At 66.4% G+C, this 57,671-nt stretch carries 44 protein-coding genes and 2 pseudogenes (2 of these 46 running past the window's edge); 17 read left to right on the top strand and 29 right to left on the bottom strand.

Features of this window, described 5'->3' with window-relative positions; genetic code table 11:
• Window positions 1–462, top strand: the 3' end of a protein-coding gene (locus tag ACFPN5_RS24805; RefSeq protein ID WP_379786522.1) for a sugar ABC transporter permease. Its footprint begins 741 nt before the window's first position; only the last 462 of its 1,203 coding nucleotides appear in the window; the start codon falls outside the window, past its left edge; its stop codon occupies window positions 460–462.
• A gap of 167 nt (window positions 463–629) precedes the next feature.
• Here ACFPN5_RS24805 and ACFPN5_RS24800 read toward each other — a convergent pair whose 3' ends face one another.
• Complete coding sequence (locus ACFPN5_RS24800; protein WP_379786521.1) at window positions 630–1,025, bottom strand: VOC family protein; 396 nt, start codon at window positions 1,023–1,025, stop codon at window positions 630–632.
• A gap of 152 nt (window positions 1,026–1,177) precedes the next feature.
• Window positions 1,178–1,612, bottom strand: coding sequence for a hypothetical protein (locus tag ACFPN5_RS24795; RefSeq protein WP_379786520.1), 435 nt, complete (start codon window positions 1,610–1,612; stop codon window positions 1,178–1,180).
• 259 nt (window positions 1,613–1,871) lie between these two features.
• Here ACFPN5_RS24795 and ACFPN5_RS24790 point away from each other — a divergent pair.
• Window positions 1,872–2,008 (top strand): annotated as a pseudogene (locus ACFPN5_RS24790) (sugar ABC transporter permease); the annotation flags it as partial.
• Between the two features lie 88 nt (window positions 2,009–2,096).
• On the opposite strand, the gene ACFPN5_RS24785 reads toward ACFPN5_RS24790, so the two are convergent.
• From ACFPN5_RS24785 to ACFPN5_RS24770, 4 genes are all read right to left on the bottom strand, one after another.
• A complete protein-coding gene (locus ACFPN5_RS24785) occupies window positions 2,097–3,644 on the bottom strand; it encodes a pectate lyase family protein (protein ID WP_379786519.1) in 1,548 nt (515 codons plus the stop codon).
• Between the two features lie 201 nt (window positions 3,645–3,845).
• The gene (locus tag ACFPN5_RS24780) at window positions 3,846–6,518 is read right to left on the bottom strand and encodes a glycoside hydrolase family 3 C-terminal domain-containing protein (RefSeq protein ID WP_379786518.1); all 2,673 of its coding nucleotides are present in this window, start codon (window positions 6,516–6,518) and stop codon (window positions 3,846–3,848) included.
• 73 nt (window positions 6,519–6,591) lie between these two features.
• A complete protein-coding gene (locus tag ACFPN5_RS24775; protein WP_379786517.1) occupies window positions 6,592–9,078 on the bottom strand; it encodes a glycosyl hydrolase family 95 catalytic domain-containing protein in 2,487 nt (828 codons plus the stop codon).
• A gap of 53 nt (window positions 9,079–9,131) precedes the next feature.
• Complete coding sequence (locus tag ACFPN5_RS24770) at window positions 9,132–10,130, bottom strand: pectinesterase family protein (RefSeq protein WP_379786516.1); 999 nt, start codon at window positions 10,128–10,130, stop codon at window positions 9,132–9,134.
• A gap of 317 nt (window positions 10,131–10,447) precedes the next feature.
• On the opposite strand from ACFPN5_RS24770, the gene ACFPN5_RS24765 reads away from it, so the two are divergent.
• Window positions 10,448–14,146 (top strand): TonB-dependent receptor, encoded by a 3,699-nt coding sequence (locus ACFPN5_RS24765; RefSeq protein WP_379786515.1) that lies wholly within the window; start codon window positions 10,448–10,450, stop codon window positions 14,144–14,146.
• A 147-nt stretch (window positions 14,147–14,293) separates the two neighbouring features.
• On the opposite strand, the gene ACFPN5_RS24760 is transcribed toward ACFPN5_RS24765, so the two are convergent.
• Together ACFPN5_RS24760 and ACFPN5_RS24755 are read right to left on the bottom strand one after the other, a co-directional pair.
• Window positions 14,294–16,159: a glycoside hydrolase family 28 protein gene (locus ACFPN5_RS24760; RefSeq protein WP_379786514.1), complete on the bottom strand. Its 1,866-nt coding sequence runs from the start codon at window positions 16,157–16,159 to the stop codon at window positions 14,294–14,296.
• A 45-nt stretch (window positions 16,160–16,204) separates the two neighbouring features.
• Complete coding sequence (locus ACFPN5_RS24755) at window positions 16,205–18,016, bottom strand: glycoside hydrolase family 28 protein (protein ID WP_379786513.1); 1,812 nt, start codon at window positions 18,014–18,016, stop codon at window positions 16,205–16,207.
• Window positions 18,017–18,283: 267 nt separating this feature from the next.
• Between ACFPN5_RS24755 and pelA the strand changes: the two genes are divergently transcribed.
• A complete protein-coding gene (gene pelA / locus ACFPN5_RS24750) occupies window positions 18,284–19,477 on the top strand; it encodes a pectate lyase (protein WP_379786512.1) in 1,194 nt (397 codons plus the stop codon).
• Here the strand turns inward: pelA and ACFPN5_RS24745 are convergent.
• On the bottom strand, window positions 19,474–24,024 hold the full coding sequence (locus tag ACFPN5_RS24745; RefSeq protein ID WP_379786511.1) for an AAA domain-containing protein: 4,551 nt from the start codon (window positions 24,022–24,024) through the stop codon (window positions 19,474–19,476). The genes pelA and ACFPN5_RS24745 overlap by 4 nt on opposite strands.
• A gap of 212 nt (window positions 24,025–24,236) precedes the next feature.
• A complete protein-coding gene (locus ACFPN5_RS24740) occupies window positions 24,237–24,611 on the bottom strand; it encodes an Arm DNA-binding domain-containing protein (protein ID WP_379786510.1) in 375 nt (124 codons plus the stop codon).
• 424 nt (window positions 24,612–25,035) lie between these two features.
• Here ACFPN5_RS24740 and ACFPN5_RS24735 point away from each other — a divergent pair, with 424 nt between their 5' ends.
• The 4 genes and pseudogenes from ACFPN5_RS24735 to ACFPN5_RS24720 all read left to right on the top strand — a co-directional run bounded on the left by ACFPN5_RS24735 (window position 25,036) and on the right by ACFPN5_RS24720 (window position 28,099).
• Window positions 25,036–25,548 (top strand): hypothetical protein, encoded by a 513-nt coding sequence (locus tag ACFPN5_RS24735; protein WP_379786509.1) that lies wholly within the window; start codon window positions 25,036–25,038, stop codon window positions 25,546–25,548.
• Window positions 25,549–25,661: 113 nt separating this feature from the next.
• Window positions 25,662–26,686: pseudogene (locus ACFPN5_RS24730) on the top strand (IS110 family RNA-guided transposase).
• 364 nt (window positions 26,687–27,050) lie between these two features.
• Window positions 27,051–27,446, top strand: a complete 396-nt coding sequence (locus tag ACFPN5_RS24725) for a hypothetical protein (protein WP_379786508.1) — start codon at window positions 27,051–27,053, stop codon at window positions 27,444–27,446.
• 146 nt (window positions 27,447–27,592) lie between these two features.
• Window positions 27,593–28,099 carry a polysaccharide deacetylase family protein gene (locus tag ACFPN5_RS24720; protein ID WP_379786507.1) on the top strand — a complete coding sequence of 169 codons (507 nt, stop codon included), beginning with the start codon at window positions 27,593–27,595 and terminating at the stop codon, window positions 28,097–28,099.
• A 25-nt stretch (window positions 28,100–28,124) separates the two neighbouring features.
• On the opposite strand, the gene ACFPN5_RS24715 is transcribed toward ACFPN5_RS24720, so the two are convergent.
• The 5 genes from ACFPN5_RS24715 to kefF form a co-directional block, all read right to left on the bottom strand.
• Window positions 28,125–29,252 carry a metallophosphoesterase gene (locus ACFPN5_RS24715; RefSeq protein WP_379786506.1) on the bottom strand — a complete coding sequence of 376 codons (1,128 nt, stop codon included), beginning with the start codon at window positions 29,250–29,252 and terminating at the stop codon, window positions 28,125–28,127.
• A gap of 7 nt (window positions 29,253–29,259) precedes the next feature.
• Window positions 29,260–30,231, bottom strand: coding sequence for an MYG1 family protein (locus ACFPN5_RS24710; RefSeq protein ID WP_379786505.1), 972 nt, complete (start codon window positions 30,229–30,231; stop codon window positions 29,260–29,262).
• Between the two features lie 107 nt (window positions 30,232–30,338).
• Window positions 30,339–33,158 carry a hybrid sensor histidine kinase/response regulator gene (locus tag ACFPN5_RS24705; protein WP_379786504.1) on the bottom strand — a complete coding sequence of 940 codons (2,820 nt, stop codon included), beginning with the start codon at window positions 33,156–33,158 and terminating at the stop codon, window positions 30,339–30,341.
• Window positions 33,159–33,237: 79 nt separating this feature from the next.
• Window positions 33,238–35,043 (bottom strand): glutathione-regulated potassium-efflux system protein KefC, encoded by a 1,806-nt coding sequence (kefC, locus tag ACFPN5_RS24700; protein ID WP_379786503.1) that lies wholly within the window; start codon window positions 35,041–35,043, stop codon window positions 33,238–33,240.
• Window positions 35,033–35,596 carry a glutathione-regulated potassium-efflux system oxidoreductase KefF gene (gene kefF / locus ACFPN5_RS24695; protein ID WP_379786502.1) on the bottom strand — a complete coding sequence of 188 codons (564 nt, stop codon included), beginning with the start codon at window positions 35,594–35,596 and terminating at the stop codon, window positions 35,033–35,035. Before kefF ends, kefC begins: the two co-directional genes overlap by 11 nt.
• Before the next feature lie 202 nt (window positions 35,597–35,798).
• On the opposite strand from kefF, the gene ACFPN5_RS24690 reads away from it, so the two are divergent.
• Genes ACFPN5_RS24690 through ACFPN5_RS24680 form a run of 3 tightly spaced genes read left to right on the top strand, consistent with a single transcriptional unit; the run spans window position 35,799 to window position 36,767 of the window.
• The gene (locus ACFPN5_RS24690; RefSeq protein ID WP_379786501.1) at window positions 35,799–36,134 is read left to right on the top strand and encodes a PAAR domain-containing protein; all 336 of its coding nucleotides are present in this window, start codon (window positions 35,799–35,801) and stop codon (window positions 36,132–36,134) included.
• A gap of 34 nt (window positions 36,135–36,168) precedes the next feature.
• On the top strand, window positions 36,169–36,357 hold the full coding sequence (locus tag ACFPN5_RS24685; RefSeq protein WP_379786500.1) for a hypothetical protein: 189 nt from the start codon (window positions 36,169–36,171) through the stop codon (window positions 36,355–36,357).
• A 32-nt stretch (window positions 36,358–36,389) separates the two neighbouring features.
• Entirely contained in the window at window positions 36,390–36,767 is a 378-nt protein-coding gene (locus tag ACFPN5_RS24680) for a hypothetical protein (protein ID WP_379786499.1), read from the top strand.
• A 68-nt stretch (window positions 36,768–36,835) separates the two neighbouring features.
• Here the strand turns inward: ACFPN5_RS24680 and ACFPN5_RS24675 are convergent, their stop codons facing one another.
• From ACFPN5_RS24675 to ACFPN5_RS24620, 12 genes are all read right to left on the bottom strand, one after another.
• A complete protein-coding gene (locus tag ACFPN5_RS24675; RefSeq protein WP_379786498.1) occupies window positions 36,836–38,809 on the bottom strand; it encodes a TonB-dependent receptor in 1,974 nt (657 codons plus the stop codon).
• A 75-nt stretch (window positions 38,810–38,884) separates the two neighbouring features.
• The gene (locus ACFPN5_RS24670) at window positions 38,885–39,241 is read right to left on the bottom strand and encodes a hypothetical protein (protein ID WP_379786497.1); all 357 of its coding nucleotides are present in this window, start codon (window positions 39,239–39,241) and stop codon (window positions 38,885–38,887) included.
• A gap of 185 nt (window positions 39,242–39,426) precedes the next feature.
• The gene (locus ACFPN5_RS24665; RefSeq protein WP_379786496.1) at window positions 39,427–39,945 is read right to left on the bottom strand and encodes a porin family protein; all 519 of its coding nucleotides are present in this window, start codon (window positions 39,943–39,945) and stop codon (window positions 39,427–39,429) included.
• 302 nt (window positions 39,946–40,247) lie between these two features.
• A complete protein-coding gene (gene lpdA, locus ACFPN5_RS24660; protein ID WP_379786495.1) occupies window positions 40,248–41,642 on the bottom strand; it encodes a dihydrolipoyl dehydrogenase in 1,395 nt (464 codons plus the stop codon).
• A 4-nt stretch (window positions 41,643–41,646) separates the two neighbouring features.
• On the bottom strand, window positions 41,647–43,044 hold the full coding sequence (locus ACFPN5_RS24655; RefSeq protein ID WP_379786494.1) for a dihydrolipoamide acetyltransferase family protein: 1,398 nt from the start codon (window positions 43,042–43,044) through the stop codon (window positions 41,647–41,649).
• A gap of 2 nt (window positions 43,045–43,046) precedes the next feature.
• Window positions 43,047–44,054 (bottom strand): alpha-ketoacid dehydrogenase subunit beta, encoded by a 1,008-nt coding sequence (locus ACFPN5_RS24650; protein WP_465263186.1) that lies wholly within the window; start codon window positions 44,052–44,054, stop codon window positions 43,047–43,049.
• A 68-nt stretch (window positions 44,055–44,122) separates the two neighbouring features.
• The gene (locus ACFPN5_RS24645; RefSeq protein WP_379786492.1) at window positions 44,123–45,355 is read right to left on the bottom strand and encodes a 3-methyl-2-oxobutanoate dehydrogenase (2-methylpropanoyl-transferring) subunit alpha; all 1,233 of its coding nucleotides are present in this window, start codon (window positions 45,353–45,355) and stop codon (window positions 44,123–44,125) included.
• 372 nt (window positions 45,356–45,727) lie between these two features.
• Window positions 45,728–47,137: an amino acid permease gene (locus ACFPN5_RS24640; RefSeq protein WP_379786491.1), complete on the bottom strand. Its 1,410-nt coding sequence runs from the start codon at window positions 47,135–47,137 to the stop codon at window positions 45,728–45,730.
• Window positions 47,138–47,240: 103 nt separating this feature from the next.
• Complete coding sequence (locus ACFPN5_RS24635) at window positions 47,241–48,047, bottom strand: prolipoprotein diacylglyceryl transferase family protein (RefSeq protein WP_379786490.1); 807 nt, start codon at window positions 48,045–48,047, stop codon at window positions 47,241–47,243.
• Window positions 48,048–48,120: 73 nt separating this feature from the next.
• The gene (locus ACFPN5_RS24630; protein WP_379786489.1) at window positions 48,121–48,576 is read right to left on the bottom strand and encodes a DUF6691 family protein; all 456 of its coding nucleotides are present in this window, start codon (window positions 48,574–48,576) and stop codon (window positions 48,121–48,123) included.
• Window positions 48,577–48,585: 9 nt separating this feature from the next.
• Window positions 48,586–49,017, bottom strand: coding sequence for a YeeE/YedE family protein (locus tag ACFPN5_RS24625; protein WP_465263185.1), 432 nt, complete (start codon window positions 49,015–49,017; stop codon window positions 48,586–48,588).
• Between the two features lie 73 nt (window positions 49,018–49,090).
• Window positions 49,091–50,443, bottom strand: a complete 1,353-nt coding sequence (locus ACFPN5_RS24620; RefSeq protein ID WP_379786487.1) for a hemolysin family protein — start codon at window positions 50,441–50,443, stop codon at window positions 49,091–49,093.
• Window positions 50,444–50,624: 181 nt separating this feature from the next.
• Between ACFPN5_RS24620 and ACFPN5_RS24615 the strand changes: the two genes are divergently transcribed.
• Complete coding sequence (locus tag ACFPN5_RS24615; RefSeq protein ID WP_379786486.1) at window positions 50,625–51,527, top strand: bile acid:sodium symporter family protein; 903 nt, start codon at window positions 50,625–50,627, stop codon at window positions 51,525–51,527.
• Between the two features lie 157 nt (window positions 51,528–51,684).
• Entirely contained in the window at window positions 51,685–52,662 is a 978-nt protein-coding gene (locus ACFPN5_RS24610) for an amidohydrolase family protein (protein ID WP_379786485.1), read from the top strand.
• A 21-nt stretch (window positions 52,663–52,683) separates the two neighbouring features.
• Here ACFPN5_RS24610 and ACFPN5_RS24605 read toward each other — a convergent pair whose 3' ends face one another.
• Complete coding sequence (locus tag ACFPN5_RS24605) at window positions 52,684–53,097, bottom strand: secondary thiamine-phosphate synthase enzyme YjbQ (RefSeq protein ID WP_379786484.1); 414 nt, start codon at window positions 53,095–53,097, stop codon at window positions 52,684–52,686.
• Between the two features lie 14 nt (window positions 53,098–53,111).
• Window positions 53,112–54,422, bottom strand: coding sequence for a homogentisate 1,2-dioxygenase (gene hmgA / locus ACFPN5_RS24600; protein WP_379786483.1), 1,311 nt, complete (start codon window positions 54,420–54,422; stop codon window positions 53,112–53,114).
• 122 nt (window positions 54,423–54,544) lie between these two features.
• Here hmgA and ACFPN5_RS24595 point away from each other — a divergent pair, with 122 nt between their 5' ends.
• From ACFPN5_RS24595 to ACFPN5_RS24580, 4 genes are all read left to right on the top strand, one after another.
• The gene (locus tag ACFPN5_RS24595) at window positions 54,545–55,450 is read left to right on the top strand and encodes a LysR family transcriptional regulator (RefSeq protein WP_379786482.1); all 906 of its coding nucleotides are present in this window, start codon (window positions 54,545–54,547) and stop codon (window positions 55,448–55,450) included.
• 230 nt (window positions 55,451–55,680) lie between these two features.
• Entirely contained in the window at window positions 55,681–56,769 is a 1,089-nt protein-coding gene (gene hppD, locus ACFPN5_RS24590; protein ID WP_379786481.1) for a 4-hydroxyphenylpyruvate dioxygenase, read from the top strand.
• Between the two features lie 27 nt (window positions 56,770–56,796).
• Window positions 56,797–57,162 carry a CidA/LrgA family protein gene (locus tag ACFPN5_RS24585; protein WP_379786480.1) on the top strand — a complete coding sequence of 122 codons (366 nt, stop codon included), beginning with the start codon at window positions 56,797–56,799 and terminating at the stop codon, window positions 57,160–57,162.
• Window positions 57,146–57,671, top strand: partial view of an LrgB family protein gene (locus tag ACFPN5_RS24580; RefSeq protein ID WP_379786479.1) — the 5' portion only. 224 nt of this gene lie beyond the right edge of the window; 526 of the gene's 750 nt are visible here — the first part of the coding sequence; its start codon is at window positions 57,146–57,148; the stop codon falls past the right edge of the window. Before ACFPN5_RS24585 ends, ACFPN5_RS24580 begins: the two co-directional genes overlap by 17 nt.

Raw genomic sequence — 57,671 nt, 5'->3', positions numbered from 1 at the left:
CCCCTGCCGGTCCTGCTGCTCTTGCTGCTTCTGGGCGTGTTCAGCTATGTCGCCACCCAGACCGTGTTCGGGCGGCGCATCTACGCCGTGGGCAGCAATGCCGAAGCCACCCGGCTGTCGGGCGTCAACGTGAAAGCGGTCAAGCTGTGGATCTTCGGGATCATGGGCACCATGTGCGCCCTGGCAGGCCTGATCAACACTGCGCGCCTGGCGGCCGGCTCGCCGTCGGCCGGCACCTCGGTCGAGCTGGACGTGATCGCCGCCTGCTTCATCGGCGGCACCTCCATGCGCGGCGGCTCGGGCACGGTCTACGGCGCCCTGATCGGGGCGCTGGTAATGGCCAGCCTGGATAACGGGATGTCGATGCTGGACGTGGACAGCTACTGGCAGATGATCGTCAAGGGGGCGATCCTGACGCTGGCGGTGTGGGGAGATGTGGCGACGAGGGCGGGAAGGCGGTGAGGGCGAAGGCCCGTTGATTCATTTCGGGGCTTCAAGGCCGGACGGCAATCAGGGCGGTCCGCGCCGCCCAAAAAGCTTGCGTTCGCGGTTCGGGGGCGGCGGCAGATTGCAGTACGTGAGCCAGGGTGGGCGGACGCAAGGCAAGGAGGAGTCCATATACGGATGTTCTAGGGTTCCGGATTGTGGCAGACGATGCAAAGCTTGTTGCCTTCAGGGTCGTTGAAGTAGCACGCGTAGTAGTGCTCGTGGTATTCCAGCCGCAAACCCGGGGCCCCTTCCGATGTTCCGCCGCTCTCGAGAGCCAGCCGATATGCGCTATCGACGGCTGCGCGGTGTTCTACCGCGAAAGCCACCATCTGCCCGTTACCGGCGTCATGCCCATTTCCATCATACGGCGCACCGATGAGAAACAGCGGGCGGGGTGCGGGATGCGATTGCCAGCCTGCCCATGGTCGTTGCCGGTCACAGAAACGAAGGGTGTTACCAAGGATCTCCATTAACTTCGCGTAAAAGTCAAACGCTCGCTCGAAGTCTTTGACACCTATGAAAATATGCGAAAACAAGACACGTCTCCTGTATTGATGATTCTGCGTCCTCGACAAAGTATTTTTAACGGACGTAAGCATATGATGGATAAGGGTCAAGAACTGGGGTCAGGTCCGATGTTCGGACACAGCCTCTACCTTAGTGGCCTGACTTCGTAGCCATCCATTGGTCAGGCCCGGATAATTGGTTGAGGTCGTGTCTGAATGTCAGACCTGACCCCATTCCTTTGACCCCATTCCTTGTTCATAGTGTAGTGCGGACGGCGCGCATTATCCGAGTACACCAGGTAGCCGTCCCGAAAACTGGTGACGTAGCCGCGCACGGCCGCCATCATCGAGTCGTAGTCCGTTACGCGGGCGACATCGCGCCGGGCCTCCTCGTAGGCGGCGGCCATCAGGCGGACGAAATCCGGGTTCTGTTTGTCGAGCGCGCCCGGATGGGCCGTACGAATCAGTTCATGTACCCCGTCCAGGTCGGCCTGGGCGAGGTCCTGCCATTCCTTCACGGTTTTCTGCGTGGCTTCCTGGGCCCCTGTGGCTCCTGTCGCGAGCAGCGCGCAGGCCGCCGCTACAAGCGTCATTGCCCACTTGTCTCGCTGTCCCATGACGTCTCCATAATATTGTGATTTTGAACAATATCACCATGCCGGAAGCCTTGACAATCGGCCATGCAAGATTGCTCACGCCGCTGCTTGTCCAGCCTTCGATAGTCAAATTTTTCAGGCCCAGTCCGTGCATGAGTAGCGGCATTCAACCTGAAGCGGAAATACGAGCGCCTGAGATTACACTGCTGAGATGCCCGTAAATCACGCATCACCTTCAGTGGTGTAGACGGTCACGCGGTAAGGCGGCCCGGCCCCGGGCGGCGAACTCGTCATGGCCAGCCTGGACAACGGCATGTCGATGCTGGACGTCGACAGCTACTGGCAGATGATCGTCAAGGGGGCGATCCTGACGCTGGCGGTGTGGGGGATGTAGCGACGCGGTCGGGGCGTTGCTGAGACGAACGGGTCTTCAGGATGAAGAGAAAAAGAAGTCCCATGTCTTGCGGCACGGGACTTCTTTTCACATGTCTTCCTGGATAAATACTTAACGGGAACGGTGCCCGGCGTCGATCGCAGGCGGGGCGATCGACACCTTGCCGGCTCCTGCGTGCGCCAGGTTATGCGCCTTCACCTGCTCGAACGAGTGTCCTGGCGTATAGCGATAGGTCGGGGCCCAGCCCAGCTCGTTGGTGTAGGGACCGATCGCAAAACCGCTCGCGGCGGCAGCGGCACTGGCGCTGGCCCAGTTCTTTTCCAGCGCGGCCCTGGCGGCGGCCTCGATGTCGGCTGACGCCGGCACGCCATTGATCCACGAACCGACATCCTTGAACTGGTAACCGTTCAGGTTCGACACCACTTTCGATGCATACGCGCCTGGTCCGGTGATCTCGAACGCGTTGGACTCGGACAGGATTTTCGATTCCGCGCCCATGCCGATCCAGTAGCTGAGCTTGTACTCCTGGGCAGCCGTATCGCCCTTGTAGTAATTGTTGTAGAGGTGGATGCGGCCGAAGCGGGCGCGGGGGGCTCGCTGCGTCGTGTTTTCCCAGATGTTGTTGCTGAACGTGAGGCGGTTGAAGGCACGCTCCTTGTGGCCGTTCTGGTCGCCCGAACCGCCAACCATGTTGGTCTTGTCGTGGTTCTTGAAGATGTTGTACGAGATCGTCACGTAATCCGTACTGTCTTCCATGTCGATCAGGCCGTCGTGGCGCTGGACCCGGCTGGTAACGCCGTTGATGGTTACGACTTCGGCCGAATCGGGATAGCTGCCGTCGCTCAGCGTGAGGTGGTCGAACCACAGCTGCTTGCCGGTGACGACCGAAATGGCCTTGTACCTTGCGTTCCACTCTTTCCCGTTCCAGTCGGCGGTCAGGTCGCGCGGCGCCTCCAGCTCGAGGTTGCGGATGATGATGTTCTTGCTGGCGTTGATCGAGAAGTAGCCGTCGATCAGTTTGGCATCGCGTCCCACGCCGACGATTGTCGTGTTGGACGGAACGATGGCCTGGATCTGCTCCTTCTGGATGTTACGCAGCGTGCTCTTCGCGGAGCTCAGGGCGGAGATCCTGGCCCTGGTGACGATGGCCGCCGCGTCGCCCGCGGCGACCCTGGCGTTCAGGTCGGCCATGAAGTCCCTGTCCAGGCTTTGCAGGTACAGGTACCAGTCCCATTTGGCTGCGGTGGCGTTGCGCGACTTGTAGTATGCCTCGTCGGCCAGGATGCCATTACCGATGTCCGTGCCGTAGATCGTGCCGCTCATCTGGATGATCTTCGGCTCCAGCTTGGCCGCGGCGGGACTAGTCGCGTAGGTCGGGCTGTTCACGTTCTTCAGGGCGTCCTTCAGCTCGGCCCAGTTGCGCACGACGTAGGTGTTGCTGGCCGGGGCGCCCGCGCCGCCGGTGGTGCCTTCGCCTTGCGATGCCCAGCCGCTGACCAGGTTTGCCTGCGCGGTAGGTGCAGCCGCAGGGGAAACCGATACCGCTACCGGCTGGGCGACGACCGTACTGGCCGTCGCGATTGCCGGACTGGCGCTTGGGGTGCCCGCATCGCCCCCTCCGCAGCCTTGCAAGAATACCGCCGCGGCCAGCATTCCCATGCTAGCCCTGCGCGGCCCAAGTGTTATGTTGAACCGGTGTGCCTGTGTCTCCATTTTCCGCCTCGTAAAGGTCATTTTGGTCGGGCCAGTGTAGATGTGGCTCGACCAAAAATGACGGGCGTGGCAAAAATTATAACGGCAGCTGGTGAATTTCACTATGTTGACACACAGGTTCTGATGCCTCGGCGCAACTAACTGTCTTTATTTAGGCAGCACGGCCTGGCCGGCCACGTGCAGCGTCGCCGCTGCCGATTTCACGAACGCCGGCTGGCCGCCGCCCAGGTAGAGCTTGTAGGCGCCGGGCCGCACCTTGCGCACGCCCTGGGGGTCGACCTGCGACTGCGCCCGGGCGTCGAGGCCGATCGTCACCGCCTGGCTGGCGCCTGCCTTCAGGTGGATGCGGCGGAAGCCCGCCAGCACCGGATTGGCCGTGTCCCCGGGCTTGCTCAGGTACAGCTGCACCACTTCGTCGCCATCGCGCGCGCCCGTATTGTGCACCGTGACCTTCGCCGTCAACGCTTGCCCGGCCTTGATGCGGCTGGCCGACAATGTTGGCTTGCCGTAGGCGAAGCTCGTGTAGCTCAGGCCGTGCCCGAACGGATGCAGCACCGGTCCCTTGAAGTAACGGTAGGTGCGGTTTGTCATCGCGTAGTCGGCGAAGGGCGGCAGGTCGGCTTCCGAGCGATAGACGGTATAAGGCAGGCGCCCGCCGGGGCTGACCTTGCCGGTCAACACGCGCGCCAGCGCGGTACCCGCGGCCTCGCCCGGATACCAGGCCTGGAGCAGGGCGTCGGCGTTGGCCTCGACCCAGGGATCGGAGATCGCGCCGCCGGTCAGGTAGACCACCACCAGCGGCTTGCCGGTGGCCTTCACCGCCTCGAGCATGCGGCGCTGGGCTTCCGGCAGGGCCAGGGTGATGCGGTCGCCTCCGCGGAAGCCCGGATAGTCGACCTTCATCGATTCGCCCTCGAGGTCGGGCGACAGGCCCACAAAAGCGACCACCACGTCGCTGCCCGTGGCGGCCGCCACGGCAGGCGCGACCAGCGCATCGGTCGGCGTCACCCATTCCAGCGCACTGGCGCGGTCGTCCATCGAGCGCACGTATTCGATGCGCACGCGGCGCGGCGTCGTATCGGCGAAGTTGAAGGTGATCTTGTTGCTCTTCTGCTCGCAGTTGCCGGCGGAGCAGACCGCCGTATTGGCGGCGTTGATGCCGGCCAGTTCCGGCGTCACCACCAGTTCGTCGTCGATCCAGACCTTGATGTTCGGGATGGGGCGGTCCTTGCGCGCGGTCATGCGAAAGCCAATCTCGTAGGTGCCGGGCGTGGGCGGCGTGATCAGGCCGCTCCAGCGCACCGAGAATTTCCCGGGCGTGAAACCGGGCGGGGCGCTGTGCTGGAAGTTGAAATTGATGACCGGATCGGTACGGGTCAGGCGCGGCGTGCCGGAAAAGGTGAGGTTGTCGAAGTATTCGCCGCGCAGGCCGCGTTCCTCGCTGCCGGGGGCCACCCGCAGGTAGGTTTCCGGAATCGGCATGCGCATGCCATCGGCCAGCGGCGCACCGGCCGCGTAGCTCACCTGCTGCGCGCCGAAGGCCGCGCGCAGGCCGTCGACCGGCAGCGAGGGGCTGACCATGGTGCCGTTGTAGTTGCCTTCCAGGCTCTGCAGCAGGGCCGCGTTCGGGCCGATGACGGCAATGCGCGCGCTGCCCGACAGGGGCAGCACGCCGCCTTTGTTCTTCAGCAGGACCATGGCTTTTTCCGCGGCGCTCAGGGCCAGCGCGCGGTGGGCGCTGGAGTTGATCGCATCCTGCGGCACGGCGTCGAGGGGGCTGCCGTCGATCAGGCCCATGCGGATGCGCGCGACCATCAGGCGCGTGAGCGCCGTGTCGATCTCGCTCTCCTTGATCAGGCCACGTTCGACCGCCGGCGGCAGCCCGAGATAGGTCCTGCCGCAATCGAGGTCGGTTCCGGCGCGCACGGCGGTGGCGGAGGCGTGGGCGATATCGGGCGAGGTCTTGTGGCCGGTGACCAGGTCGCCGACTGAATCGCAGTCCGACACGACGAAACCCTTGAAGCCCCAGTCGCCGCGCAGGCGGTCCCGCATCAGGGGGCTGGCGCACATCGGGATGCCGTCGACCGCGTTGTAGGCGCACATGAGCGAATGCGCCCTGGCGTCGACGATGGCGTTGCGGAAGGCCGGCAGGTAGGTGTCCTCGAGGTCGAAGGGCGAGACGTTCACGTTGAAGCTGTGGCGCTGCGGCTCGGGGCCGGAGTGGACCACGAAGTGCTTGGGCGTGGCAATGCCCTTGAACAGGCGCGGGTCGTCGCCCTGGATGCCGCGGATGAAGGCCACGCCCAACTGGCCGGCCAGCAGCGGGTCTTCGCCATAGGTTTCCTGGCCACGGCCCCAGCGGGGGTCGCGGAAGATGTTGATGTTCGGCGTCCAGTAGTTGACGCCGAAATAGCGGCTTGTGCCTTTCGAGTCGCGCTTCAATGCAGCATTGTAGTTGGCCCGGCCTTCGATGGCGATGGCGTCGGCAATTTGCTGCATCAGCACCGTGTCCCAGGTCGCCGCCAGTCCGATCGCCTGCGGGAACACGGTCGCGTTACCGGCGCGCGCCACGCCATGCAGGACTTCGTTCCACCAGCCGTAGCGTTTCAACCCGATCCGTTCGATGGCCGGCGCATTGTCCTGCATCTGCTCGGCTTTTTCCTGCAGCGTCATGCGCGATACGAGGTCGCGGGCGCGCTCTTCAGGTGCGAGCGCGGTATTGCGGAAGGCCGGCGGGGCGTCGGCGCGGCTGCCGGCCGACGCACACAGAAGGACGCAGGCCAGCGGGATGGTCAGTGAGGTGGAAGCGAAAAATGACATAGGGGTCCTGTAGGTCTCGAATGTTGGTCTTGTGTGGTGCCTGCGCCGCCGGTCGCAGGCCAGTCCTGGCAAATCAGGCGGTGGAATCCGGGAAGGGGCTGTTTCCGGCGAAGGCGCCCTTGCGATCGAGCGCCACGACAAACAGCTTGCCCTGGTAGCGAAGACGGACACGGGTCCAGGGCTGGCCCTGGATGCGCACTGAAGCGAGCCGGCCGGCACGCCAGTGCAGGTCGAGGGCCAGGCCGCCGCGCGCGCGGATACCGCGCACGCTCCCCGTGGGCCAGGCGGACGGCAGCGCCGGCAACAGCAGCACCTCGCCGCCCCAGGACTGCAGCAGCATCTCCATGATGCCGGCCGCGCCGCCGAAGTTGCCGTCGATCTGGAAGGGCGGGTGCGCGTCGAACATGTTGGGATAGGTGCGCATGGGTCCGGTCAATCCTTTCAGCACCGAGTACGCATGCTCGCCGTCGCCCATGCGCGCCCACAGGCACAGACGCCAGGCGGTACCCCAGCCGGTGGCAAAGTCGCCGCGCCGGGTGAGCGAGGCGCGTGCCGCCCGCACCAGGTCCGGCGTGTCGCGCACATTGACCTGGCTGCTCGGATAGACCGCGTACAGGTGCGACACGTGGCGGTGGTGCGGGTCGGGCGCACTCCCATCCCAGTCCTCCAGCCATTCCTGTAACTGGCCTTGGGCGCCGATGCGGTCCGGCGCCAGCCGCGCCCGGGCAGCGGCGACCTGTTCGAGCAGCGCGGTGTCCTGCCGCAGCAAGCGGCCCGCCGCCAGCGTATGGGCGAACAGGTCGCGCACGATCTGGCGGTCCATGGCCGGCCCGGCGGCGAGTGATGAGCCGAACCCATGGCTGTTTTCCGGCGACAGCGATGGCGATGTGACCAGGCCGCGTCCCTGCGGGTCCTCGACCAGGGTGTCGAGAAAGAACTGGGCGGCGCCGCGCATGAGCGGATACAGGCGGCGCAGGGTCGCCTCGTCGCGGCTGTAGTCGTAATGGTCCCACAGCGTGTTGCACAGCCAGGCCCCGCCGCAGGGCCAGAGGCCGAACTTGGCGCCGTCGATGGGCGCGGCGGCACGCCACAGGTCGGTGTTGTAGTGCGCTACCCAGCCGCGCGCGCCGTACATCGTGCGCGCGGTGCGCGCGCCGGTCTGCGCCAGGTCCTCGACCATGCGCAGCAGCGGCTCGACGCACTCGCCCAGGCCGGCCGCGTCGGCGGGCCAGTAGTTCATCTGGGTGTTGATATTGATTGTGTACTTGCCGCCCCAGGGCGGATTGGTGCTCTCGTTCCAGATGCCCTGCAGGTTGGCCGGCTGGGTGCCGCGCCGCGAGCAGGCGATCAGCAGGTAGCGTGCGTACTGCAGGTAGAGCGCGTCGAGTGCTGGATCGGCCTGCTTGCCGACAGCGGCGATGCGCTCGTCGGTCGGCAGCGCGGCGCCTGGGCTGCTGCCCAGGTCGATCGACATGCGTGAAAACAGGCGCGCGTGCTCGCGCACATGATCGCGCTTGAGCGCCGCATACGGTTTCGCGGCCGCGCGCGCCATCTGGCCCCGGACGATCGCCACCGGATCGGCGCTGACGTCGCGGTAACTGACATAGCTCGTCGCCGCGCCGATCAGCAGCCTGGCTTCGCTCGCTCCCAGCAGGCTGAGGCGGCCATCGGCGTACGCGAGGCGTCCGTCGCCGATCACCTGGACGCGCAGTGCAAAGCGCAGGCCCGCCGCGACGCCGTGCATGGCTTCGTTTTGGCCGGTGATCAGGATCGCGCCGGCGCCGTCGGGCTCAATGCTCGCCCCGGCGGGGAGCGCATTGACAGGCCGGACAGCGGCTTCCTCGCGCTGCAGCCAGTCGGCCGGCGCGGCCGCGGCCAGGTCGGTGGCAAGGCCCGGGTCGTTCGATGCCGCGTATTTCACTTGGCGCGGCGCGCGCCACGCGAGCTCGAAGCCCAGCATGCCCCTGGGGGCCTTCAGGTGCAGGACGATCACCTGGTCGGGAGTCGAGATGAAGCTCTCGCGCTGGAAGGCGCCCAGCGGCGTGCGGTAGCGCGTCTGCGCCACGGCGCTGGCCAGGTCGAGCGAGCGCTCGTAGTCGCTTGGAGCCTGCGCGTCCGTCATCGTCAGCAACAGGTCGCCCAGGGTGCCATACGACATCTGGCGCAGCGGCTTTGCCATGATGCTGGCGTTGGCAAGCTCGGTCGCCTCGGCATATTTGCCTTGCGCGAGCAGTGCGCGCGCCTTCGGCAGGGTAGCCAGCGCATCGGGATTGTCGGGGGAGTAGGGCGCGCCGGCCCACAGGGTGTCTTCATTGAGCTGCAGGCGTTCCTGGCCCACGCGGCCAAACACCATCGCGCCCAGCCGGCCATTGCCCAGCGGCAGAGCCTCCTCCCAGCGGGCGGCGCTCTGGCGGTACCACAGCAGGTTGGCAGGGCGGGGCGCTTGCGCGCCGGGCGCGCTATCCATGGCAAGCGCCCGCAGGGACGGCAGCGCCGCCAGGCTGCCCACGCCCAGCATCAGGCTGCGGCGTTTGTGGTTCGGTGGGACGGACCGGGTCATGGGAGTCTCCAGATCGCTTGTTGTGGGTTCCAGGTCACCACCTGGCCGGGCGCTCATTGCGGGCGCCAGCCGTCGGTCCCGCCCAGGATCCTGGCGGCGGTGAATTGCCCGGCCTCGCTTGCGCTCAACTGCCGCGACCAGGCGACCCGCGCGGACCGGTTGGCCCCGGGGCCGCGGCTCATGTATTCCGCATAGCGCGCCGTCTTCTCGTTGGCCGCATTGCGCCAAGTGTCCCAGCCGGCAGGATGGATGTGGGCGCCCATGTCGGTATTGACGAAGGTGACGCTGCCATATGGCCGCCATGGCCGGCCCAGATAGGCCTGTGGTGCGCTGGCTGGCGCTTTTGCCGGGATCTTGCCGGTCGGGTCGACCCACGGCGCCGGATCGCCGGTCAATCGGCTGTCGATGAAGACGAAGCCGTATTCGCGCTCTGGCGGCGTGCTGGCGGCGGTCACGTAGCCGCCGTTCTTGCTCCTGATTTCGCATCGCTCGAATACCGCCGTCGCGCTGCCGTAGATGAAGTCGACGCGCTCTTCGATATACGTGTCCCGGAAAAAGTGACGGCCGTTGTTGAGCATGACGGTGTCCTGCCAGCCGAGCAGGCGGCTGTTGGTGACCACCGCGCGGTCGGCGTCGATGCGCAGGGCCAGGGCCTGGCCGTGATCTCCGGAGGTGTTCTGGAAGGTCAGCTGCTCCGCCCGGAAGTCGTCCGCCAGCACCACCAGCGCGGTTCCCTTGTGGCGCGGATGGGTGCCGGGCGGCTGTTCTTCATTGGTGTTGATGTGCCAGGTGAGGATGGTGGTCGCCGCCTGTTCGCCGCGCAGCGTGACGTTGCGCTTCTCCCTTGCAAGGATCTTCTGGCCGTCGTAGGTGCCCGGCTTGATGTGGATGACGGTGCGCTCCGGACTATTGTCCGGCACCGCGGCAAATGCCTCCTGCACGGTGCGCACGTCGCCGCTGCCATCCGCGGCCACGACGATGATGCGCTCGGCGGCCACGGCGTGGGATAGCAGGAGGGCGAGCGCGCCAATCGATGCGGTAGATGCTTTCATGGGTGTCCTTGGAAGGTGGTTTGAAAGGGCAGTCGACCGTGCGCGCCGTGGGCATTCTGCGTGCAGTCGGGCCGCGCCGCAATTGCGAAAACCGCCAAGCGGGCGTGTGTTTTTTTCGGTTGTCGCAGGCCCCGCGCCCTTGTGAAAAATCGGTGTCCGGTTGGTTGTTTTCGCAATTGCCGCGCAAGAGTGCAACGAAGCACAATATTTACGAGGCTGGCCCGACGACGCTCGCCGATTCGACGAAAACAGAATTAAGAATAATTTTGGAGACAGACATGCGACATATGGCGGGGGGCCCACTGCGGCCAAATCGTTTGAGTTATTCGGTAGCGCTGGCCCTGGCATCGCTAGTGGCCGGCAACATGGCAGTCGCCCAGGAGAGGCCTGCCGAGGGAAAGGATGCCCCTGCGGCCGAGGAAGCCACGATCCAGACGGTGAAAGTGGTCGCGACCCGGGCTTCGCAGCAATCGGGCATTGACCGCAAGAAGAACGCAGCGACGGCGATGGATTCGATCGTCGCCGAGGACGTCGGCTCGCTGCCGGACCGGAATATCGGCGAAGCGATTTCGCGCATGTCCGGCGTGGCGCTGGACCGCGGTGAATACGGCGAAGGTGTCAGCGTTGCGGTACGCGGCAACTCCGCCGACCTGACGCGGGTCGAACTCGACGGGCAGGGCGTGCAGTCGGCCGGCGGCGCCGACATGGGCGCCACCAGCGGCGCCAGCGGCCGCGCGAGCGAATTTCGCCAGCTGTCGGCCGACCTGATCAAGAGCGTGGACGTGGTCAAGGGCTCGACCGCCGACATGACCGAGGGTTCGCTCGGCGGCGGCATCATCATCAAGACCCGTACCGGCCTCGATTTCAAGAAGCCCTATGCTTCGCTGCGCGTCGGTGCCGCGCAAGGTTCGCTCGACAAGAAGTGGACGCCCGACACCAACGTCGTATTGGCCGACAAGTTCCTCGACGGCCGTCTCGGCCTGATCCTGAACGCGTCGAGCACCACGCTCAGCAACCAGTCGCACTCGGTGCAGACGGCGTTCTCGGCGCTGCAGGGCTATTACCGGACGGCCGATTTCGACCATTCGCCCGAGAAGACCTTCACCTTCATGCCCGGCACGCTGAACATGGCCGATTCGAGCGTGAACCAGCCATTGCTGCAGACGCCGCTGAGCGCGGGCGGGATGTTCAACTTTGCCAGCCCGCTGGAAGTATTGACCCGTTCGGCCGCCGCGCAAACCAAGGCCGATTGCCGTGCCGCGTTCCCTGCGCTCACCACGGCCCAGATCAATGCGATGGCATCGGCTGGCCGCGCGAACGCCTACACCCAGCGCGGCAACGAACTGTCCACCTGCCTGAACCAGTGGAACGACTACACCCCGTCCGGCCCGCGCTACTTCGTCAAGCGCGAGCTCGACAAGCGCCAGAACCTGGACCTGCGCGCCGACTTCAAGGTCAACAACGACCTGAAGGTATTCGCCAAGGGCAGCTACAACCGGCGCAAGATCGACATGCACCAGCTGACCTACGCGCTGGGCAACATCGCGACCAACCCGGGCATCGTGATCAGCCCGGCCTACGTCGGCCGCGCGTTCGTCGACAACAACACGATCGGCACGCGCGAAGCGGTGCCGGGCTCGGGCTACTATACGTATGACACCCCGACCGTACGCAACAACGGTTATCCGTATCCGGGCATGGCGATCAACATCGATCCCGCCTCGGTGGTAGTCGACTCGAACCACCACCTGACCAAATACACCATCAGCGACGGCGCCGCCACCACCGACCAGTTGCGCGACCGCGGCCAGGTCAACGCCAAGTACCTGCAGCTGGGCGGCACCTACAAGCGCGATAACCTGACCGCCGACTTCTTCGTCGCCGATGCCCGTTCCGACTTCCGCCGCGCCCAGCGGCGCATCAGCTTCAGCAACTTCTACGGCCCGGCCACGATGGAAGTGCTGCCGAACGGCCTGTGGGGCTACTCGTTCCCGGGCTCGAGCTTCGACCAGTCCGACCCGGCGCAGTACGCACGCCTGTTCCCGGCTGCGTCGAACAGCAGCGCGGTGGCGGCTGGACCGCTGAACACGCGCGCGATCCCGGCCTACACGATCGCCCAGCAACCCTTGCTCACGCCCGGCAACCCGCGCACCGAGGCATTCTGGAATCCGCAGATTCGCGAAACCTTCGAGCAGACCGCCAAGCTCGATCTCGCTTACGCGATGCCGGAATCGGTGCCCTTCCTTTCGCGCGTCAAGGCCGGCTTCATCCTGCGCAAGAACGGGCTGGACAACTGGAACCCGGGTGACGGCAACAGCGCCGGCATCATCCGCAAGGCCGCCGTCGGCACCTTCGGCCAGCCGGGCTACCAGGCGCCGATCGTGATTCCGACACCGATCGCCCGCACCCTGGTGCAGGGGTGCGAGAATACGCCCGGTTCCCTGGCCACGGGGGGCAAGGCCTGCGAATACGGCTATGTGATCAGTCCCGATCCGCGCCTGGCCAACAACGGCACCGTGACGCTCAACGCCCAGCAGTGGCAGGACCTGGTGGCGGCAGGGCTGAACGGGCAGGCTACCTCGACCCGCTTCTTCGACGGCGCCAAGGGCCGTCCGGACGCACTGCTGAACAACTGGACCCAGCTCGATGTGGACAAACTGTTCGCGCTGGTCAACGCGCGCAATACCAATTATGACTGCGTCAAGGAATGCGTCGGCAACGATGGCGTGCTCTACGCCCAGCCGAAGCAGGAACTGCGCGAGCGCTCCGAAGCGTTCTACCTGATGGGAGACTTCTCCATCGATCGCTTCCCCTTCACCAACCGCGCCTTGCCGTTCAACTTCGCCCTGGACGGCAATATCGGCGTGCGCTACGTGCGCACCAAGGTCAGCGGCAGCGGCCTGATGACGCTCGTCTCGATTGCCAAAACGGCCGACTTCGATCCGCTCGTGCCGAATGCGGTCGGCGGCACGGTGACCAACACCTTCGTGCAGAACACGGCTGTCAACGCCAAGGCCGACGATATCCTGCCGAGCCTGAACCTGGCCGCGTGGCTGATGCCCGACCAGCTGGTGCTGCGCTACAGCGGCGCCAAGACGGTGGCGCGCCCGCCGGTAGCCAACTTGCTGCCGTCGGGAACCTGCACGTATGACGAGCGCACCGCCGACGGCGACCAGCCTGGCACGCAGCGCTGCTCGGGTACCCTCGGCAACCCGGCCCTGCAGGCGCAGCAGAACTTCAACCAGAACCTCAGCGTCGAGTATTACCCGAACCGCGACACCATGCTGACGGTTGCCGTGTTCAAGCAGCGGGGCAAGATCGGTCCCGGGATCAGCCAGGGCGTGAACAGCATCCCGCTGTTTGCGGGTTCGAGCCTGATCGATCCGGCCACTGGCGTCGACCTGGGCGCGCTGCCCTTCGATTATTCGATGTGGGTGAACGGCGCCGCCACCACCCGCAAGGGACTGGAACTGGGCGCGAAAACCGCATTCACCTTCCTGCCATGGCGCCTGCGCTATACCGGCTTCGATGCCAACGCCACCAAGTTGCGTTCGGTGACCACCACGCAGAACGCGGTCGACCTGCTGACCGGGGTGCCGCTGCCGCCGCAGCGCGAGTCCAAGTATTCATATAACTACGCCCTCTGGTACGACGATGGACGCCTCTCGGGTCGCGTGGCAGTGCAGGCGGTCGCCGCTTCCTTCAGCTGCATCGCCGGTTGCACCCAGCAAGGGGCAATCCAGAACTACCCGGCCCTGGGCGTGCAGTTGACGCGTTTCCCCTACAACCCGGGTTCGCCGAACTTCCGCGACACCACCCGCTTCATCGATGCGAAGGTGGCGTACAAGCTGATGCCGAACCTGGAGGTGTTTGTCGAGGGCCGTAACCTGGGTAACGCCACCACCACCAACAGCCAGGGTAGCTTCGCGCCGTTCGCGAACGGCACGCCCAACATCCTGGATTACGCCTACTCCGGGCGCCGCATCATGGTGGGCATGAACTTCCGCACCATGTAAGCATCGCATACCGCTTGCTGCAAACAACGCCCTCGCAAGAGGGCGTTTCCATTTGCGGGCCGGGTAGGTGGATGCGGGCAGACCATAAAAAAAGGGCAGCCGCCTGGCTGCCCGAAAACCCGCCCCCCGCGCCGCCCGGCGCGGGGCTCAGGGAGACAGTGTCCCGTTCACGAGCTTGCCGCCGATCTTCACGTTCCTTAGTACCAGGCCCTTGACGTTGTAGAGGTAGACCGGCTGCGCGGCGTTTACCGGCGTGCCGAAGTCGCAGTCGCTGATCGTCACGTTGCTGACCGGGAGGACCTGCGGCTTGCCTTCGCCGTTGTAGTTGGCCGCGACCGGCCCCATTATCACAATCGGCTGGTAGCAAGAGAAGCGGCCCTCCGGCGTCTGCACGTTGCCGACCGTGACGCGCGAGATGTGCACGTTGGTGACCACCGGTGGGCGCGTGCGCACGGCGTCGTTGGCTGCGTCGTAGTCGCAGTCGAAGGTGATGATCCCGCCGGCGCCGGTGGCGACAGTCCCGGCAGGGATACTGGAACCAGGCTGCGGCTTGTAGAAGGCCGGCGTGGTGCGGATCCCGTTCGGGATGCTGATGTCGCGCACATAGAAGTTGCGCAGGAAACCGCCGCGGTTCATGTTCGTCTTGAGGCGGATGGCGATGTTCAGCGGGTCGGTTTTCCAGTTGGCGTTCTCGAACACCAGCTTCTGGGCAAACACGTTCTGGATGCCGCCGGACATGATGCTGCCCAGGGTCAGGGCGCCGTGGCCGCTCTGCATGCGGCAGTTCTGGATCACGACGTTCTGGCACGGACCGAACTGGGTGTCGGTGCCCTTGCCGGAGTCGACCGCGATGCAGTCGTCGCCGGTATTGAACTGGCAGCCCTCGACCAGCACCCCGTTGCAGGATTCCGGGTCGAAGCCGTCGTTGTTCGGCCCCATGCTGTTGGCATAAATCCCCTTCGCGTGCAGGTTGCGGCAATTGACCGGGTTGTGCTGCCAGAACGGCGCGTTGGTGGTCTGGTAGCCCGCCACCAGCACATTGGTGCAGCTGATGAACTGCACCATGTTCGGGCGCAGGAAGTGGCCGATGCCGAAGATGCGCCTGGCCGCCGGCACCCGCGCTTCGGACAGCGAGCGCAGGAAGTGCGGGTCGCGCTGCAGCCATCCTTCCGGACCCTGCAGCTTTTTTGCCTCCGCCGGCGCCAGGTGCGGCGCGATCCCGGCCAGTGTGGGCGGGTTCAGCGGATTGACCGCGCGCTCGCTCTGGCCCAGCGCCGGGTCGTGCGGCACGCCGTCCGCGTTGGCCGGGGCGCGGCCCTTCCACGACCACCAGCAGTCGGTGCTACCCTCGAAGGGCACGCCGGCCTGGCCGTCGAGGATCGAGGTCCAGTCGTCGCCGGTCAGGGCGATGTTGTCCTGGCCATGGGCGTAGACCATCGACGAATAGTTCAGGCAGTCGTTGCCCTCCCAGCGGGTGAGCGTCAGCTTGCCGTTCTTGCCGCAATCATGGTCGCCGTACTTCGCATAGTCGAGCGGGTTGTTGCTGAAGTAGACGTGGGCGCCGGCGGCCAGGTGCACGTTCACGTTCGAGCGCAATACGATCGGGCCGGCGCACAGCCAGTTCCCGGTCGGGATCAGCACGCGGCCGCCGCCGGCCTTGTGGCAGGCCGCGATCGCCGCGGCAATCGCCGGATAGCAGTCGGGAGCGCCAGGAGCGGGAGTCTTGATGTGGGCCTTGGCCTTGAGGGACACGGAGGCGTGCACGGGCTTGAGCTCGCAGGGTCGGGCGCCGAAGGCGGTGATGACGAAGTCTTCCTTGCGGAAGGTCAGCGGCCTGGCGAAGCGGTCGATGATGGCCCGGGCCTCGTCCCACGGATCGGGCCTTGCTGCCAGCAGGCTGGCCGGGTATGCGCCGGCGAGCGCCATGCCGGTGCCGCCCACGGTCTTCATGAAGCGGCGCCGGCCCGTGCTGCCGGGTGTGTGGTCGGGTGTACTGGTGTGCCTGGCTGGCATGTCGTCTCCTGTGTGGTGTTCTGGTGGCCGTGCCGGCGGCAAGGGCTAGCCTGCCAGCATGGCGGTGACGGTTTTTCCGCCGGCGCGCACCCGCGTCAGGGTCACCCGCGTGGCGTTGTGGACTGCCCAGGGCATGGCACTGCGCGGCGTGCCGAAGTCGCAGTCGGTCAGCGTGATGTCGACCAGCGGCAGGACCGGCGTGCCGGGCTTGCCGTTGAAGCTGGACGCCACGGGCCCCAGCAGCACCAGCGCCTGGTAGCAGGAAAACTCGCCGTCCGGCGTTTTCACGTTCCCCACGCGCAGGCGCGAGATGTGCACATCGGACACCGCGGGCGGGCGCGTGCGCACGCTGTCATGCTTGAGCGCGTAGTCGCAGTCGAAGGTGATCACGGCGCCGCCGCCGACCGACATCGACTCCGGCATAATGGGCGAGCCCGGCAGGGGCTTGTAGAAGCCGGGGCGGGTCTGCACGCCGTTCGGTATGGTGACGTCGCTCACGTAGAAGTGGCGCAGGAAGCCGCCGCGGTTCATGTTGGTTTTCAGCCGGATGGCGGTGCTGAGCGGGTCGAGCGCCCAGTGGCTGTTGCGGAACTCGATGTTGCGGGCGTAGACGTGTTCGATCCCCGCCGACATTTCACTCCCCAGGGTGATGCCGCCGTGGCCGCTGTTCATGATGCAGTTCTGGATCAGTACATTGCGCGTCGGACCCGCCTCGATATCGCGCGCCTTGCCGGCCTTGATCGCGATGCAGTCGTCGCCGGTATTGAACGTGCAGCCGTCGACCAGTACGGTATCGCAGCACTCCGGATCGAAGCCGTCGCTGTTCGGCCCCAGGCTGTCCATGTTCACGTTCCTGATGTGGACGTTGCGGCAATTGAACGGGTTGTGCTGCCAGAACGGCGAGTCGTTCAGTTGGTAGCCCTGCATCAGCACGTCCGTGCAGCCGATGAACTGGACCATGCAGGGCCGCAGGTAGTGGCCGATGCCGAAAACGCGGCGCGCGACTGGCACCCCCGCCTCCGACAGGGTAGGAGGATAGCGGTGGTCGGCGCGCCAGGTGGCGTCCTCCCCTTCGATCAGCGCGCGTTCGGCGGCAGGCAGCTGCGGCGCGACCGCGGCCAGCGAAGAGGGGTTGGCCGGATTGATCATCCCGGCGGTAGGGCCTGGCCGTTTGCTTTTCCCGGCCCAGTCATGCCAGCACATGCCGCCCGGCTCGAACGCGACGCTGCCCTGGCCGTCGAGGATGCTGGTCCAGTCGGCACCGGTCAGCGCAATGTTCGACTGGTTGCGCGCGTAGACCATCGGCGAATAGTTCAGGACATCGTTGCCCTGCCAGCGCGACAGCACGAGTTTGCCGTGCTTGCCGCAATCGACATCGCCATACAGGGCGAAATGGGCGGGATTCGGGCTGAACACGAGCCGGGCGCCCGCGGCCAAGTGGACGTGGACGTTCGACAGCAGCACCATCGGCCCGGCGCAATACCAGCTGCCGCCCGGGATCAGCACCCGGCCGCCACCGGCCTTGTGGCAGGCGGCGATCGCCGCCTGAATCGCGCGATGGCAGTCGAAGGAGCCCGGCGCGGGCGTCATGCGCGCGTTCTTGCCGGGGCCGCGCGGCGCATCGGCCGCGACCATCCGGCAGGGCTGCGCGCCAAAGGCCGTGATCGGGAAATCCTCCTCGCGAAACGCCAGCGGCCTGGCGAAGCGGGCCTCGATCTGCCTGGCGCGTGCCCAGGGATCGGCCACCGGCGCAAGCGCCGCGCCGGGCAGGGTGCATGCGCTACCGGTGAGCAAAGCGCCGGCGGCGGAGGCGCCGCGCAGCAGGGTACGGCGTCGGTGATTGAAGATGGCGGTCATGCAGTCTCGGCGTATGGGCGTGTCGGCGTGGTGGAACGGATCGCAAGGATTCTGCATGGGGCGCGCCGAGGCGGCAATTGCGAAATTCGCGAACCCGCACTCCGTTTTCGCGCAGGACGGGCAGGCAGTGTGCGGCCCCGCACCGGCTGCATTTGCGAGAATCACCATTCCTGTTTATGAAATTGATCAAGGCCGCTGAAGTGTCTTGCAACTGCTTTACTTCACCGATCGCTGTCGCTAGCATCGCTGCACAATGGAGGAGATGGCATGCTCAGGAAGACTTCGATGGCCGTCGTGGTGGCGGCGCTGGCGCTTGGCGGCGGACAGGGCGTGCAGGCGTTCGCCGCCTCACCCCACGCCGAAGCGGCGCAGGCAACCCAGGGGAACCAGCCTGCCGCGCCCATGCTCCCGCAGGCAGGCAATCCGGCGAAGGAGGCGCTGGAGGACTACCGGCGCTGGCTCAGCAAGAACAGCGACCGTGCCGCCGCACTGGCCGAGGACAAGGCGCGGGCGGACAACATCATTACCTGGCAGATGCCGCATGGCGGCTTCTACAAGCTGCCGGCCAAGTATGCGGCGCCATGGGATGGCCGCGCGCCCCGTTCGGGTTGGATCGGCAATGGGGTCGAACTCGGCACCATCGACAACGACGCGACCGTGTCCGAGATCCTGGTGCTGGCCGATGTCTATGCGCGCTCCGGAAATGCGGCCTACCGCGACAGCGCGCGCAAGGCGATGGACTTCCTGCTGAACATGCAGTATCCGTCCGGCGGCTTTCCCCAGGTGTATCCGTCGCGCGGCCCGGCGAGTTACTCGAACCACGTCACCTTCAACGACAACGCGATGGTGCGCGTCCTGCTGCTGCTCGACGCCGCGGCGCGCCAGGAAGGGCCGCTCGCCGGCGACCTTTTCACGATCCAGCAGCGCGCCCGCCTGCAGCCCGCGCTCGACCGCGCGGTCGACTTCATCCTGAAGGCGCAGATCGTGCAGGACGGGCTCAAGACCGTATGGTGCGCCCAGCACGATCCGGTGACCTACGCGCCGGTCACGGGCCGCTCGTACGAGCTGCCGTCGAAAAGCGGCGCCGAATCGGCCCTCATCGTCGAGTTCCTGATGAGCCGCCCGCAAACGCCCGCAGTGGCCGAGGCGGTCAAGGCGGCCCTGGCCTGGTACCGGCGCAGCGCCGTGCAGATGAAGGACACGGCCTTCGAGCCGAGGGCGTCACGGGCGACGAATACCTCGCCCTTCGTGCACAGCCCCGGCACCACGACCTGGTACCGTTTTTACGATCTCGCGACCGACACCGGGTTTTTCAGCGGACGCTTGCCGACGGATACCCCGCCCGGCGTCGGCAAACAGTACGACATCATGAAGATCGGCCCGGAAAGCCGCTATACCTACCAGTGGGGCGGCAGCTACGGTACGCCTTTGCTGGCGTATGCGCAAAGCGTCGGCTATTAAATGGCCGCCTCCAGCATCGCGCCGGCGGCATCGTCCTGCCTCGCCTGCTGCTCGATTCCCCACTCGCGATACTCGACCAGCGACGGAATCCGCTCGATGGCGCCAAGCGGCTCGATCCCCATGCTGCCCAGCTGGGCAAGCAATTCGCCCAGCACTGCCTCGCGCCGCATCGACCAGGTCGAGGCGAAGCAGCGCCAGAAGGTCCAGCCGGCGCGTTCGAGCACGCGCTGGCGGCCCATGTCGGCCTGCCACCGGTCCGGTCCGTGGAATTCGTCGCCGTCGAGTTCGATCGCCAGGCGGCGGTCATCCGCGCCTTCGATCACCATGTCGATCCGGTAGCCGGCGGCCGGCACCTGCGGCACGACCCGGTAGCCGCGGTTGAACAGCTCCATGTAGACATCCCGCTCGAAGCCCGACTCGCACAGCTCGACCAGGCTGCCGGCTTCGTCGTTGTTGTCCATTGGTTTGGCGAAGTGCTCCACCAGGGTGCGCCGCAGGTCGAGGGTCGACAGCTCATCGAGCCGCACCGAGCGCACGAGGATCATGCGGTCGCGCGCGCGCGAGGCGGCAACGTTGAAGCGCTGGTCGTACATCACGCCGGACAGGGCATGGTGGTTCTTGCTGTCGGCGACCATGCTGAGGAAAATGATGTCGCGTTCGCTGCCCTGGAAGATGCGCGCGTCGCCACAGGCGAACTGGCGCCGCGCCAGTTCCACCGCGTCGCAGCGCGCTCGCACCCCCTTGTCGATCAGCTGCGCCTGTTCGGGGCCGAGCAGCGATACGACGCCGATGGTACGCCCGGCCAGCTTCGGGACGCGCAGGATCGCCCCGATCTCGGCAACGATGAAATCCGCCTCGGGAGGATTGTGGCCCTTGGCCGAGCGGTAACCGCTGGCGACGTACACGTCGACCAGGGGCGGGTCCAGCCGTTCGGAGGCCCTCGGGATGCGCACCGGCTGGATGAAGTCCTTGTAGAACACCCGGTTGCTGTAGGCGATGATCGGCTGCACGCAGCGGAAATGCTCGCGCAGCATGACCTTCGAGGCGGCGAACACGGTGGACGCGATGTCGTAGAGCGACATGTCGGCCGTGAGCACGGCCTCGAACGGCTGGCCGGCCAGGAAGCGCCGGCGCAGTTCGGTGATCTTCGCCGCCGACACGAAGCCGGCCTCCGGGGACACCTGTTTGTCGTCGCCGACCACCAGGATCTGCTTGCCGCGCAGGACGGCGGGCAGGGCCCACAGGTCGGATTGGCTCGCTTCGTCCACGATCACCAGGTCGAAGGCGCCCAGCGTTGCCGGCAAGGTTTCCGAAACCCTGGCATGGCTCATGATCCAGCACGGTACGGCAGCCTGTGCGTCGACCATCGCCTGTTGCGCGTCGCGCCGGTAGCGTGCTGCATTGACGCCGGTTCCCTTGCCAAACTTGCGGATCGCGGTGCGGTAGGTTTCGAGTGCGCTCAGGACGTTCTGGCCGGCGTTGCGTTTGGTCTGCAGCCAGGACGACTTCGACACCAGGTCCTGGTACAGGCGCGCGAGCGCCTTTTCCAGCTCACGCCGGCGCGCTGCCAAGCCGCGCATCTCGTCGCGGTCGTCGATCTCGTCGACGTGGGTGCGCAGGCGGGCCCAGGTCCAGGCGTCGCGCCAGCGGACCGGGAACACGGCGTCGTCGCCGGTCGCGCCCTGGGGCACCGTGGTGATCCGGGAAGCGAGCTGCGTGGCGCCTTGCCGCTTGACCTCGCCGGCGAGGCTGCGGACGGTCGCCAGGTCGTCGGTCAAGGCTTCGATGCGGCGCACTTCACCGAGCAGGGCGGCGTAGTCGCCGACGATCCGCTCGGACGACAGGTCGCTGCTGCCGAGCGCCTCCTCGACCAGCGCGCGCAGGCTGGCCGAGACCGGTCCCCCGGTCCCCGCCAGTTTTTCCTGGATTGACGTCAGGCCGGCCGTCGCCTGCGCCAGCTCGGCGCGGGTGAGGTGGCGGCGCAGGTGTTCGCGCACGTGCCCGAGGTCGGCCTGCCGTCCCAGCAGGTCGCCAGTTGGCACCCTGGCGAATACCCCCTCGGCCAGGAGCGGCAGCTGGACGTCGTGGGTCGTGGCGAGCCGGTGGGCGGCGCGCGCCGTTACGGCGATCGATTCGATCGCCCGCAACTGGGCCACGTCCGGCTGCAGCAGGGGCAGCGACAGCAGTTCGGCAAACGCATTCCAGCGCACGACGAAGGACAACAGGCGCGAATGCAGGGCGGCGAAGCGCTGCACGTGCGTCCAGTCGGCGCTGGAACCGGGCGCCAGGCCCGCCACGCGGATGGCATTGATATGGGGCTTGATGTCGCCGGCGCCGAAGGCGAACAAGCCGAAGGGCTTGCCGGTGTCGGCTGCGCGCGCGATCGCTTCCTGCGCCTTGGGATCTTCCAGCGCCTCGCGCGACGCCGTCACCGGCTTTTGCATGAATTCGGCGCGCGCCTGCAGCAGCGCATCCATTTCCGTGAACAGGGCCTCAAGCGAGGCGCGCTCGGTGGCGAACTGCGGCCGGCGGCACTTCTCGCGCAGCGCGAATGCCCATTCCAGGCCCGACTCCTCGAGCTCGCGCACCACCGCGAGCGCCAGGTCGAGCGCGGCCAGCAGCCGCCGGGCCTGTTCCAGCACCTCGGGGGTGGGTGCGCGCAGCGGCAGGAGCGCGCCGCTCGCTTCCTCGCGCTCGATATCGCGGATGGTCTGGAGCACCTCGTGCAGCTGCGCGATGTCGGCCGCCGCGGGCAGGGTGGCCGAGGCGGGAATCCGTGCCTGGAGGTAGACCAGGTCGCCCCCCAGGCGGCGCCTTGCCTCGCGCAGCTGCATGCCTCTCTCGTCGCTGAACGGCGGCGCGTGTTCGGGCGCCAGCGTCAGTGCGTCGTCGAACCAGCCGAACTGCTCGCTCCCGTGGATGACCAGTTCGGCCATTTTCTGCGCGCGCATCAAGACGCCGTCGACCTCGATTTCCGCCAGCTGCGTATGGGCGATCTCGTTGATGCGCGAGTCGATCTGCGCCATTTCCGCGTGCGCGCGGTCGAGCGCGACGCGACAGGTGGCGATCTTGTCCTCTTCCACCCCGCTGTTGAGGTGGGTCAGCGTATGGATGATGGCTTCGATCGACGCCTGGAACTGGCGCATGCCTTCCTTGTCGCCGGAGAGCAGGGCGACCGTCAGTGGCCGCACCGATTCCGGGATCTTCTCCTGCAAGACCTTCAGCGCCGGCTCGCCCTTGGAGGTGACGAGGATGCGCTTGCCCGAGGCCAGGTAGTGGCTGATGATGTTGGCGATCGTGTGCGTCTTGCCCGTGCCGGGCGGCCCCTGGACGGCGACGCCGGGCGAGCGTTCGAGCTGCTGGATGATCGTTTCCTGTTCCCGGTTGTAGGGCAGCGGGAAATAGAGTTCACGCGGTTCGCCCTCCACCGTCGGCCGACCCGACAGCCCGCGAAATGCGATCGGCTGGTGTTCGATGACGGCGTCGTCCGGCGGGGTGACGATGCGCATCGGCCCTTCCGGCAGGGTTTCCCCTTCGCCGCCTTCGTTCACCCGTTCCTTGAGGCGCGCGATGTCTTCAAGCAGGAAGTGGGTCGCGCGTGGGCGGGCAAACACGACCCACTGGTCCGTGACCACCAGGTCGTCCCCTGCGGCTGGGGCGCTTTTGGCCTCGCGGTCGTAACGCGCGGATGCCGCGATGTTACCGGCCACCAGTTTCAGGATCGGCTCGGTCGAAGCCGGTTCGAAGGGCGAGACCGGTATGGCGGCGCTCCCGGCAAGCAGGGCGCGGGCGGCGGTCTCGACCTCTCCGATGCCGGCCACGCCACAGGCGGCGAAGGCATCGAGCTCAAGCCGCGGCTCGGCCTGCCGGGGCCCTAGCGTGATCGCGTGCGAGGCGCTGTCGATATCGATTTCGAGGGCTTGCGTGATCAGCGGATAGTGAAACTCCACGGTTCCGGGCGATCCAGCCCGGTCCACCGCCGGAATGCGCCAGGACGAGACGCCAAGACCCCACACCAGCTCGAGCGGACGCACGGCTTCCTCGGACTCCAGGCGCGTCTTCAGTGAAAACAGGTCCGCGTACAGGGTGATGACCTGACGCCGCGGCTTTTCGCGCGCGGCCCAGTCGCGCCAGTGCGGCAGGTAGGCCTGCAGCAGGTGGCCTACGCGCTCGCGCCGCTCCGCATCGCGCTGCGCGGCTTCGTCCTCGACGACGACGCCGGCATCCCGGTCGCGCGCACTTGCCAGCGCGGCTTCCTTGAGCGCCGGGGGTTCCGCGCCCGGGTCGTCGCTGATCGCGAGAAAAGGCGCGAGCTCCGGTTCTGACAGCGCCGGGGCGCGGGTCGCCTCCAGGCGATGCACCCGCAGCCATGCGCTGTCCTCGTCGCCGGCGACATTGAAGTCGACCCAGGGCAGCGTCGCCAGATCGGCGTAGGTCTTCCTGAATTCCGTCAGCTTCGCGAGCGTGAAAGCGGCAGGGTCGATGTCTTTGGCTTGCTCGACGAGATAGTCGAGCAACCCGCTCATGAGCTGGGCAGGTGTTGGCATGGTGGTTTCCCGGCGGGGCAGATAGGGTAGGGCGTTGGATCGAAGGCAGTTGCAGCAGGCAAAGCGCCTGCGAGCGTGAAGTTCGGCTAATTATTGCTCAGGTACGTATATTTCCTCAGCGTACTGGCTTATTGATGAGTGATCAATGCCGAGGAGACATTCATTGAGTTTTCGCAATTTTACCTTGCGGCCACGCGTTTCGGCCCCGGAATTCAAACGAACTCGGGGGCCACTTGCGCTGTCTTTGCCTTCCTAGCTTCCTGCCCTCCTGCCCGGCGCAGGGCCCGCAGATCCTCAGCAAGCCGCCGCACTGTCCAGGAGCCGCGCAGCTTCAAGCGCTCGGCTCGCTTTTGCGCTGCAGGATCCTGTCCTTTGTCCACCGAAACGCGGTGCTCGCTTGCGAGTTTCCGTGCAGCTGACAAAGTGATGTCGGGATAGTTGCCGATCGTAAGTTCGCGGGCGCGGCCCTCTCTCATATAGCGCAACACCCACGACGCCGTGCCCGCCTTCGAGAAGGTAAATGTCAGCCCCCCGCCGTCCGATTTCGCGATCGGTTCCCCGGCCGCGATCCAGCGCCGAATTTGCATATCCCTGAGTAAGTTCGTTCCCCGCTTCCCCATTCCGATCCCTGTTTTGTAGGTAGAAGTCGCGGTCGGCGTTTTGTGGCTAGCAGCAAATCTGGCTACAAATTGGGAGTGCGCCAACGTGCGACATCAGCACAACAGAAGATACGTTAAACACTGGGCTTATAGGACAACCGGCGTCAAGAAGCGACATCGAGGAAACATCAGATCGAAGAATTCGGATTGAAGGTGGCGACACGCATGGGTTCTTCTATCGATGAGGTTGATTAGTTTGTAACCGGGTTTGCTCCGCGGGGCGCACGGCTGGGATTAAATATATCTTGTTAGAAATGTATCTTGAGCACCACAGTCACTGCTGAGTGTGCGCGGCGTTTTTTGCAAATTGGGTACGATTAAATTATTAACAACCCACCCTTCGGAGATTCACATGTTCAAAACCATCCTGCGCGCAGTTGCCCGTCCAGCGGCCGTTACCCTGTTGCTGGCGGCGTCGGCCACTGCATCGGCAGGTCAATGGGTTGTCGAGCCACTAGATGTCGAAGGCACGCTGGTGGAAGCCGTCGGTCCGGCTGAGCGCTGCCTGTCGAAATTCGGCGGCACCATCAGCGGCCATGGCAAGAGCGTCATGATGGGCGGCAATGTCGTGTTCATTGCCACCGATTGCATCACCCCGGTCGGCCCGCTGTTCAACTTCAGCGGCGGCAAGTTCATCGTCATGACCACCTCCGGCGACCAGATCTTCGCCAACTATAGCGGCCAGTTCGTGCCGACCGGCGAAGGCGCGAAATACGTGTTCTCCGGCGCGACCTTCCAGGTTACCGGCGGCACGGGCAAGTTCAAGATGGTCACCGGCGGCGGCAGCCTGACCGGCGGCGAAGACATGAGCACTGGTCACGGCAATATCAAGCTGACTGGCAACGTCCAGTATTTCAAGAAGTAATTTGCCTCGTTGCAGCCAGAACGGCGCCCGCCAGGGCGCTAATGAGATGGTCACCCTCCACCCTTCAAGTTACTAGACTTGTAGGGTGTTGTTCTTTCTGGACGGAGGCCATCATGCAAGACGTCACGCTCATCGGCATCGACCTCGGCAAGCACAGCTTCCATGTGCATGGCCAGGATCGCCAAGGCAAATCCCTGCTGCGCAGGAAATTCAGCCGCAAGCAGCTGATCGAATTCCTCGCCAATTTTCATCCCTGCACGATCGTGCTGGAAGCCTGCGCCGGCGCCCATCACATGGCCAGGCTGCTGGCTGGATACGGCCACGAGGTCAAACTGATCTCCCGCAATTCGTCCGTCCCTTCGTCAAGAGCAACAAGAACGACTTCATCGATGCTGAAACCATCTGCGAGGCAGCGTGCCGTCCATCGATGCGTTTCGTGACACCGAAAACCGAATCGCAAGGGTGCCTGTCGGCGCTGCACCGCGTGCGCGAGTCGCTGGTGCGCGAGCGTGTCAAGGCAAGCAACCAGATCCATGGATTCCTCCTCGAGTTCGGCGTCAGCCTGCCGGTTGGCCATGCGGTGATTCGACGTCTGCCTTCCGCGCTGGCAGAGCAAGCCCTGCCGGCACGGCTGGCGGCACTGCTCGAGCGGCTGCACAGCCACTTCAAATACCTCGACGAGCAAATCGTCGATATCGAAAAAGAGCTGGGCCGGCAGCTGCAGGACGACGACCTTGGACAGCGCCTGATGTCGATACCTGGAGTGTGGCCGATTACGGCCAGCGTGCTCGCTGCCGAGGTGGGCGATGGCAAGCAATCCCGCTGCGGCCGTGACTTCGCCGCGTCGATCGGACTGGTACCGTGGCAGTACAGCACGGGCGGGAAAAACAACCTGCTGGGCATCGGCAAGCGTGGTGACAAGAACATCCGGCGCCTGCCCGTGCAATGCGCCCGAGCGTACATGCAGCGCCTGGAGCGTCAGAACGACCGCCTGGCGCAGTGGGTACGCTCGATGCTGACGCGGCGGCACTCGAATATCGTTGCATGCGCCCTGGCCAACAAGCTGGCGCGCACGGCCTGGGCGATCGCTGCGTACCACACGCAATTTAAACGACAAGAGGCCGTCATGGCTGCATGACGGCCTCTTGCACCTGCTTCTGACGTCTACCTGGTTTTGCGACTGCTGAGATTGGATGACGTGAACGGCACACCGGCCTGACGGACAACCTGGCAAAAAAATCGGCTCCTGCAAGCCGAGGCGCTTTTAAGGACCGTCAGGCGCGACTCTCATCGTGGAGCGGAGCAAGCCTCCAACCAGACGCCGGATAGATTTGAGCAAGCCACTACATCATACGAAATCACGGTTGCAAAAAGGAGGGTGACCATAGATTTTTTCGCCCGTCTCCGTGCGGTAATTCCTACAGGCCTGGCTCCGGTGTACCTATTGCCGCCCTGCGCAGGGGGGCTATCATCTTCCGAGAACATTGACCAAGGAGATAGACATGTCCACTTCAACCGACAAGCAGGACGCGCAAGGGCGCTCGTGGGACCAGGTCACCAAGGATGGCAGCAGCAGCGCCGGCTCGATGGGCGTCGGCGGCACCGGCGACAGCGGCAAGCTGGACCGCCATGGCCAGGGCCAGCAATCGGATGCCGGCACGCCGGCCACGCGCACCGACGACCTGCTCACCGATGGCTGCGACCAGGACGCGGACGGCGACGCCTTCCACAGCTCGGGCGGACGGGTAGAGACGGGCCTGGAAGGCATCGGCAGCATGACCGGTGGCGGCGCGGGCAATCGCCAGTCGGCCGGGCAGTCTGGCGCGCAGGGCCGGCAGGGTGGTGCCTCCGACACCGAGGAAGGCGAAGCGGTGCGCAAGGACCAGCAGAACCGCTGAGGCCGGGCAGGGGGGGCGGCGGCGCCAGGGTCGGGCGTCGCTGTGTCCGTAGGGGGAAGGCGCAGGCACGGCCAGGCCCATCGATTACACTGCAATGCCGTGCGGCGATCAGCGCCCGCGCTTGCAACCACATCGAGGACCTTCACTTGACATTCTTGCCCCGCCTGTTCGCCAGCGCCTTCCTGGTACTCGCCAGCCTGCCCGCCATCGCCCAATCGGTCGCCGTCACCTTCGATGACGGGCCCTCGCTCGCAGCCACACCGCGCCTGACGGCGGCCGAGCGCAATGGCGCCTTGCTTGCCGCGCTGGCCCGCCACAGGGTGCAGGCCGCGCTCTTCGTCACCGCCAATAACGCCGCCGTGCGCCCGGAAGGCTTGCCGCTGGCGCGCGCCTGGGGCGCGGCCGGGCACGCGCTCGGCAACCACACGATGTCTCATCCGGACCTGGACAGCCCTAAAGTCACGCTGGCGCAGTACCAGGCCGACGTCTTTGCCGACCCGGTCTACCGCCTGATGCCCGACCGTGCCGCTCCCGGCCAGAGCGTGCTGTTGTCGATGGCGCGCAGCCGAGGTCTCGGCAGGTTCGAGGGCTGGCACCGGCTGGTGGACGACGGCGACTTCGAGATCGACGCCCTGCAGCCCCAGGGACTCTGACGCTGCGCGCGACTACTTCCGGGGGTTAGCCCTTGCCCGGCGCGCGCAAGGTCAGTTTCACGATCTCCCCTGGCTGCCACAGCCGCATGCGCGGACCCCAGCTGCCGGCGCCGCGGCTGATCACGAGCGACATGTCGCCGACCTTGTGCTCGCCCACCATGCGCGGGAACCGGTGCTGGACCAGGTAGCTGAACGGCCAGATCTGGCCGCCGTGCGTATGGCCCGAGAGCATCAGGTCGACACCGCGCTCGGCGGCGCCGGCAATGATCGGGGCGGCCGGGATGTGCGACAGCAGGATGGTCGCAACGTTCGTGCGCTGCGGCAGCGTGCTCTTCAGGCCGCCGGTATAGTCGCCGCCGCCGCGCATGAGGCGGCCGACGTCGTCGATGCCGGCCAGTACCAGGCCGGGCGCGAGCTCGACGCTGGAATCGATCAGCCAGCGCACGCCGCCCGCCTCGAACTCGGCGATCGTGGTGGCGGCGTCGCCGTAGTATTCGTGGTTGCCGGTGGCGGCCCAGACGCCCAGCGGCGCCTTCAAGCCGCGCAGCACCGTGGCCAGGCGCGCTTCGCCGATCGGATTATCCTCGACCTGGTCGCCCACCATCACCACGGCGCTGGGTGCGAGCGCGTTGATCTGCTCGACACGTTTTTCCATCCAGCCAGACCTGCGCTGGGCGCCCAGGTGCAGGTCGGTGACCATCACCAGCACGGTGCCGTCCAGCTTTGCCGGCAAGTCCTGCAGGACGATCTCGTAGTCGCTGACCGCCGGGGCGCGCACGGCCTGGAAGATGGCGAAGGCGCTCACCAGGGCGCCGGCCAGCGCGGCAATGCCGAGCACGCGCGGCGCGCGCTCGCGCCACCACAGCCCGAAGCCGGTGGCCAGGTCGGCCGCCAGCAGGAACAGCGTCATCACGAACAGGATGCCGAGCCAGGTCAGCGCGAACTGCCCGGGCCACCAGCGCCAGTCGAGCGCTTCGTCGCCGAGCTGCACGCCCCACAGGTAGACAATCCACAGCACCAGGGCGCCGAGCCACCACACTTTGGCACTGTGTTGCTCACTGAGTCGCGCGCGGATCGGCGTGACGCGGTACAGCCGGTGCACCACATAGAAGTGCATCAGCGAGCCGACGATGTTCAGGATAATCGAAAACATGCGCTGCCTACTCCAGCGCCGCCGCTTCTTCCACCGCGCGCAGCGCCTGCTGCGCCAGCACGCGGATGCCCTCGTACGACTTCGCCGCCGCGATGAAGCGGCCGTTGTGGCAGAAGGTCGCATCCGGCACGCCGGTCACCGCGGCCAGGTCTGAGTCGCGCAGGCCGGCCCACAGCTCGGGCAGGTCGGCCCGCGCATCGAAGGTCTCGGCGCTGACCGGCACCGTATGGATCAGGTAGCGTTGTTCGCCGATGCTGTGGCTGATCACGAACAGCACCTTCGGCATTTCCTTGCGCACCACGGCGGTCCAGGGCAACGCTGCATTTTTGAGGAACAGCACGCGGCCGTCTTCCAGCAGCTCGGCGCCGCGCACCTGTTCCAGGGCCAGCATGGCGCCGACGCGGTACCTCACCGAATTGACCATGATATCGGCCAGGAGTGCCATGGCCTTGCGGAACTGCGCGAGCCGGTGGGCTTCGGTGGCCTCGCCATAACCCATGCGCTGCTCGTCCAGCCAGTTCGGGTTGAAGCCCGACACCACCGCCGACAGGCCGTAGCCGCCCGGTGCGTTCTTGGCCGCGCCTACGTCCGACAGGTCGAGGTATTGCACGATGTCGGCGTCGATCGCATACGCGAGCTGCTGGGCGCTGTCCTCGCTCAGCTGGTGCCCGGTGTGGGCGAGTGCCAGGGCGGCGACGCAGCGCGCGCCGAACTCGCGCCAGACCAGGCCCGCGCTGGCGTAGGGCACGCCGGTCTGGCGCGCGCCGGAAAAGCCTTTCTGGTGGTGGTCGAAACGGCCGCTGGCCGGGTCCCAGATGCCGCCCACGTCGATCGCGAAGTCGGCCGCTTCGATGGTGGCCGGATCGCGCGTGCGCACGATCTCGCAGCCGGGATACAAAATGTCGAGGACGGCAACCGCCCACGCGTCATCCGCGTGGAATTTGCCGCTATGTGTCGCTACTACCTTTGCTGCCACCATACTTCACTCCAATGCTGAATGCTGCAGCCCGGCCGTGGACGGCCAGGTTGTGCTCGATTCAGGATGATACTGGCTTTGGCGCGCCGGCGTCGCCTGGCGGCGCCAACCTACGTTCGAGCGCCCTCGATCACCGCCGTCAGCGCGGCCAGATCCACCGGCTTTACAAAATGGTGGTCGAACCCCGCGCCCAGCGACAGCACCTTGTCGTGCGCCTGGCCATAGCCGGTGAGCGCCACGAACAGCGCCGGGCGCGCCTGCGGCAGCGCGCGCAGGCGGCGCACGAGTTCGTAGCCGTCGATGTCGGGCAGGCCGATGTCGAGGATGAAGACGTCCGGCCAGTCGCCGGCGGCAAATGCCAGTCCCCCGTACGGCGTGCTCGCCGTCGCCACGGCATGGCCGTAGGCTTGCATGATCTCGCCCAGCGACTCCGCGGCGTCGACATTGTCGTCCACGATCAGGATCCGCCTGCCGCCGCCGGCGCCGTGCTCGGGCTGCCCCGCAGCCGGCGCCGCCTCGGGCGCTACCCCAGCCACCACGTCGAGCGTGACACTGAAGGTACTGCCCTTGCCCAGGCCGGCGCTGGCAGCCTGGACCTGCCCGCCATGCAGCTGCACCAGGCTCTTGACGAGCGCCAGGCCCAGGCCCAGCCCGCCCTGGGAACGGTCCGGGGTGCGTTCGGCCTGGGTGAACAGGTCGAACACCAGCGGCAGGATGTCGGGGGCGATGCCGATGCCGCTGTCGGCGACGGCGATGGTCACCTCGCCGCCGCCATGGCTGGACACCGACAGCGCGATGCTGCCGCCCTGCGGCGTGTACTTGGCCGCGTTGTTGAGCAGGTTCGACACCACCTGCACCATCCGCGTGCGGTCGGCGTCGACGCGCAGGCCGGCCTCGCCCAGTTCGAGCGTGAGCTGCTGGCCGCGCGCCTCGACCAGGGGCCGCGCCTGCTCGACGGCACCGAGCACGATTGCGCGCACGTCGACGGGTTCCCGCTCGAGCGTGACCAGCCCGCGCGTGACGCGCGAGACGTCGAGCAGGTCGTCGACCAACTCCGTCATGTGGCGCACCTGGCGCGTGATCACGTCGCTCGAGTGGCGAATCCGCTTGTCCGGCGGATTGGCCATGGCGATCAGTTGCGCCGCGTTGCTGATCGGCGCGAGCGGATTGCGCAGCTCGTGCGCCAGCATCGCCAGGAATTCGTCCTTGCGCCGGCTTGCCGCGCGCAGCTCCTCTTCGCCCGCTTTCTGGTCGTGGATGTCGGTCAGCGTCCCCATCCAGTGCGTGACGCGTCCGACGCCATCGGTACAGGGCAGGGCGCGGTTCAGCACCCAGCGGTAGCCGCCCGCATGGTGCACCAGCCGGTGTTCGATCTCGAACGGGGTACCGGCGGCGAAGCTGCGCTTCCATGCAGCCAGGACCGGGGCCAGGTCGTCGGGGTGGAGCACCTTCTGCCAACCCTTGCGGGCCAGCTCGACGTGCGCGACGCCGGTGAACGCCTGCCAGCGCTCGTTCACGTAATCCTCGGTCCCCTCGACATTGATTGACCACACCATCTGCGGGATCATGTTGGTGATGTTGCGGAATTTCTGTTCGCTGTCCTTCAGTGCCCGCTCCGCCGCGACCTGCGCCGAGATGTCCATGTGTGCGGCGACTGCGCCATTGACGGCGCCATCCGCAGCCCGCAGGGCTTGGGCGCGCACCATGATCATCCTGCGTACACCCGGGTTGCCGAACGGCTCGATCTCAATGATCGCTTCGACGATGTCTTCGCCGCCCAGCACCCGTGCCAGCGGCCATTCCTGCGGCGCGAGCGGCTTGCCGTCCGGCCACCAGCCCGTCCACTTGGCGTATTTTTCGATGCCGCCGGACGCCGGATAGTCGCCCCAGAGGCTGCGCGTGGCCGCGTTCGACATCAGGAGCCGCCCTGAGGTGTCGACATAGAAGATGCCGACCGGCGCCGCTTCCAGCAGGCCATCGAGCCGGCGCCGGCTTTCCTCGGCGCGCAGCGAGGCCGCCGCCGCCTGGCGCTCGGTCACCAGCAGCGCCTGTTCCGCGCGCTTGCTCACGCTGATGTCGACCGCGATGCCGGCGAAGCGGCGCTTGCCGCTGGCCGGATCGGTGAACACCTTGCCGCGCGCGTTGACCCAGGCGTCGATGCCGGAGCGCTGAGGAATGCGGTATTCGGCGTCGTACAGCGTCCCGTCGCGGATGGCCGCCCCGATGGCGTCGGTCACCCCGGCGCGGTCGTCGGGATGGATCAGGTCGGTGAAGCGGGTCAGCTCGGTGCCCGTGCGCGCCAGCGCCGCGTCGACCTGGAACAGGCGCGCGAAACGCTCGTCGACGTGGGTGGTGTAGGTATCGAGGTCGACCGACCAGGTGCCGATGTTCCCGGACGCTTCGAGCGACATCGCCAGCCGCTCTTCGGCCTCCTTGTGGCGCGCCAGCGCCTGGACCTTGTCGGTCACTTCGATGACCGTGCAGATCAGGCCCTTGACTCCGCCCTGTTCGTCGCGCAGGGGGCTGTAGGAAAAGGTGAACCAGGCCGGCTCGGGATAGCCGTGGCGCTCCAGCGTGGTCGCGTAGTTCTCGAAAAAGAAGGATTCGCCGCCCTGGACGCGCGCGATGGTGGGCGCGAGTCTGTTCCAGACTTCGTGCCAGACCCCGGCATACGGCGCGCCCAGCGCCCAGTCCGACTTTTGACCCAAGACCGGTACATAGGCATCGTTGAAGAACAGGGCCAGGTCCTCGCCCCAGGCCAGGAAGCTCGGGAAGGACGAACTGAGCATGATGCCGAGGCTGGTGCGCAGCGCGGGCTCCCAGCTCTCGACCGGGCCCATCGGATGGGCAGACCAGTCCATGTCCCGGATGCGTTCGCCCATGCGGCCGCCGTTCGCCAGGAACGCGTATTGGCTGTCTCTTCTGTTCACGATGGGGTCACAACTTATTGACAACTTCGCCGTCCTGGAAACCTTGCATTGTACACAAACAGGCTGGTCGGCCGCGCCGTCAGTCCCAGCCGCCGTCGGCCTCGTCGTCGTAACGCTGCTGGTCGCGCGCGAACATCTGGTTCAACTCGTCGCGCGCGCGCTTGGCCATCGACACGTACTGTTCGCGGTCCTTGTAGAACGGGTAGACGGCGTCCACGCTGGCCCTGTTGTGCTCGCGGAACTTGAGGGTTGCCTCGCGCGCCCGGTAGGCGCCGTAGCCGAGCTGGCACAGCACGCGCCGGCCCAGATGCAGGGCCGATTCAAACGTTTCGCGCTCGATGATGGTCACGCCGCGGTCCATCAACTGGTAGTAATGGGTGACGTTGCGCGCCCGCGCCAGCACGGGCAGGTTCGGGAAATGTTCGCGCACGGCGTCGGCCAGGGCCAGGCTGTCTTCGATGTCGTCGATCGCCAGCACCAGCGCCCGCGCTTTCGCCGCGCCCGCCGCATGCAGCAGGTCGACGCGGGTGGCGTCGCCATAGAACACCTTCCAGCCGAAGCCGCGCAGCAGTTCGACCTGGTCCGGGTCGTGGTCGAGCACCGTCATCTTGAAGCGGTTGGCGTGCAGCAGGCGCCCGACGATCTGGCCGAAGCGCCCGAAGCCGGCGATGATGACATGCCCTTCGGCCCCGACGATGGCATCCGCCTCGCGCTTGTTCTGCCCGCGGTAGCGCGGCTCGAGCACCTTGTCGTGCAGCAGCAGCAGCAGGGGCGTGGCCACCATCGACAGCGCCACCACCGCCACCAGGATCGAGCCGACCTCCGGGGTGAAGACGCGGGCGCTGGCCGCGGCGCCGAACACCACGAAGGCGAATTCCCCGCCCTGCGCGAGCACGAAGGCGAACAGCCAGCGCTGGCCGCGCGCGATCCCGAACAGGAACGAGAGCGCAAACAGCACCGCCAGCTTGATGACGAGGAACGCCGTGACCAGGCCCAGGATCAGCCAGGGGTTGGCGGCGAACACGCCGAAGTCGACCGACATGCCGACCGCAATGAAGAACAGCCCGAGCAGCAGGCCCTTGAACGGCTCGAGGTCGGTCTCGAGTGCGTGGCGGTACTCGGAATCGGCAAGCAGCACGCCCGCCATGAAGGCGCCGAGCGCCATCGACATGCCGACCCATTGCATCAGCAGCGAGATGGCGATCACCAGCAGCAGCGCAAAAGCGGTGAAGATTTCGCGCATGCCCGATTTGGCGATGATGCGCAGGGCAGGGCGCACCAGGTAGCGCCCGCCCACCACCAGGCCAATCACGACGGCGGCGAAACGCCCGGCGCCGATCCAGCCCTCGCCGCCAGCACTTTCTGCCGCCGCCACACCCAGCACCGGCACCAGCGCGATCAACGGGATCGCGGCGATGTCCTGGAACAGCAGCAGGGCGAAGCCGGCCTGTCCGGCGGGCGTGCCCATCAGGTTGCGTTCGCCCAGCGTGGCCAGCGCGATCGCGGTCGATGACAGCGACAGCCCGAGGGAGGCGACCAGCGCCACCTTCCAGTCGATGCCGGCTACCAGCGCGGCCGCGAACAGGGCGGCGGTAACGCCCGCCACCTGCGCGCTGCCCCAGCCGAAGATCGGGCGCCGCATCGACCACAGGCGGTCGGGTTCGAGTTCGAGGCCGATCAGGAACAGCAGCAGCACCACGCCGAATTCCGAGAAGTGCAGGATGTCCTCGACCTCGCGGATCAGGCCCAGGCCCCAGGGACCGATCGCCATACCCGCCAGCAGGTAGCCGAGCACGGCGCCCAGGCCCAGGCGCTTGGCCAGCGGCACAGCGACCACGGCGGCGGCAAGGTAGACGACGGCGTTCGTCAGCAGGCTAGATTCCATGCGGGTCTTTCGGGGTGGTGTCGAGGAATTGTTCGAGCCGCGCGTGAAACGCCGCGACGTGGGTGTCGATCGCCTCGATCGAGGCACTGTTCGCCCCATGCAGGATGTGCGGCGCCAACCAATCCATCCCGCACAGGCGCGCGGTCTGCTCGAAGGGCGGCAGGAAGGCCTCGAAGGGCTGGCCGTGGCGCTCGCCGGGCTGGTAGCTGTCTTCCGGGCTGCCGGTGGTGACCACCAGCCAGTAGCCCTTGCCGCGCAGCGTTGTGACATCGGGTCCATAAGCCCAGCCTGGCAGCAGCACGCTGTCGACCCATTCCTTCAGCAGCGACGGCATGCTGTACCAGCGGATCGGATGCAGGAAGACCACCAGCTCGGCCTGCTCGAGAAGCGCCTGCTCGCGCGCCACATCGATGAAAAAGTCGGGGTAGGTCTCGTACAGGTCGTGCACCAGCACGCCGTCGAGCGAACGGGCGGCGTCGGCCAGCCGGCGGTTGATCCGCGAGCGGTGCGGCGCGGGATGGGCGTACAGGACCAGGATGCGTGGGTTCGGCATGGCTTGAGCGTGGCAATCGGCGTTGCACGCGGAATCGTTTGTTGTTCGATTGTACACGTGCAACGTAAACCGGAAGCGAAGACCCGCCGGGCATGGGCATCTGCGCGCGGCCCACCTCCTGTTGCGGCGAGTCAAAGCGAGCAGGACGATGGCCGATAGGCTGGAGTCTTTGCGCCGCCCAGCCCAGACCACAGGGATTACCATGCTGAAGCGATATCTCATCACCGTTGGCGCGACCACCACCGCGGGCGGCAAGGTCACCTCCGGCTGCGCCTTCATGTCGATCGGCGATGCGCCCGTGGCGCTCGAGGGCGATACGCTCTGGTGCCCGGCCTGCCTATCCGAGGGCGTGATTGCGCTCGACGGCCCGCGCCTGTCGAGCACCTTCGAGGGCCGGGAAGAAGCCCTCGGCGACGACCTGTGCATGTGCAAGTGCAGCCCGCCGCCGCGCCTGGTTGCCGCGCAAGGCTTCGAGTGGCAGGAAATCGATAGCGACTGGCATGCAGAGCAGTCCGCCGCCACCGCCAGCGCAGCTTAACGGCGGGGGGCAACGTGCCACGGCGGATGACGCCGTGCCGCTCCTGTTGCTGGACCCGGACACGCAAGCGCCCCTGCGGCATCGTCCATACCGCCTGCAACTGAGCGCAGGCGCGGTGATCGAGGGGAGCACCGACGGCGACGGTGCGACGCGGCCGCTGACCGCGGCGGAACGCGCAGCGGTGCTCGCGTGGCAGTTCGGCGGACCGACAACTTCAGCCTGAGTTGCCTCCCCCAAACCGAACGGAGCATGTCGATGCATCGAAAGTACGATCCCTGCGCGCCGAATCCGTACTTCGCCAGGCACAAGTATCTCGGCATCCCCATCGACCGCAGCATCGTGCTAGTCAACGAATGCAAGCTGCATCACTATGTCGGGCCGGCCGCAAAACTGGCCAAGGGCATTGCCGTCCACATCCTGACGCCGGAGCACTTGTGGCCGAGCTTCCAGGCCGAGGCGGAGGGGATCGTCACGATCGACGGCCAGCTTACGGGCAATGACGAGGAACGCAACAAGGTGCACCGAAGGCTGCGCGACACGGGAGCCGCCGTATCGGTTCCTGGTCGATGTCGGCGTTGGCCCCGATATTTATGTTCGGTGGGACGAGCAGCAGCGTGCCGCGAAGAGAGCTAAACAGCCCGAGGGCAGCACGCCGGGCCGGTTGGCAAGCGATTGACCGGCCCGGTGCACACCCGCCAGCCTTAAAATGCCGCGCGCACGCCCACCGTGATATTGCGTCCCGGCAGCGGGGCGATATCCTTCAACACCGAGGTCGAAATCCGGATCTCCTCGTCCAGCAGGTTCTTGCCCATGATGAACCAGGTCAGGTCCGTGTGCTCGAAGCGCTGGGTGTACGACAGGTTGGCGTCGAGCTGGGTGTAGGCCGGGGTCGGGGTCGACTCGAAGGCGGCCAGGCGCTCCTGCTTCAGGGCGCGCAGCAGCGACACGCCGCCACGCACCGCGCCGCGCTTGTAGCCGGCTTCCGCGCCCAGGCGCTTGGCGGGCTGCAGGGGCAGGCTGCCGGCGTCGTCGAGCCTGCCGCGCGACATATCGCCGAAGGCGCGCAGCGACAGGCCTTCGCGGTGCTGGTTGTAGCTGATCTCGGCCTCCATGCCGCGGATCGTCGCGTTGGCCTGGCGGAAGATGCGTTCGCGCAGCTCATCGCCTGGATTGCCCTCGTCGTCGAGCAGGGTGTCGCTCACTTCGCCATAGATGAAGTCGCGCACGCGGTTCTGGAACAGGTTCGCCTGCCAGCGTACCAGCCCCGTCGTTTTACGGAACGACAGCTCGATGTTGCGCGAGGTTTCCTTCCTGAAGTTCGGGTTGCCGATGTCGAAGGTCAGGGTCGACTCGTGCGGGCCGCCCGAATACAGCTCGTCGGCGCCCGGCGCGCGCTGGGCGACGGAGGCCGTCAGGCCGACGTTATAGCCCGGGCCCAGGGGGAAGATCGCGCCCGCCGAGTACGACAGCAGGTCGAATGTGCGGCGCGGGACGGCACCTTCGGGTTCGCGCTTGACGGACTCGACACGCACGCCGGCGTTCACGCGGGCGACGCCGAAATCGCGCTCCTCGACGAGGAAGGCGGCGTGGGTGTCCGAGACCGTCGTCGGCACCGTCGCCGGATCGCCGCTCTCGGCGGAGAGGCCCGAAAAGCGCGCGTGCTCGGTCTGGACGCCGAAGCTGCCCGACCAGCCGGCGACCGGCTTGTGCTTCATCTCGAGGCGCGTCTCCAGCGCGCGGTTCGAAAACACGGTTTCCGGGCCACCTTCGCTGTTCAATTCGACGTGGCCGTAGTCGCTGTAGCCCACCTTGAAGCGCAGCTGCTCGAAGCCGGGCAGGGGCGCGGCGAGCTGGCTGTCGATGTCGTAGCGGGTCTGGTCGAGGTCGATCTGCGCACCTTCGCCGCCGGGAATGCCGTACTTTTTCTTGAGCGCGCTGACCGAAGCGCCGACATGGCCGCGTTCGCCGATGTAGGAGGCGCCTGCACCGAGCGTGTGCTGGCGCAGCGCCGAGTTCGCCAGGGTGTCGCCCGTGGGAGCGCCGGGAATGTGATAGTCGCCGGCGTCACGGCCGCTGCCGTCGAGGTGGAGCGCGACCTTGCCGGCCGAGGTATCGCCCGAGAACGACAGCGCGCGGCCATGGTCGACGCTGTTGTAGCGGGTCTCGACGACGCCACTGGAATGGCCGTGATGCTCGGTCGGGATGCGTTCGTTCACCACGTTGACCAGGCCGCCGATGGCGCCTGAGCCGTAGAGCAAGGCCGCCGGGCCGCGCAGGATTTCGATCTGGCGCGCGGTGGCTGCTTCCCCGGTGACCGCATGGTCGTTCGACAGGCCGGACAGGTCGGAGACGGCCATGCCGTTTTCCAGCACTTTCACCCGGTTGCCTTCGAGGCCGCGGATGATCGGGCGCGAGGCGCCGGCACCAAAGGCCGAGGCGGAGACGCCGAGTTCGCCGGACAGGGTCTCGCCGAGGGAACTGCCGAGTTTGCTGCGCAGTTCGTCGCCGGCCAGCACTTTTGCCGGGGTCAGGATCTGGTCTCCTTCCGAGGCGTTGAATGGGGTGGCGGTGACGACGACGGTCGCGATCGGCGTGTCGGTAGCGGTTTGGGCAAATGCGAGTGGAGCGAAGGCGGTCAGGACCGCGCTCGCCAGGAGGGTGCGCTGGACGTGCATGATAATTCCTTGAAAAAATTGAACGGACGCGCGTGCGCGGCCGTGCCGGCGCAAGCGGTCAGGAAGTCAGGGCAGTCAGGCGAGGGGTGGAGCGCGGGACGAGAAATACGGCGTGAAGGGCGCATCCCAGGAGTCGAATGCAGCCCATTGGGCGAGCACCCGGCCGCCGGGCAGGATGCCGGCGCTGCATGCGGGCGTATGGAGCGCCGGCGCGACCGTGGCCGAGTCGTAGGCGAGACAGGAATGCTGCAGGGCCTTCTGGTGGGAGCCCGCCGGCGTGTTCGCAGCCAGGCTGTTCGAGGCATTCGGGTATTGCGACGCGTGCGCGATCCGGTGCGACAGCCCCTGCCAGTGCGCAAAGACCATCGCCATCGTCAGGATGCATACCATGACGAAACGGGTGGGTCGAATGCGGGAAAGCGGAACAGCCATCTGTAGGGTTTGCCGGATCGGTTTGGGCATGCTGCGAAGGACATTATTATAACTGGTTACTGTGCCAACCTGAAGCTGCTCAAGGTTCGGACAGTCTGCCACTTCGTGGAGGCGAAAAAAAACCGGGATGCGCTGCATCCCGGTTAGTCGGCTTTGGCCGGCCGGCGCCGGCCGCGGTGTGCCGCTTAGAACTTGTACGACACGCCGGCGACGATCTTGGTCGTGTCGCTGGCTGGCTTCTGCACTTCCAGGCGGCCATGGACGACCGGCGAGAAGGTGTAGCCCAGGCCCAGGCCGTACAGGGCATTCGAGTCATGTTCCTTGCCGGTGTAGCCGGCGATATCGGCTTCGGCTTCCAGGCGGGCGTAGCCCAGGCGGCCGTAGATGTCGAAACCGTTGGAGAGTGGCAGGGTGCCGATGACCGAGAGGTCGATCTGGTCGACGGTCACGTCGGCGCGCATGGCGCCGACACGGTATTCGGTGTCCGCGACGCGGTAGTAGCCGCCTTCGATGGCGATGCTCTGGTTGAACTTGTAGCCGAAGAAGGCGCCGTAGCCGCTTTCGCGGTCGAGGTTGTCGATTTCGGTGGAGGTACCGGCGATACCGGCGTAGAACGACGGCGCCTGCTGCTGGGCGAAGGGTTGGGCAAAGGCGCTGGTGGATGCTGCGACCAGGGCAACTGCGATGGCGATTTTTTTGAACATTATTAAAACCTTTTTGTTATGGGCAATGAAGGAGGCCGAAAACCGGGGTTTCGACCGGGGCGGATTATCGCATGCACGAAGGCACGCAGACTGGAACCCGCAATTGTGGCGCGAACCGAAGTGTACCCATGTTGATCTAGCGCAACAAACGTCGTAACATTCGGTTGCACTTTAACAAGGCCCGCTCAGTGAGGCCTGCTTAGGGGGGCCGCTTCAGGAAGGACCGCAGGGGAAGTCGAGCCGAGAAGGCTCGACGGTAGCGCGCACGGTCGCCGGCTGGATGCCGACGACCGTGCCGACGACTAGATATGGAGCGCGTGTCCGAGCGCCCGCAGCGCCGCTTCCTGCACCGCTTCACCCAGGGTCGGGTGCGCGTGGATGGTGCCGGCCACGTCTTCCAGGCGCGCGCCCAGTTCGATCGAGTGGCTGAACGCGGTGCTCAACTCCGAGACGCCGCGTCCCACGGCCTGCCAGCCGAGAATCAAGTGGTTGTCGCGCCGCGCCACGACCCGCACGAAACCGTCGGTCGATTCGATCGTCATCGCCCGGCCGTTCGCCGCGAACGGGAAGTTGGCGCTGATCACGTCGAGCCCGGCCGCCTGCGCCTCGGCTGGCGACATGCCGACCACGACCACTTCCGGATCGGTAAAGCAGACCGCCGGCATGGCCGCCGGGGTGAAGTGGCGGCGCTTGCCGGAGATGATCTCGGCCACCATTTCGCCCTGCGCCATCGCCCGGTGCGCCAGCATCGGTTCGCCGGCGATGTCGCCGATTGCCCAGATATTGCGCATCGACGTCCGGCACTGGTCGTCGATTTTGACTGCGCGGCCGTTCATGTCGAGCTGCAGGGACTCCAGGCCCCAGCCGGCGGTCCGCGGACGACGGCCAACGGCCACCAGCACATTGTCGGCTGCCAGAACGGTTTCGACGCCATCGGCGCCCTGGACGCGGACGCCGTCCCCGGCAGCGTTCAGCCCCAGCACTTTGGAACCGAGGCGCACGTCGATGCCGAGGCGTTTTAGCGCGGCGCCGACCGGCTTCGTCAACTCCGCGTCATATGCGGGCAGCAGGCGATCAAACGCTTCCACGACCGTCACTTCCGCGCCGAGCTTGCGATAGGCCGTGCCCAGCTCGAGGCCGATGTAGCCGGCGCCGACCACCACCAGTTTCTGTGGAACGGCTACCGGCGACAGCGCCTCGGTGGACGACACCACCTTGCCGCCGAAGGGCATGAAGGGCAGTTCGACCGCTTCTGAGCCGGCGGCCAGCAGCAGGTGCTCGCAGTGCACGCGCTGCAGTTCGCCGGACGCCGTCTTCACCTCGACCGTCTTGCCGTCCAAAATGCGGGCGAAGCCATTAATCACCTGCACGTCGTTCTTCTTGAGCAGGGCGCCGACGCCGCCGGTCAGGCGCTTGACGATGCCGTCCTTCCAGCCGACGGTGCGGGTGATGTCCATCGTCGGCGCGGCAGCCTTGATGCCGAGCGGCGAATCGCCCGCGTAGTGCCCGGCCTTCTCGAACTCTTCGGCTGCGTGGATCAGGGCCTTGGACGGGATGCAGCCGATGTTCAGGCAGGTGCCGCCCAGCTGGCCGGCTTCGACCAGGATGGTCTTGATGCCGAGCTGGCCGGCGCGGATCGCGGCAACATAGCCGCCGGGGCCGCCGCCGATGATGAGCAGGGTGGTGGTAATGTTCATCGGCTCACTCCACGAACAGGGTTGCAGGGCACTCGAGGTAGCCGCGGATGGTCTGGATGAACTGCGCCGCCACCATGCCGTCGATGACGCGGTGGTCGAAGCTCGAAGACAGGTTCATGATCTTGCGCGCCACCATGGCGCCATTCAGGATCACGGGTTTGTCGATGATGCGGTTCACGCCGACGATCGCCACTTCCGGACGGTTGATCACCGGGGTGGTGACGATGCCGCCCAGCGCGCCCAGGCTGGTGATGGTGATGGTAGACCCGGTCAGTTCTTCGCGCAGGGCCTTGCCGGTGCGCGCCGCTTCCGCCAGGCGAGACACTTCGGCGGCGGCCGACCACGGATCGCGTGCCTCGGCGTTGCGCACCACGGGCACCATCAGGCCGGCGTCGGTCTGCGCGGCGATGCCGAGGTGGACCGGGTTGTAGGTGGTGACGATGTTCGCTTCGTCGTCGAAACGCGCGTTCACCGACGGATACTGGCGGATCGCCAGCACCACGGCGCGCATGATCAGCGGCAGCAGGGTCAGCTTCGGGCGGCTGCCGGCATAGCGTGCGTTGAGCTGGACGCGCAGGGCTTCCAGTTCGGTGACGTCGATTTCCTCGACATAGGTGAAGTGCGGGATGCGCCGTTTGGCTTCCTGCATCTTCTCGGCGATCTTGCGGCGCATGCCGATCACCGGCATGGCCTGCTCGCCCTCGAGCGGGGCATAGCGGCGGTCGCCCTCGGCCGCCTTGGCCTGGCCGCGCGAGACGTAGGCATCCAGGTCCGCATGGGTGATGCGGCCGGCCGGCCCGGAGCCCGTCACGTACTGCAGCTCAACGCCCATGTCCCAGGCGCGCTGGCGCACGGCCGGGGCGGCCAGCGGCTTTTCGCCGGCGGCGCGGCCGTGGTGGGCCGGGGCCGAAGGGTGTGAAAGAGCGTGCGCATGCGATGGCGCCGATGGCGGCATCGGCGCGGCAGCCTTTGCCGGCGCGGCCGTCTCGGCGCTGGTCACCGCCGTGACGACGGTTTCCGGCTGGGCGACGGTGATCGGGATGAACTCTTCGGCGGTGCCGGCGGTCTCGCTGGACTGCGCAGGCTGGCTAGTGCCCTGCTGGCGCGCCGCCGAGCTCGTGGCGTCACCCTTGAACGCATCTCCTTTGAAATTGCCCGCGCCCTCGACCTCTAGGCGAATCAGCTCGCCGCCGACCGCCATCGCTTCGCCCAGCTTGCCGCCGAGCGAAGTGACGATGCCGTTCACAGGCGACGGGATTTCGACGGTGGCCTTGTCGGTCATGACGTCGGCCAGCACCTGGTCTTCCTTGACCGTGTCGCCCGGCTTGACGTGCCATGCGACGACTTCGACTTCCGCAATGCCTTCGCCGAGGTCCGGCATCTTAATGACGTGAATACCCATTCTTATTTTGCCTCCATCGCACGTTTGAACGCGGCGCCGACACGGTCGGGGCCGGGGAAGTACGCCCATTCCTGCGCGTGCGGATAGGGGGTGTCCCATCCCGTCACGCGCTCGATCGGCGCTTCCAGTTGATAGAAGCAGTGTTCCTGCACGAGTGCGGCGAGCTCCGCCCCAAAGCCGCTGGTGCGGGTCGCCTCGTGCACGACGACGCAGCGGCCGGTCTTCTTGACCGATTCGACGATGGTGTCGAGGTCGAGCGGCCATAGGGTGCGCAGGTCGATGATTTCGGCATCGATCCCGGTTTCCATGGCCGCCGCTTCCGAGACCCAGACCATGGTGCCGTAGGTGAGCACGGTCAGGTCGGAGCCGGGACGGAAGATCGCCGCCTTGTCGAGCGGAACCGTGTAGTAGCCTTCCGGTACCTGGCCCATCGGGTGCTTGCCCCAGGAGACGACCGGACGGTCGTGGTGACCGTCGAACGGGCCGTTGTAGAGGCGTTTCGGTTCCAGGAAGATGACCGGGTCGTCGTTTTCGATCGAGGCGATCAGCAAGCCTTTCGCGTCGTAGGGGTTCGACGGCATCACGGTGCGCACGCCGCAGACGTGGGTGAACAGCGCTTCCGGGCTCTGGCTGTGGGTCTGGCCGCCGTAGATGCCGCCGCCGCAAGGCATGCGGATCGTCAACGGGGCGGTGAAGTCGCCGGCCGAGCGGTAGCGCAGGCGCGCCGCTTCGGAGACGATCTGGTCGGACGCCGGGTAGAAATAATCGGCGAACTGGATTTCGATGACCGGCCGCAGGCCATAGGCGGCCATGCCGACCGCGGTGCCGACGATGCCGCCTTCGGAAATCGGCGCGTCGAACACGCGCGGCTTGCCGTACTTCGCCTGCAGGCCGTCGGTGGCGCGGAACACGCCGCCGAAGTAGCCGACGTCCTGGCCGTAAATCACGACATTGTCGTCACGCCCGAGCATGACATCCATGGCCGAACGCAGGGCCTGGATCATCGTCATCTGCGCCGTGCCCTGGTCCTTCTCGGTCGTGACCGATTCTTTATCGCTATCGCTATCGCGCGCCATGCTCACACTCCCAATTGTTGACGTTGGCGGCGCAGGTGCTCGGGCATGTCCTTGTAGACATCCTCGAACATCGACGCGGCACTCGGTACGCGGCCATCGGCCAGCGTTCCGTACTGTTCCGCTTCCTTTTGCGCGGCCAGGACTTCGGCCTCGAGCTCGGCCTGGACGCGGTCGTTCTCCGCGTCAGACCAGGCACCGAGTTTTGTCAGGTGCTGGCGCAGGCGGGCGATCGGGTCGCCAAGCGGGAAACGGGCCCAGTCGTCGGTCGGGCGGTAGCGCGACGGGTCGTCGGAAGTGGAGTGGGGGCCGGCGCGGTAGGTCACCCATTCGATCAGGGTCGGGCCCAGGTTGTTGCGGGCGCGCTCCGCGGCCCAGCAGGAGGCCGAGTACACGGCCAGGAAGTCGTTGCCGTCCACACGCAGGGACGCGATGCCCGAGCCGACGCCGCGCGCCGCGAAGGTCACGCTCTCGCCGCCGGCAATCGCCTGGAAGGTCGAGATGGCCCACTGGTTGTTGACGACGTTGATGATGCAGGGCGCGCGGTACACGTGCGCGAAGGTCAGCGCGGTGTGGAAGTCGCTTTCCGCGGTGGCGCCGTCGCCGATCCAGGCCGAAGCGATCTTGGTGTCGCCCTTGATCGCCGAGGCCATCGCCCAGCCGACCGCTTGCGGCATCTGGGTGGCCAGGTTGCCGGAGATCGAGAAGAAGCCCTTTTCCTTGACCGAGTACATGACCGGCAGCTGGCGGCCCTTCATCGGGTCACGCTCGTTCGAGAACAGCTGGCAGATCATGTCGACCATCGGGTACTCGCGCGCCATCAGGAGGCTTTGCTGGCGGTAGGTCGGGAAGCACATGTCGCCGTCCTTCAGCGCGAGCGATTGCCCGGTGCCGATGGCTTCCTCGCCGAGCGAGGTCATGTAGAAGGACATCTTCTTCTGGCGCTGGCCGATGACCATGCGCGCATCGAAAATGCGGGTCTTCATCATCGTGCGCAGGCCGAAGCGCATCTGGTCGAGGCTGATGTCGGGCGCCCACGGGCCGACGGCATTGCCGTCGTCGTCGAGCACCCGGATGAGAACCGACACGAGGTCGGCGGTGTCGCCGAACCCGACGTCGGTCGGCGGCCGGCGCACTTCACCGGCCTTGCTGATATGTAAATACGAAAAATCGGTCTTGCAACCCGGACGGCCGGTTGGCTCCGGGACATGCAGCGACAGAGGATTACCCTGGCTCATAATGCGCGTTTCCTTTGTGAGGTGATGTGCGGCAAGCTGAGATGATAAATCCTGCAGGAGCGCGCACGGGCCTTGCGGGAAAGTATTTTCGTGGTGCTATGCAGCATGCCGGAGGCGTCGGTACTGGCGCACACGAGCGGACGGCGCGTGCCAAGGCGTGGACGGGAAACCCGTCCACCCTGCAAATGCATATGTGAAGAATGTGGGTGAACGGCTTCGCCGCCCACCTGTCGATCGCTATCGTTTGACCAGCTGGAGGCGTTCCGGCACCACTACCCTAGCACCTTGCTCAACCGGCAATGTCGATCCCGGCCAAACTGGCGCGGCGAGGAGAGCGGCCTGTGTGCACCGCAGCGTAAGCGGCTTCGCGGATCAGGCCGTCTGTGCCCGCCGCTGGCGCACCACATAGCCCGCGCACAGCAAGAGCAGCCAGGCCGGGATGAGGTACACCGAAATGCGCAGCCCCGGGGTCTGGTACATCACCCACAGGATGCCGGCCAGGAAAGCCAGACACAGGTAATTCCCCAGCGGGTGGAGCGGGCTCGGGAACACGGTCTTGCGCCCGGCTTCGGCGGCGCGGAAGCGCAGGTGCACGATCGAAATCGTCGCCCAGTTGATGATCAGGCCCGCCACGGCCAGCCCCATCATCATCCCGAAGGCTTCGGCCGGCAGGAAATAGTTGACGCTGATGCAGATGCCGGTGGCCAGCGCCGACACGCCCAGCGCCGCCAGCGGCACGCCGTTCCTGGTCAGCTTCGTCAGCGCGCGCGGTGCGTTGCCTTGGGCCGCCAGGCCGTAGAGCATGCGGGTGTTGGCGTAGACGGCGCTGTTGTACACCGACAGGGCGGCGGTCAGCACCACGATGTTGAGCGCGGTGGCGACCGCGGGGCTGTCCAGCGCCGCGAAGATCAGCACGAAGGGGCTGCCACCGGTGACGACTTTGGTCCACGGGAACAGCGACAGCAGGATGAACAGGGCGCCGATATAAAAGATCAGCACGCGCCACAGGGCCTGGTTGGTGGCGCGCGGGATCGAGCGCGAGGGGTCGTCGGCTTCGGCGGCGGTGATGCCGATCAGTTCGAGGCCGCCGAACGAGAACATGATCACGGCCATCGCCATCACCAGGCCGGATACGCCGTTCGGGAAAAAGCCGCCGTGGCGCCACAGGTTGGCCACGCCCGCTTCCGGTCCGGCCGTGCCCGAGACCAGCAGCCAGGTGCCGAACAGGATCATGCCGCTCACGGCCACCACCTTGATCACCGCGAACCAGAATTCGAGCTCGCCGAAGGCCTTGACCTTGAGCAGGCTGAAGGAATTGATGACGGCGAAGAAGATCAGCGCGGACACCCAGGTCGGCACCTCGGGGAACCAGTACTGCACGTAGATGCCGACCGCCGACAGCTCGGCCATGCTGACCAGGATGTACATCACCCAGTAATTCCAGCCGGAGATGAAGCCGGCCATGTGGCCACCGTACTTGTCGGCGAAATGGCTGACCGAGCCGGCGACCGGCTCGTCGACCACCAGTTCGGCGAGCTGGCGCATGATCAGGAAGGCGACCAGGCCGGCCACGCCGTAGCCGAGCAGCACCGAAGGACCGGCCATCTGGATCGTCTGGGCAATACCCAGGAACAGGCCGGTGCCGATCGCGCCGCCGAGGGCGATGAGCTGGATGTGGCGGCTTTTCAGGCCGCGCGTCAGTTGTTGCGCCGATGGTTGCGCCGATGCGCGGGCCGATGCTTGCGCCGAAGCCAGGGTCGAAGGTGAGGTGGAATCGGTCATTGCCGCTGAGCCAGTGTGCAAAAGTCAATGATTCTAATGCATACCGGCCGGTGCAGCGCTGTAATCTGAGGGCGCGCGCCCCGGTTGAGCACATGCCCCGCGTTTATCGGCGCAGGCCCAGGGCGCCGAGCTGTTCGTTCAGCTGCGCGCGCGACAGCTCGCCCATGTGGCGCGCCACCAGCCGGCCCTCTGCGTCATAGAAGAGGGTGGTCGGATAGCCCACGGCCTGGGTCGCCCGCGCTACCTGGCGCGCGGGGTCGAGGGTGACGTTGTTCAGAGCGATCCGTTCGTCGTCGAGATAGCGCTGCACGACCGCGGCTTCCTCGCCCTGGTTGACGAAGACAAAGGCAACGCCCGGATTGGCCGCCTGCGCCGCGCCCAGCGCCGGCATTTCGCGCCGGCAGGGCGGGCACCAGGTGGCCCACAAATTCACCACGACCGGCTTGCCGCTTCCCCGCAGCGACAGCAGGCTGCCGTCGAGGCGGCGCAGGGCAAGGTCGGGCAGGGGCGCCGGTGCAGCCAGGCTGCCGAACGCGAGCGTGGCGCCGGCCCAGACGGCGATGCCGGCCAGCACGGACGTGGCAAGCGGACGCTGCAATGCGCGCTCGCGCCGGGCCGCGTCCGCGCCGATGGCGAGCGCCACCAGCAGGCCGGCAAAGGCCACGAAGCCGCCGTCGCGGATGTCGAGGATGTCCAGCGGGTCGGCGAGATAAGTGTCGAAGTGCTTGAGCACGAAGGCCGCGCGCGCCGCGAGCAGGCCCCAGAGCGCCATGTGCCAGAGCGTGTTCGACGGGTCGACGGCGCGGCGCCGCGTCCACCACGCGCCCGCGACGCTGGCAGCGGCCATGGCAAGCAGCGGTGCCACTACCCGCACCGGCAGCGCCAGCGGCCCAAGGTTGATTGCATCCATGTCGCAGTCCCGCCTTATACAAACTTATCTCATCAATAAGGCGACATCCTGGCATGGGAAAGTTAACGGAAGATTAAGAACCTGTTTCGGCTGCGGGTTTCGGGGTGCGCGCGCGCCTGTGCAGCCATTCGGCCACCTCGAACACCGCCATGCCGGCGACCATCGCCGCACCGAAGATCAAGGCCTCGGCATACCCGGCGCCGATCGCCACGAGCGCCGGGCCGGGGCAAAAGCCGGACAGCCCCCAGCCGACCCCGAAGGCGACGCTTCCCAATACCAGCCGGCGGTCGATCGCCCCTGGCGCGGGCAGGCGCAGCGGCGCGCCAAGCAGCGACTGGCCGCGCCGCCGTGCCAGGCGAAACCCGACCGCCGCCACCGCGCTTGCGCCGGCCATGACGAACAGCAGCGACGGGTCCCAGGCGCCGGCCAGGTCGAGGAAGTTGAGCACCTTGGCCGGATCGGCAAGGCCGGAGACGATCAGGCCGATGCCGAACAGCAGGCCAACACCGAGTACGCAGACGTATTGCATGCCGGCTCCTCAGGGGAAGGCGTGCCGCAGCAGGAAAACGGTGAGGAAGCCGACCAGCATGAAGGCCAGCGTGGCGACGACCGATCGCGGCGACAGTCGCGCCACGCCGCAGACGCCATGGCCGCTGGTGCAGCCGGAACCATAGCGGGTGCCGATGCCCACCAGCAGCCCGGCCGCCACCAGCAGGCCACCGCCGGCTTCGATGTGGAGCACGGGCAGGCGTGCAAAAGCCGCGTAGACCAGCGGCGCCAGCACCATGCCGAGCAGGAACAGGACGCGCCAGGCGGCGTCCCCGGGTTTTGGGGGAAGCAGGCCGCCGAGGATGCCGCTGACCCCGGCAACGCGGCCGTTCAGCAGGATCAGGAGCGCGGCGGCCAGCCCGATCAGTATGCCGCCGGCGAGCGAACTCCAGGGGTTGAAAGCGTTCCAGTCGATGCTCATGTCGCCTCCTTCGGCGGCGTCCTCCTGCACCTTGGACCGCGTGCAGGCGGCAAGGTGCCGCGCCGCGCAAGCGTCAGGAGGCGCGGTCGTCCTGCATCTCGTCGCTGTCGACCGGCTCGGCGGGTGTCGGGACATGGGTCACCAGCAAACGGTCGATGCGGTTGCCGTCCATGTCGACCACCTCGAAGCGGTATTCTTCCCAGGACACGACATCCGCCGCGCGCGGGATGTAGCCGAGCTGGTAGAGCATGAAGCCGGCCAGCGTGTGGTAAGCGCCGGCTTCCTCGCCGGGGAAGCTCAGGCTGGTCCCCATCAGGTCGCGGAAACGGTCGAGCGCCACGCCGCCGTCGAGCAGCCAGCTGCCGTCCTCACGCTGGACGGCGTCCGGATCGTGCTCCTCGCCGATGACGGTGACGTCGCCCACCAGCGCGCTCATGACGTCGGTCAGCGTGACCATGCCCTGGATGTCGCCGTATTCGTCGACGATCAGCGCCAGCTCGGCATTGTTCTTCTTAAACAGTTCCAGCAGGGCCATGGCGCTGACGCTTTCCGGCACGTACAGCATTTCCTGGACCGCACCCTCGATGTCGATCGCGTCGAGCGAGCCGGCGCGCACCGCCTGCGCCAGCAGGTCGCGCGTGTGCACGAAGCCAACGACGTGCGAGCGGTCGCCGCGGCAGACCGGCAGGCGGCTGTAGCGGCTGCCGGCGATGCGCTCGAGGTTGTCGGCGCGCGGGTCTTCGAGGTCGACGAAGGTGACGTCGACGCGCGGCGTCATGAGCGACTTCAGGTGCTGGTCGTCCAGGCGCAGGGCGCGCGAGACGATGTCGTACTCGGTTTTCTCGAATACGCCGGCGTCCGTGCTTTCCTTGATCATGCCGGTGATGTCTTCTTCGGTCGGCGCTTCTTCCTTGTGGCGGCCCATGCCCAGCAGGCGCACGATGGCTTCGGTGGTCAGTGACAGAATCTTGACGAACGGCGACATGATGCGCGAGAGGACGCGCAGCGGCGGGGCAATCAAAGTCGCCATCGCCTCCGGATAGGCCATCGCGATGCGCTTGGGCACGAGTTCGCCGAGGACGATCGAGGCAAACGTGATGCAGACCACGACCAGGCCGAGCGCCGCCTGGTAGGCGTAGGGCGCGAGGGCAGGGATCTCCTTGAACATCGGTGTCAGCTGCGCCACGAGCGAGGCTTCGCCGAATGCACCGTTGAAGATGCTGATCAGGGTGATGCCGACCTGAACGGTCGAGAGGAAGTTGCTGGGCTCGTCGGCAAGGTCGAGCGCCGCGCGCGCCCCGCGGCTGCCTTCGCCGGCCGATTTTTCGAGCCGCATGCGCTTGGCCGAGACCAGCGCCAGTTCCGACATCGCAAATACGCCATTCAGGAGAATCAGGAAAAGGATGATCAGTACGCTGGTCAGCATGGCGGAAGCATAGGTCGAAGTGGCAACATTGCTAACATCATCGCACGGTCGGCACCGGAGTCCCCGCACGACTCGCCGCGCCGGTAATTGAACAAAAGGTTGTCAATACGGTCTTAACTATGTTTTCCTTACACTAATATAAAACTTACAAGCGGCTGACGCGGCAAGAGGAGGCAAGGTCATGCAGGGAGATATCGTTTCAAGTGTGTTGCTGCCAGTGGCGCTTGCCTTCATCATGTTTTCGCTTGGCCTCGGCCTGACGCCCCCCGATTTCGCCCGCATTGCCCGCCAGCCGCGCGCCTTGCTGGTCGGTATGCTGTGCCACTTCGTGCTGTTGCCGCTCGCCTGCTTCGCGATGATCAAGGTGTCCGGCATCACCGGGGCGTTTGCCGTCGGCTTCATGATCCTGGCCGCCTGCCCGACGGGTTCCACCTCGAACCTGCTGACCTATATCGCGCGCGGCGACGTCGCCCTGGCGCTGAGCTTCACGGCCGTCGCCAGCGTGCTGACCATTTTCACGCTGCCGATGATCGTCTCGTTCTCGCTCGACTATTTTGCCGGCACGGCGCAGCGGGTGCCTGCGCCGATCGGGACGATGACGGGGCAGATCTTCCTGATGGTCGGGCTGCCGGTCGCGCTCGGCATGGTGGTGCGCAACCGCAAGCCCGCGCTGGCGCTGCGCATCGAACCGAAAGCCACGAAGATCGCCACGGTCCTGTTCATCCTGATCGTGATTGCCGCCGCGGCCAAGAACTGGGCGCTGCTGCGGGACAATTTCGGCACCCTGGCGCCGTTCGCTATTGCCCTGAACGTCACGATGCTGCTGTGCGGCTTCCTGGTGGCCCGCCTGGCGCGCCTGTCGCGGCGCCAGTCGATCACGCTCGGCATCGAAACGGCGGTGCAGAACGCGACGCTGGCCCTGGTCATTGCCAGCACCGTCCTGAAGCAGGATGCGATGGCGATTCCCGGCGCCCTGTACGGCGTGCTGATGTACGCAGGGGGGCTGGTGTTCGCGTATTCGATGCGGCGCTTCGCGACGGACGAGACTGGCGCGCCGGTTGCTGCGGGCGCGGCAACGCGGTAACAGTCCGCCTTGCGGGCCGCCCGGCCTTGAGCCCGTCGGTCCTTTCATCCGGGAGGGCAGGCGCTTCGCCCCCGGATTTCGACAGGCCGTCGCATGGCCCGGCGAGCCGGATTGGCCAGGTGCTAAGGTTTGCCATCCAAAACAAGGAGGAAACCGCATGCGCACCAGTGTCCTGTTGATCTCGCTCGCCCTGGCCTGTGGCGCCGTGCGTGCACAACCGGTCCAGCCGGCCCAGCCGGCGCCCGCCGGCGACTTCCACCAGCACGTGTTCAGCGACGAGATCATCACGCTGATCGGCCCGGGATCGGGGCTGAAACCGCTGCCGGCAAAGGAGCTGCTGCCGCTGCTCGATGCCGCCGGCATCAGGAAGGGCGTGCTGCTCTCCACCGCCTACATGTACGGCAGTGCGAACCGCAAGGTCGAGAACGAATACGCCAGGACGCGCGCCGAGAACGACTGGACCGCTGACCAGGCGGCGCAGTTTCCCGGGCGCCTGGTCGCGTTCTGCGGGATCGCGCCCCTGAAGGAGTATGCGCTCGAGGAAATCAAGCGCTGCGCCGGCCAACCCGGCCTGAAGCGCGGCATCAAGATGCACCTCGGGAACTCCGACGTACAGCTCGACAACCCGGCCCATGCGGCGCGCCTGGCCGAAGTGTTCGCTGCGGCCAACGCCCAGCGCATGGCGATCGTCGTCCACATGCGCGCCAGCATCCGCAACAAGAGGCCCTATGGAGCCGCCGAGGCGCGGGTGTTCCTCGACAAGGTGCTGCCGGCCGCACCGGATGTGACCGTGCAGGTGGCGCACATGGCCGGCACCGGGCCCGGTTTCGAGGACCCGCCCGCGCGCGAGGTGCTGGCCGAGCTGGCGCAGGCGGTGGAGCGCCGCCACCCGGCGACGCGCAACCTGTGGTTCGACGTCGCCTCGATTGCCGACCGCGACATCACGCCGGATGCCGCGGCGCTGCTGGTAAAGCGCATCCGCCAGATCGGCGTGACGCGCGTGCTGTACGGGAGCGATTCGGCGCAGGGCGACAACCTGCGGCCAGCGGAGGCCTGGGCGGCGTTCCGGCGCCTGCCGTTGACGGAGAGCGAGTTCGCACAAATAGCCGGCAACGTGCCGCCGTATTTCAAGTAGAGGCGAGATGAAGGCACGATCTCACCCCATTACGGTGACGACCACCGTGCGCCGGTGCAGGGCCGTCCGGTGCTCCCACAGGTAGATGCCCTGCCAGGTACCCAGCAGCAGGCGCCCGCCGCCGACCGGCACCGTGATCCCGGTATCCGTCAGCACATTGCGCACATGCGCCGCCATGTCGTCGGGACCCTCGTCGTTGTGGCGGTAGGCCGGGTCGCCGTCCGGCGCCAGGCGGTCCAGGACGGTGTCGAGGTCGCGCCGTACATCGGGATCGGCGTTTTCCGTGATCGTCAGCGAACAGCTGGTGTGCTGTACGAACACGTGGGCAAGGCCGCACTGCACGCCGGAGGCTGCAACGACCTCGCTCACCTCGCGCGTGATGTCCTGCGTGCCTCGGCCGCGAGTCGAAAAGCTGAGAATAGACTGGTGCGCCATCGCGTCGCTCCCGCTTACGGCGTCGGCCGGAAGTTCTTGCGGATGCCGGCCCAGCAGTCGTGGTAGCCGGCCTGCAACTGCGGCGAGGCCAGCGCATGCGCGGTCGGGCAGAGCACATGCCGGGTCTCGAACATGAAGGCCATCGTGTCCGCTACCTTGCTTGGGCGGCTGGTGTCGGCCTCGCTTGCCTTCTCGAAGGTCGCCGCATCCGGGCCGTGGCCGCTCATGCAGTTGTGCAGGCTGGCGCCGCCGGGCACGAAGCCCTCGGCCTTGGCGTCGTAGGCACCATGCACCAGACCCATGAACTCGCTTGCGACATTGCGGTGGAACCAGGGCGGGCGGAAGCTGTCTTCGGCGGCCAGCCAGCGCGGCGGGAAGATCACGAAGTCGAGGCTGCCCACGCCCGCCGTGTCGCTCGGTGAATGCAGCACCAGGAAGATCGACGGATCGGGGTGGTCGTAGCTGATCGAGCCGATGGTGTTGAAGTGGCGCAGGTCGTATTTGTAGGGCGCATAATTGCCGTGCCAGGCGACGACGTCGAGCGGCGAGTGGCCGATCTTCGCGGCCCACAGATTGCCGCAGAACTTGGCAACCAGGGTGAACTCGCCTTCGCGTTCCTCGTATTGTGCGACCGGGGTAAGGAAGTCGCGCGGATTCGCCAGGCCATTCGAGCCGATCGGGCCCAGGTCCGGCAGGCGCAGCAGGGCGCCGAAGTTCTCGCAGATATAGCCGCGCGCCTCGCCGTCCGGCAGGCGCACCTGGAAGCGGATGCCGCGCGGGATCACGGCAATTTCCTGCGGTTCCAGCTCGATCGTGCCGAGTTCGGTGGCGATTTCGAGGCGGCCCTGCTGGGGCACGATCAGGAGCTCGCCGTCGGCCGAGTAGAAGAATCGGTCGGTCATCGACCGGTTCGCGGCATACAGGTGCACCGCGCAGCCGCTCATCGATTCGGCCGAGCCGTTGCTGGCCATGGTCACCCAGCCGTCGATGAAGTCGGTCGGCGCGTCGGGAATGGGTAAAGGGCTCCAGCGCAACTGATTCGGCGGCGGAGCTACCTGGCCCACATTGCCGACGATGCGGCCGTTGTCGATCTGCTCGAAGGGGCCGTGCATGGCAGCCGGGCGGATGCGGTACAGCCAGGAGCGGCGGTTATGCGAACGGGGCGCGGTGAAGGCGGTGCCGGAAATCTGCTCGGCATACAGGCCGTAGGCGACGCGCTGCGGCGAATTGCGGTGCTGCGGCAGGGCGCCGGGCAGCGCCTCGGTGGCAAATTCATTGCCGAAGCCGGATTGGTAACCGGCCTGCGTGCCGATGTGCTGGACCATGGTGCTTCCCTCATGTTGGCATAGGTAGTAGGTGTCAGACCGCACTGTAAGCCAAGTGTGGATATTTTACGACGTGAATAGATGAATGTAGACTATTTGCTTTATCAATACCAGGCGCCGCCGTGATCGAACCCCATACCATCGACCTGAACCTGCTGGCCGTGTTCCAGGAGGTCTACCGTGAACGCCAGATTTCGAGCGCGGCCCGGCGCCTGGGACTGTCGCAGTCGGCAGTGAGCAATGCGCTGGCGCGGCTACGGCGGCTGTTCGGCGACGAATTGTTCGTCCGCACCGGGCAGGGCATGCAGCCGACGCCCTTCGCCGCGAGCGTGGCCGAGCCTGTCGGGGCGGCGCTGGCGCAGGTGGCGCTGGCCCTGAACCAGCGCAGCGCCTTCGATCCGGCCACCAGCAACCGCCGCTTCACGGTGGCGATGAGCGACGTCGGCGAGGTCTATTTCATGCCGGCCTTGATCGAGCGCTGCGGCGGCCTGGCGCCCGGGGTACGGATCAGCTCGGTACGGGCGGGCAGCATCGCCCTGAAGGAAGAGATGGAAAGCGGCCGGGTCGACCTTGCCATCGGCGCATTCGACGACGTGTCGGACGCCCTGTACCAGCGGCTGCTGTTTCGCCAGCCTTATGTCAGCATGGTGCGCGCCAGCCATCCGCTGGCGGCCGGCAAGGTGACCCTCGAGCGTTTCGTCGCGGCCGAACACTTGCTGGTCGAGTCGGCCGACAGCCCGTACGAGCGCATCAACGCTCTGCTCGAAAAGGCGGGGATCGGGCCGGCGGCGCGCTTCCGGGTGCCGCACTTCACGGCGGTCCCGTATATCGTCAGCACCGCCGACCTGGTGGTAACCGTACCCCAGAAGCTGGCGCAGCAGGCCGCCGCGCCGTTCGGGCTGGTGTCGATCACCCCGCCGCTGGCCTTGCCGTCGCTGCAGACCAAGGTGTTCTGGCACCGGCGCTTCAACCAGGACCCGGGCAATCAGTGGCTGCGCTCGCTGGTTGCCGAAACCTTCGCGCAGTAACTGTGCGCTGCGCCGGGCATGCCGATTCGACATTATTGCAAGAACTGGACGCGCAACTGGCGTATCATTCCGGTCGTCGCGCAGCCGCGCCGTGTACGGGACCAGGTACGGGGAGGCGCTGCACGCATGCTTGGGGCCAGGCGCGAAGACGCCGGCCTACGGTTCCGCCCGCGCCGCTCACGAGGCATGCGCTGGCTGGAGGAGATCATCTGCATCAAAAGGAAAACAACATGGCTGACCTGTTCGACAACCCAATGGGCCTGATGGGCTTTGAATTCGTCGAGTTCGCTTCGCCCACACCCGGCGTGCTCGAGCCGATCTTCGAAAAGCTGGGCTTTACCAAGGTCGCGGTGCACCGTTCGAAGGACGTGGTGCTGTACCGCCAGGGCGAGATCAATTTCATCGTCAACAACGAGCCGAAGAGCTACGCCGCCTACTTCGCCGCCGAGCACGGCCCGTCGGCCTGCGGCATGGCCTTCCGCGTCAAGGATTCGCACAAGGCCTACAAGCGCGCCCTGGAACTCGGCGCCCAGGCGGTCGAAATCCCGACCGGCCCGATGGAATTGCGCCTGCCGGCCATCAAGGGCATCGGCGGCGCGCCGCTGTACCTGATCGACCGTTTCGAAGACGGCAAGTCGATCTATGACATCGACTTCGAATTCATCGAAGGCGTCGATCGCCGCCCGCGCGGCCACGGCCTGCAGATCATCGACCACCTGACCCACAACGTCTACCGCGGCCGCATGGCCTTCTGGGCCGGGTTCTACGAAAAGCTGTTCAACTTCCGCGAGATCCGCTACTTCGACATCAAGGGCGAGTACACCGGCCTGACTTCGAAGGCAATGACGGCGCCGGACGGCAAGATCCGGATTCCCCTGAATGAAGAGGGCAAGGCAGGCGGCGGCCAGATCGAGGAATTCCTGATGCAGTTCAACGGCGAGGGCATCCAGCACATTGCCCTGCTGAGCGAAGACCTGATGTCGACCGTGGACAGCCTGCGCGCCGCCGGCGTGCCCCTGATGAGCGCTCCGCCCGCGACCTATTACGAGATGCTCGAAGGCCGTATCCCGGGCCACGGCGAGAACCCGGCCGAACTCCAGACCCGTGGGCTGCTGCTCGACGGCAGCGTGGCGGAGGGCAAGCCGCGCCTGCTGCTGCAGATTTTCTCGGAAACCCAGCTCGGCCCGGTATTCTTCGAGTTCATCCAGCGCAAGGGCGACGATGGCTTCGGCGAGGGCAATTTCAAGGCGCTGTTCGAGTCGATCGAGCGTGACCAGGTCAGGCGCGGGGCGATCGGGGCAACCGCCGAAGTAGCGTAAGGGGCAGGCAGGAACCCTGGAGACGCCTTGCTACCCGCCTTCGCCATCCTGCTCCTGTTCCAATGCCTCGGCGAAGGCGTCGTCTTCCTGCTCGGCTGGCCGGTCCCGGGGCCGGTCGTCGGCATGGTGCTGCTGTTCGCGGCGCTCCTGCTGTGGCCGGCGCTGCAGGGGCGCATTGAAGCCGCCGCCAGCGAGCTGCTGCGCCATCTGTCGCTGCTGTTCGTCCCGGCCGGTGTCGGCATCATTGCCACCGCCGGCAGCGGCAGCGGGCACTGGCTGTCCATCATTGCCTCGCTCGTCGTCTCGACCCTGCTGACCCTCGCCGTGACCGCCTTCATCCTGCGTAAACTCCCGCCCGAACCGGAACAGGACGGCGATGCCGGACTTCGCTAGCCTCGGCTCCTTCTGGGTCTACCTGTCGGCTTCGCCGCTGGCGGGCCTGACGCTCACCCTGTGCGCCTACGTCGTTGCGCAAGCGATCTACGCGCGCTGCCGCTATTCGCCGCTGGCCAATCCGGTCGCCATTGCCATTGCCTTCGTCAGCCTGGCGCTGCTGGCCAGCGGCATGTCCTACGAGCGGTATTTTGCCGGGGCGCAGTTCGTCCATTTCCTGCTCGGCCCGGCAACGGTGGCCCTCGCCGTGCCGCTGGCGCGCCAGTTGCCGCGCATGCGAAGATCAATCCTGCCCCTGCTGTGCGCGCTGGTGTCGGGATGCGTGACGGCGATCGCCAGCGCGGTCGCGATCGTGATCCTGCTGGGCGGTTCGCCGCAACTGGCGCACACGGTCGGCCCGAAGTCGGCCACGACGCCGATCGCGATGGCGGTCTCGGAGCGCCTGGCGGGCGTGCCGGCGCTCACGGCTGTGCTGGTGATCGGCACCGGCATCTTCGGTGCCGTCACGG

It is taken from the genome of Massilia niabensis (genome assembly GCF_042655085.1).
Classification (GTDB): Bacteria; Pseudomonadota; Gammaproteobacteria; order Burkholderiales; family Burkholderiaceae_D; genus Telluria; species Telluria niabensis.
Note: the sequence above shows the minus strand (reverse complement) of the source record. Positions and strands in the feature narration are given on the sequence as shown.

What these genes read in the sequence shown, in the direction of transcription:
- ACFPN5_RS24795 (WP_379786520.1), bottom strand. Translation starts at nt 1,612, where the DNA reads ATGGGACAGCGAGACAAGTGGGCAATGACGCTTGTAGCGGCGGCCTGC.
- ACFPN5_RS24785 (WP_379786519.1), bottom strand. Translation starts at nt 3,644, where the DNA reads ATGGGAATGCTGGCCGCGGCGGTATTCTTGCAAGGCTGCGGAGGGGGC.
- ACFPN5_RS24780 (WP_379786518.1), bottom strand. Translation starts at nt 6,518, where the DNA reads ATGTCATTTTTCGCTTCCACCTCACTGACCATCCCGCTGGCCTGCGTC.
- ACFPN5_RS24775 (WP_379786517.1), bottom strand. Translation starts at nt 9,078, where the DNA reads ATGACCCGGTCCGTCCCACCGAACCACAAACGCCGCAGCCTGATGCTG.
- ACFPN5_RS24770 (WP_379786516.1), bottom strand. Translation starts at nt 10,130, where the DNA reads ATGAAAGCATCTACCGCATCGATTGGCGCGCTCGCCCTCCTGCTATCC.
- ACFPN5_RS24760 (WP_379786514.1), bottom strand. Translation starts at nt 16,159, where the DNA reads ATGCCAGCCAGGCACACCAGTACACCCGACCACACACCCGGCAGCACG.
- ACFPN5_RS24755 (WP_379786513.1), bottom strand. Translation starts at nt 18,016, where the DNA reads ATGACCGCCATCTTCAATCACCGACGCCGTACCCTGCTGCGCGGCGCC.
- pelA (WP_379786512.1), top strand. Translation starts at nt 18,284, where the DNA reads ATGCTCAGGAAGACTTCGATGGCCGTCGTGGTGGCGGCGCTGGCGCTT.
- ACFPN5_RS24745 (WP_379786511.1), bottom strand. Translation starts at nt 24,024, where the DNA reads ATGCCAACACCTGCCCAGCTCATGAGCGGGTTGCTCGACTATCTCGTC.
- ACFPN5_RS24740 (WP_379786510.1), bottom strand. Translation starts at nt 24,611, where the DNA reads ATGCAAATTCGGCGCTGGATCGCGGCCGGGGAACCGATCGCGAAATCG.
- ACFPN5_RS24735 (WP_379786509.1), top strand. Translation starts at nt 25,036, where the DNA reads ATGTTCAAAACCATCCTGCGCGCAGTTGCCCGTCCAGCGGCCGTTACC.
- ACFPN5_RS24725 (WP_379786508.1), top strand. Translation starts at nt 27,051, where the DNA reads ATGTCCACTTCAACCGACAAGCAGGACGCGCAAGGGCGCTCGTGGGAC.
- ACFPN5_RS24715 (WP_379786506.1), bottom strand. Translation starts at nt 29,252, where the DNA reads ATGTTTTCGATTATCCTGAACATCGTCGGCTCGCTGATGCACTTCTAT.
- ACFPN5_RS24710 (WP_379786505.1), bottom strand. Translation starts at nt 30,231, where the DNA reads ATGGTGGCAGCAAAGGTAGTAGCGACACATAGCGGCAAATTCCACGCG.
- kefC (WP_379786503.1), bottom strand. Translation starts at nt 35,043, where the DNA reads ATGGAATCTAGCCTGCTGACGAACGCCGTCGTCTACCTTGCCGCCGCC.
- kefF (WP_379786502.1), bottom strand. Translation starts at nt 35,596, where the DNA reads ATGCCGAACCCACGCATCCTGGTCCTGTACGCCCATCCCGCGCCGCAC.
- ACFPN5_RS24690 (WP_379786501.1), top strand. Translation starts at nt 35,799, where the DNA reads ATGCTGAAGCGATATCTCATCACCGTTGGCGCGACCACCACCGCGGGC.
- ACFPN5_RS24680 (WP_379786499.1), top strand. Translation starts at nt 36,390, where the DNA reads ATGCATCGAAAGTACGATCCCTGCGCGCCGAATCCGTACTTCGCCAGG.
- ACFPN5_RS24675 (WP_379786498.1), bottom strand. Translation starts at nt 38,809, where the DNA reads ATGCACGTCCAGCGCACCCTCCTGGCGAGCGCGGTCCTGACCGCCTTC.
- ACFPN5_RS24670 (WP_379786497.1), bottom strand. Translation starts at nt 39,241, where the DNA reads ATGGCTGTTCCGCTTTCCCGCATTCGACCCACCCGTTTCGTCATGGTA.
- ACFPN5_RS24665 (WP_379786496.1), bottom strand. Translation starts at nt 39,945, where the DNA reads ATGTTCAAAAAAATCGCCATCGCAGTTGCCCTGGTCGCAGCATCCACC.
- lpdA (WP_379786495.1), bottom strand. Translation starts at nt 41,642, where the DNA reads ATGAACATTACCACCACCCTGCTCATCATCGGCGGCGGCCCCGGCGGC.
- ACFPN5_RS24655 (WP_379786494.1), bottom strand. Translation starts at nt 43,044, where the DNA reads ATGGGTATTCACGTCATTAAGATGCCGGACCTCGGCGAAGGCATTGCG.
- ACFPN5_RS24650 (WP_465263186.1), bottom strand. Translation starts at nt 44,054, where the DNA reads ATGACGATGATCCAGGCCCTGCGTTCGGCCATGGATGTCATGCTCGGG.
- ACFPN5_RS24645 (WP_379786492.1), bottom strand. Translation starts at nt 45,355, where the DNA reads ATGAGCCAGGGTAATCCTCTGTCGCTGCATGTCCCGGAGCCAACCGGC.
- ACFPN5_RS24640 (WP_379786491.1), bottom strand. Translation starts at nt 47,137, where the DNA reads ATGACCGATTCCACCTCACCTTCGACCCTGGCTTCGGCGCAAGCATCG.
- ACFPN5_RS24635 (WP_379786490.1), bottom strand. Translation starts at nt 48,047, where the DNA reads ATGGATGCAATCAACCTTGGGCCGCTGGCGCTGCCGGTGCGGGTAGTG.
- ACFPN5_RS24630 (WP_379786489.1), bottom strand. Translation starts at nt 48,576, where the DNA reads ATGCAATACGTCTGCGTACTCGGTGTTGGCCTGCTGTTCGGCATCGGC.
- ACFPN5_RS24625 (WP_465263185.1), bottom strand. Translation starts at nt 49,017, where the DNA reads ATGAGCATCGACTGGAACGCTTTCAACCCCTGGAGTTCGCTCGCCGGC.
- ACFPN5_RS24620 (WP_379786487.1), bottom strand. Translation starts at nt 50,443, where the DNA reads ATGCTGACCAGCGTACTGATCATCCTTTTCCTGATTCTCCTGAATGGC.
- ACFPN5_RS24615 (WP_379786486.1), top strand. Translation starts at nt 50,625, where the DNA reads ATGCAGGGAGATATCGTTTCAAGTGTGTTGCTGCCAGTGGCGCTTGCC.
- ACFPN5_RS24610 (WP_379786485.1), top strand. Translation starts at nt 51,685, where the DNA reads ATGCGCACCAGTGTCCTGTTGATCTCGCTCGCCCTGGCCTGTGGCGCC.
- ACFPN5_RS24605 (WP_379786484.1), bottom strand. Translation starts at nt 53,097, where the DNA reads ATGGCGCACCAGTCTATTCTCAGCTTTTCGACTCGCGGCCGAGGCACG.
- hmgA (WP_379786483.1), bottom strand. Translation starts at nt 54,422, where the DNA reads ATGGTCCAGCACATCGGCACGCAGGCCGGTTACCAATCCGGCTTCGGC.
- hppD (WP_379786481.1), top strand. Translation starts at nt 55,681, where the DNA reads ATGGCTGACCTGTTCGACAACCCAATGGGCCTGATGGGCTTTGAATTC.